Raw genomic sequence first — 57,671 nt, forward strand, 5'->3', positions numbered from 1 at the left:
GAGGCTATTGCCAAAGAGCAGGAACTATTGGTGCGCCTAAGAGAACTGCCCGACGGGGAAACTAAAGCTACGGAAACTGCCGAAATGATAAGCCTGCTGCGCAATTTCAGCGGCTACCGCGAATACCCCAAGTACACCATGGTGAGCCATTATTTCGCCTGGAAGAAAGCATTACTAAAGGAAGCGGAACAGTTGGTAAATGCCGGATTATTGGAGGAAAAGGAAGATGCCTTCTACCTAACTTTCCACGAGTTTCAGGATGCTGTGCGTACGCAAAAGCTTGATGATATGCTCATCGCGAAGCGAAAAGAAGAACACCGCCTGTTCGAAAAGCTTACCCCGCCTCGCGTGATGACATCTGACGGCGAAGTGATAACCGGGCGTTACAAGCCGGAAAATTTACCCGCAGGCGCTATTGCGGGCCTGGCGGTTTCTTCGGGGATAGTGGAAGGCAGGGCGCGCGTTATCCTTAAAATGGAAGATGCCGATATACAGGATGGGGACATATTAGTAACCGCTTTTACCGACCCAAGCTGGACGCCCCTGTTCGTATCGATAAAAGGTTTGATAACCGAAGTAGGCGGCTTAATGACCCACGGCTCCGTAATTGCCCGCGAGTACGGTCTACCGGCAGTGGTAGGTGTAGAAAATGCTACCCGGCTCATCGCCGACGGGCATCGCATACGGGTGAATGGTACAGATGGGTTTGTGGAGTTGCTGTAAGTAAAAAGCGCCGCGGGTTACCGCAGCGCTTTTTTGTTGATTTTTTTGAAATAGCGGTTGTCCAAAGCAATTAACCCGCCAATACAAGGTTGCGCAGTAGGTGCAAAATGTCGGTAGAAAGATATTAATCCAAGGAACAGCGTGCCGTTAGGTACGCACCTCCGTCAGTTTCGTACCTAACGGCACGAGCGGCTACTATCTTTTTTGTACTACCGACCTTTAGCCCCGATGGGGCTATTCCTTGTTTCGGTCCCTATCTCCATCCGCCACCAACGGCCTGGTACAGGTTTATGCTGCTCAGGAACATATCGCGGCGGGTGTTGGCCATATCCAGTTCTGCTTGTAACACGCTTTGCTGGGCGGTTATGATCTCCAAGTAATTGGCGCGGCCCACTACGTACAAATCATTAGCTACCGATAGGGCATTAGTTAGCGATGTTAGCTCCTGCTGTTTCAACTCGTAATACTGCCCGTAGTTTTCAATGGCGTTCAGTCCGTTACTTACTTCGCGATAGCCTGCCAGTATGTTCTTCTGATAATTGTACACGGCTATTTTGCTTTCGGCAATGCTGCGGTTCAGGTCGGCTTTCAAGGCGTTCCTGTTGAATATCGGCGCAGTTAAGCCCCCCAAAATACCATAGGTGAACGAACCCGGGTCGAACAGCAAGCCTGCCTTGAAAGCGTTGTACCCTACGTACGGCGTTAACGTTAACGATGGCAGGAAAGCCTTACGGGCAGCCTGTATATCGGCATTGGCAGCGGCCAGTTCCAGTTCGGCGGTTTGTATATCGGGGCGGTTCAGCAGCAATTGCGAAGGTATACCTACTTTCACTGCATCAGGCAGCTTTGCCGACATGATAGAGGTATCGCGCGGAATAGTCCCACCGAATTTGCCCGTCAAAAAGCTCAGCTCGTTCTCAGCTTCTTTCACCTGCTGGCGCGTGAGCGATTCCATAGCGCGGGTACGCAGCAACTGGGCCAAAAACTGCTGTACGGCCAATTCAGTAGCGCGGCCGCCAAGTTTCTGTATCTTCACTATCTCCAGCGCTTTTTCCTGCAATACGGTATTCTTTTTAATAATACGCAACTCGGTATCCAGCGCCAGCAATTGGTAATAGGCTTTGGCTATCTCTGCCGCAAGAGATGTTACCACCAACCTTTGTCCGCTTTGCGATGCCAGGAAACGCAGGTAGGCCGCTTTTTTGGTAGCGCCAAGTTTACCCCATAAGTCCACCTCCCACGAGCTTTGAAAACCCAGGAAGTAATCGGGCACGGGGTTAGGTATCTTTTGGTCGCTGTTAATGTTGTTCGAAAAATTGGTGTCGTAGTTACCCACGCCGTTTTGCGTGTAATCGCCATACTTTTCAACACCTGCGCGTGCCGTAGCATTTATTTGCGGCAACAGCCTTGCAGCAGCCCCGCGCACATTGGCACGGGCAGCCTCTACCCTTTGCAGTGCAGTAAGCATATCGGGGTTGGCCAACAAAGCCGAATCTATCAGGGTAACCAGGTTAGCATCCGCAAAAAAGCTTTTTACCGGCAGGGTGGCAATAGTAAGGGTATCGGTACCACCGTTAAAGGTTGCGGGCATGGCCTTATTGTTTTCGACCAGGGTTGCCTTATAGTTTTGGCAGCCCGCCACCAGCAGCGTGGTAGTAGTAAACAGGATGATATAATAATTTGCTTTTTTAAGCATAGTACGTTCTTTTTAATGATTTACAGGTTCGGCTTCTTCTTCGGCGTGTTTCACCGCGGGTTGTTCTTTCTTTTTGCTTTTTGATGCCATGCCCGCAAATATTACGTATAGCCCGGGTATCAGTATCAAACCGAAAATGGTACCGATAAGCATACCACCCGCCGATGCTGTACCGATAGAGCGATTACCCGCAGCACCTGCGCCGCTGGCAATACACAACGGAATAAGGCCGGCAATAAAGGCAAGGGAGGTCATCAATATGGGGCGAAGCCTTGATACGGCCCCCTCGATAGCTGCCTGCAAAACGGTAAGCCCTTCTTTTTGCCTTTGAATAGCGAACTCCACAATAAGGATGGCGTTTTTACCCAGCAAGCCTATAAGCATTACCAAAGCTACCTGTGCGTAAATGTTATTCTCTAAACCCAATATCTTCAGGAAGAAGAAGGCCCCGAAAATACCCGTAGGCAGCGAAAGGATAACCGGCAGCGGCAATAGGAAGCTCTCGTACTGTGCGGACAGCAGCAGGTAAACAAATATCAAACAGATGATGAATATCACGATGGCCTGGTTGCCCGATAGCACCTGCTCCCTCGTCATACCCGACCATTCGAACACAAAACCTTTTGGCAGTTTTGCGCCTACACGCTCAATGGCCTTCAGCGCATCACCGCTACTAAAACCTTTGGCGGCATCGCCGGTTATCATGGCCGAAGTATACATATTGTAGCGCGTTAACTGCTCGGGGCCAAAAACCTTCTCCATTTTTATGAAGGTACTAAAGGGCACCATCTCACCTTTATCGTTCTTCACCTGCAGGCTCAATACATCCTCCGGCTTAGAACGGTATTCGGGCGAGGCCTGTACCATTACCTTATACATCTGCCCAAAGCGGATAAAGTTAGAGGCATAATAACTCCCCATCAGCGTTTGCAGGGTGCTCATGGCCTTATCAATGGTAATACCTTTCTGCGCGGCAGTTTGCTGGTCAACCGAGATGAGGTATTGCGGGAAGTTAGGGTCGAAACTGGTGAAGGCTCCCGAAATTTCAGGCGTAGCATTAAGCGCGTTCACAAAGTTTTTGGTGGCATCCGCAGCCTTCTGTAGGTTGCCCTGGCCGCTGCGGTCGAGCAGGCGTATCTCAAAACCACTGCTGTTACCAAAACCCGGCACCGTTGGCGGCGGGAAGAATTGGATAGAAGCATCGCTGATGTTGCGGGTTTTCTCACTCAGCTGAGCAATAACATCTTCTAACGATTCGCTGCGCTCGTCCCATGGTTTAAGGCTTATCATGGCCATACCGTACGATGCACCTGCCACCTCGTTCACCAAGCTGTAGCCCGATAAGGTAGATACCGACTCAATGGCTTTCATGCCGCGGGTTTGTTTCTCCACCTCCTTCAATACGCTTTCGGTACGCTCTACCGTTGCACCTGATGGTGTGGTTACGTTTACGTAAAGCATCCCCTGGTCTTCGGTCGGGATAAAGCCCGTAGGCAAAATAGCACTGAAACCCCAGGTAAGTACAAAGAAGCCTACCAGCAGTATAATGGTTACACCTTTGCGCGGCGATAACCAGGTCATCAGCCCCGAATATTTATTTTGCAAACCATCGTAGCGCTTGTTAAAGCCCGAGAAGAATTTCTGCAGCAGGTTTTCTTTCTTCGGTGCGTGGTTCGGCTTCAGCATAATGGCGCAAAGGGCCGGCGTTAGCGTAACCGCGTTAACACCCGATATTACAATAGAGATAGCCAGCGTAAGCGAGAACTGCCTGTAAAACACCCCCACCGGGCCAGACATAAAGGCCACCGGGACGAACACTGCCGACATTACCAGCGTAATGGCCACCAATGCACCGCTAATTTCTTTCATGGCGCTGATGGTGGCATCCATAGCGTTCATGTGCTCCTCGTGCATTTTCACGTGCACCGCCTCCACCACTACAATGGCATTATCCACCACTATACCAATGGCGAGTACCAGCGCGAACAGCGTAAGCAGGTTGATGGAGAAGCCCAGCATCTGCATAAAGCAAAGCGAGCCTATCAGCGCAACTGGTACGGCAAGTGCAGGTATCAAAGTAGAGCGAAAATCTTGCAGGAAGAGGAACACCACGATAAACACCAATATAAACGCCTCAACCAGTGTGCGCAATACCTCGTGTATAGAGGCATCAAGGAAGCGCGATACATCGTAGTTTACGTTATAGGTCATGCCCGCCGGGAACGAAGTTTCCTTCAGCTCGGCCATGCGGGTTTTTATATTATTGATAACGTCGCGAGCGTTACTACCCGGGCGTTGTTTGATCATGATAGATGCCGAAGGTTTCCCATCCGTATTCGACACCATGCTGTAGGTAAGCGAGCCAAATTCTATCTCGGCCACTTCTTTTAATTTTAACACCGCGCCGTCTCCTTCGGCTTTTATCACGATGTTCTCATATTGTTTAGGTTCGAAGAATTTACCGGTATAGCGCAATACGTATTGCAACGCATTTGGCGACCGATCCGAGGCCTGCCCTGTTTTACCCGGCGCGGCTTCTACGTTTTGTGCGCGTATAGCATTTATCACATCATCGGTAGATACTTTGTAGGCCAGCATTTTATCAGGCTTCAACCACACACGCATCGAGTACTCTTTGGCACCCATAATTTCGGCACGGCCCACACCATCAATACGCTTAAGTTCCTGCAGTACGTTGATGTCGGTAAAGTTGTAGATGAACTTCTCGTCCATGCCCTTATCCTCACTCATAATATTGAGGTACATCAGCATACTGTTCACCTCTTTTTCGGTAGTTACCCCGGCTTTGATAACCTCTTCGGGCAACTCGTCAATAATGGTTGATACACGGCCCTGTACGTTCACGGCCGCCTGGTCGGGGTCTATCCCCACGTTAAAGTAGATCTGGATAACGGTAAGCCCGTCGTTACTGCACACGGTAGACATGTAGGTCATGCCCGGCACACCGTTTATGGCGCGTTCCAGCGGGGTGGCAACTGCTTTAGAGCACACCTCGGCGTTGGCACCGGTATAATTTGCGGTTACGGTTACCGATGGCGGCACAATATCCGGAAACTGGGTAACCGGCAGCGTAAGCAGGGCCAGCACACCCAATAAAGTAATAACAAGCGAAATAACAAGCGACAACACCGGCCGCCTTATGAAGGTCTCGAACATAGAGTTTTCAGAAAAGTTTACATAAATATCCCCTGCCCCGGTCTTTGGGGCGTGGTAAACCGGCCATTTTGGGCGCTACGCGCTTATTTCATGGCCAGCAGCGGGTCTTTGGTTACAGCTTTTGGTTTTATAACCATCCCGTTGCTCACGTTCTGAGTACCTTCGTAAAGTATGCGGTCGCCGGCTTTCAGCCCATCTTTCACAATATAGTAGTGCGAGAAGCGGGTTGATGGTACAAAGCTTTGCATCTTCAGCTTATTATCGGCACCTACCAGGTAAACGTAGCTTTTATCCTGAATGTCGAAAACCGATTCCTGCGGCACCATTACCACCTGGTCGGCTTTAGTAGAAAGGTAAAGTTTTGCGGTTGCGCCGTGTTTAAGCAAGCCCTGCGGATTTGGGAATATGGCCCTGAAGTTGATAGAACCGGTAGCCTGCTCAATTTCGGCCTCGATGGTTTCTATTTTACCTTTGTGCGCAAAGTCCATCCCATCTGCCAGTACCAGTGTAACCATGTTGCTGGTTTTATCAGGATTTTCTTTCAACGTACGGATGTATTGCAGGTATTCGTTCTCGGGGAAGCTGAAGTAAGCATACATCGAGCTAATATCTGAAAGGCTGGTTAATAGCGTACCTTCATCTATCAAGCTACCTGCTTTCAAAGGTATACGGTCGATAATACCATCAAACGGTGCGCGGATGAAGGTGTAAGCCAATTGGTCTTCGGCGCTTTGCACCATGGCCTGCGCTTCTTCAATATTCGCTTTATCAGCAGTAAGTTTTGATTGGGCAACTTCCAGTTCCGATTTGGAAATTACTTTCTTATCAACCAGCATTTTCACCCTATCCACTTCCAGCGAGGTGGCGCGGGCATCGGCCTCGGCATTGCTGAGGGCAGCTTTTGCTTTTGATAGGTTTACTTTAAACTCCTGGTCGTTCAGTTTAAACAATGGCTGGCCCTTTTTAACGGGTTTACCTTCGTCAACATATATCTTTTCCAGGAAACCGCGCACACGGGCACGTACTTCTATGTTTTTGAGCGCCTGTATATCGGCCACGTAGGCTTTTTTAAGTACGGTATCGCGGGTATTAAGGGTAATTACAGGTAATTGCAGGGTATCGGTAGTGGCCGCTTCATCGCTCGCGCTCGACGAGGCACAGCCCGTTGCTAATAGTGCACCGCCTATAACGGCGCCTAAAGCTGTTGCTTTAAATATGTTCATTTCTTGTTGTTTTAATGTAAGTGTAAAACTATACAGCTCGCCAAAGGGGAACTGCAATGGGTAGCTCCAATAAAATACAGCAGGCAGCCGGAGGAAAACTGCGCGCTACAAAGAAATGAATGAATTAAAACGGGCTGAGCCTGAACAAGAAGCCGTAATAAGCAGGCGGCGAGCCACGCTGTAATACGTACTTGGTATATAGATGGGCAATATTGGCAGGGATGAGATCAGGAAGACTTAAGAGGAAGTGATTGTGGACAATGCTTACCGAGAGTATACGGCTCACCAGGAACCTAACTTTGTCCTTTTTCTTTTTACAGTTTTTATCGCCGCTCTGGTCGTTACCGGCTACTTCGTTGCTTATGGCGTTATCACCAGCTTTAGGCAACACCACTTCGGTTTTACGGCCGGAGCGTACTGCGTTACAGCTATGTGTAAAAAGATTGGCGGTAGGGAAAGAAGTGACCAGTGCTATTACCAGCCAATTAAAAACAGATATGTAGATAAACTTCTTATACATCGCGCCGTATTGCGAAGTTAATAAAATATTAAATCCAATAAAATTGTTTTAATAAATTTATCTACAATTCGTGATAATATTTGCATTAAATCCGCACAAACGTCGATTTTTTGTAAAAATCCTGTAACAATAAGAACACATTAGCCTTTTGGGTTGTTTTGGTGAGGCATAAAGCAGAAACAATATTATTTGCTTATTAAGCTTCCGTAATATTTGCTCTCCCCCAATCGGCAAGTAAGTTTAATACATCGTTAAGCGACCGCCCTTTATCGGTTAGGGTATACTCTACCCGTGGCGGCACTTCGGCATAAACTTTACGCGTGATAATGCCATCGGCCTCCAACTCTTTCAAATGCCTTGATAATACTTTTAGAGCTATACCCGGGATGGTTTTATGCAATTCGCCAAAACGCTTGGGACCAGGCAGTAATATCCAGATAATGACCGGTTTCCACTTACCGCCTACGATATTTATGGATGCCGTTATGGGGCAATCGCAAACATCCTCTAACTTTTTTTCAATTATTTGTTCTGCTAACATATTGTTATTCAACATTAGTGACAAAATTGTCAATACTTGACTAACGTGCCATTACTTGACAAAAGTACAGTATTGAATTAATATTGCATAAAAAAACGCTATGAAGATCATTATTATTGGTGCTACAGGCACTATTGGCAAGCGAGTTACTGCTGCCCTTTCTAAGGAACACGAAGTAATAAAAGTTGGCTCGAAAAGCGGCGACCTGCAGGTGGATATCTCCTCGCCCGAATCGATAGAGGCCTTCTATAAACAAGCCGGTGCTTTTGATGCACTGGTATGCGTAAGCGGCGACGCTCACTTCGGCCCATTCGCTACCATGACGGATGCTGATTTCCGCAAAGGGGTAAACAGCAAACTAATGGGGCAGGTAAACCTGGTACTGATAGGCCAGCGTTACATCAACCCTAAAGGCTCATTCACCTTAACATCAGGCTCGCTGGCAACCGACCCTGTGGCTTACGGTGCCAACGCCAGCACGCTTAACGGTGCCATCAACAGCTTTGTTATAGCATCGGCCATCGAGTTGGAAAACGGCGTACGCATTAACGCGGTTGCGCCGGGCGTGGTAGAAGATTCTCCTGCTTACTTTCCATACTTCCCCGGCGATATACCGGTAAGTATGGAACGCGTTACCCAGGCCTATGTAAAAAGTGCTTTCGGCGCACAAACCGGGCAGGTTTATTTGGTGAAATAAACCGCATCAACATGAATTTCAACCAAATTAATAACCAAGTGGTACGCTATGCAGTAGAAGCGCTGCATGGCGGCAACCGCGGGCAATTTGAGGCACTGCTTGCACCCGATGCCCAACTGGTACACAACAGGCACCCCGACGATATAAACCAATGGGCCACGCTCTTCTTTTTTGAGGGGAATACAAAGTTTACCGCCATAAACCGGGTGACTGAAGACGGGCAGACGGTTTGGGCAGAAATTGAATCGCCGGTGGCAGGCAAAATTGCCGTAAAGCTAATATTTACCGTTGCGGAGGGCAAAATTACCGCGCTTGATGCCGGCCGCCCATAAATGAAAATAAAAACGCCCGGTAACAGCGGATGTACCGGGCGTTCATTTTCTATTTGAGATGAATACTATAGTTCTTCAGCATTAGCATACGTACCTGCCCTACTTTCTAAAAACCTGCGCAACTCCGGCAGTTTATCTGTATTGATCAAGTCCACTCCGCAATTGAGCAGTTGGCCCCAAACGGCCTCATTTTCGGGCGAGGCCCAAAGGCGTACTTTTTTACCATATTTGTGTGCCATGGCAACATAATTGGTTAAACGCATACGCTCGGCTACGGGCATATCGCCTTTGCCGTTCCATTTCAGCATTTTGCTGTATTTGCAGCTGGCGGTTTGGTAAATATTAGCGGCGGTAGTATCGCGGAAGGTTTTGGTAAGGTCTTCGTCAATAAAAGCAAGGCGGCTACGCTCTGCCTTCATCAACTTATAAGGCTTGTTACCGGTTATAACAATGTTTATGGCGCGCTGCACATAAACGCCGTTCTCGTAGCCGGATATAAGGTTTTTATATTTATTCAACGCCACTTCAAGCACCTCGTAGGTTTTGTTAGCGTTAGATTTTATGTCGATCATCAACGTAACCGGAGCAAGCGGGCGCTGTGCCAATGCGTTTTTGCCGTTAATGCAATCGGCCAGAGGTTGCAGGTAAAGGTTCTCCAACGTGCGGTGCTTTTCCAGCATAGGCAATATATGCGCTACCACCAGTTTGCCATTACGCAGGTATATATCTGCCTCCAGGTGGGTAAAGCCGTTGTCTAAGGCATCGTATAGTGGCCGCTTATGAAAGTAGTCGTTATGCGCAAAGGCGTTGGCCAGTGGGTCGCTTTGCGCACATAAATGGGCACATGGTGCCAGCAATAAAATAAATAGAAATAATTTTAGGCGTTGAGTGCAATTGGTCAGTATTTGCATCGGCGTTATCGTTTGCTGTTAAAGTTAACGATAACATGTTACCAAATGATATTTCTATGACAATTTTTTGTTAATTTTTTCACAACAACTGCAAGCCAAACGTTAGCAGCAGCACACCCACTTTTATGCCCTTTAAAAAACCCATATAAATAGTAGTAAGCTCGGCTATCAAACCGGGTTCGCTTTTACCTACCGAAGCCAGAAGCAGGGGTTTAACTGTGGGCTTATTCAACTTATCAGCCAATAGCAGCAAAATTTCTTTCTCCGCATTTTCGATATACGTAATGCGGTGGAGGTAAGATAATATCAAAACGAAAGAAATATCGGGATCTTTGATATTGGCCTGGAAAGAAGAAAAAGTATTTTCGAGAAAAGCCACCAGGCCGGCGCAATCCTCAAACGTGTAGCCCGTGTTCAATATCTCATAAATACGGTCGAGGTTAGCAATTTCCAGTTCCGTTTGGGCAAGAGCCTTTTCAATAGGGACTTTAACATTGCTGAATATGGGCTCCTCGCAGATATCAACGAGCCGCTCCAGCAAATGCGCTTTTGCGCAGTGCAGCCTATTTAAGTGCTCAACAAAAAGCGGCTTAATCTTAGTAACGCCGGTGGACATAACTTTTAGGTTTAAAATACGGTTTTAATTAATTGTGGTAGAGGTATAAAAAGAGCTGCTAAGGCCAAAGTAACGGCACAGCCAACAGGAGGCCTGTTTAAAGCGAAATAATACGTAGCAGATGGGTTCGGGGGAACTACACGCGCTTTAAACGGTAACCAATTTGCTGCTAAGCTCTTACGGGGCTAATATACTGTATTATTTTTCATAATACTTAACAAAAAATAATTGGAATGAAATTATTTTAAGTATTGTACTACCAATAGGAATACAAAGCAAATATAGGTGTTATCTGAACCTAATTTTAAGCCGTAACCGACACCTTGCTTTTGGATGAATCGCGCATTAAAAGCTCGGTTTTAAGCACTATAGATTGCGAACTAATATGCTGCGACGAGGTATTTAACTTATTGAGTAATACGGTAATTACGCTATCCGCAATAGCCTCAATGGGCTGAGCGATGGCCGTAACCGGTGGCGAGAAAAGTTTAAAAACGTCGTAATCATCAAATGAGATAATCGCCAAATCATCAGGTACTTTTAACCCAAGGTTGTTGATAACTTTTAGCCCGCAAGTACCCACATGGTTGGTGCCGAAGAAGATAGCATCGATATTTTTATTCTTTTTTAAGAAGGTATTGATAGGCCCCATAATAAGGTCATCATTCTGATCGAAAGTTATTTCCAGTGCCGAGGGCTTTAGGCCGCTCTCTTTCAACGCATCTTTATAGCCCTGCATGCGATCTTGCATTTGGGTTTGCTGCGAGGCGAAAGTGATGTAAGCAATATTTTTATAACCGCGCTGCACCAGGTGCATAGTAGCATTGTAGGTGCTGAAAAGGTTATCTATCTCCACAAAATCGGTACTTACTTTTGGCAAATGCCTGTCGAACAACACTACCGGCATACCGTCCTTTATCAGCGAACTGATATCATCTTCTATTCCTTCGGGCGGGGCTATAATATAGCCATCCACGTGCCTGTCGCGGAACATACCTATCAGGTCCTTGGTTTTAGAGGTATCGTTATCGGTACTGCAATAGATGATCTTGTAGCCGTTTTTGTAAGCGCGGTCTTCTATCAGCCTGGCAATAGAGGCAAAGAAAGGGTTAGAGATATCCTCCACCATTAGCCCAATGATGTTTGATTTTCCCGTACGCAGGCTTTTGGCCAGTGAATTGGGTTTATACCCTACCTCCTCCACAAATTTCTGCACGCGCTCTACCAGTTCTTTGCCTATGCGTTTTTCCTGCGCACGGCCGTTCAGTATAAAAGAGATAGTGGTTTTAGAAACGTTGAGGTGGTTGGCTATATCAACAATTGAAAGTTTTTTCACGGGCTGTCCTTATAAATTCAAATATAAAATAATATCGCAAACAAGGCGAATGCAAATATGCCGTTAAATCGATTTATTGTAAAGATTTTCCACTAAAAACGGTTTGTGGGGAGGATTATTTTGCGTCGCTATTTTACTCACCCCGGGTTTCCCGTAAGCTTACGGGACTGCCCGCCCCTCTCTTCCTGCGGAAAAGAGGGTGAGCTTCTGTTTTTTATTTTAAACCTTCTTTACGAAGTAGAGAGGGCGGCCCAGCGCAAGCGTCGGCCGGGTGAGTCCACTCACCGAGCGGACTCATGACAACACACTTATACCGCCTGCTTATTCAAACGTTTATAATTAAAGCCGAACAGGAAGATGACCGCATAACAAATAATAGGCAGGTAATATGCATGTGCCACATTATTGTTGGCTATCAAGCCCATTGCTAATGGGAACAAACCACCACCCACAACGCCCATCACTATGAACGATGAAGCCTGCTGGGTTTGCCTGCCCATATTCTTCAACCCAAGGCTGAAGATAGTAGGGAACATAATGCTAAAGAAGAAGTTGATGAACAACAGCGATATAAATGATACCCAACCAAAGCCCTGCGCCACAATTAGGCACATCAGGATGTTGCCCATGGCAAATGCCGCCAGCAGTTTATATGGGGCAATAAAGCGCATGAGGTAAGTGCCGGCAAAACGGCCTACCATCATCATTACCATACTAAGGGCAAAAAATCTGCTTGCGTTAGCATCGGTCAAATGCATTACCTCGTGCCCGTAGTTTATAAAAAAGGCCCAAGTACCGCCCTGAGCAGCAACATTGAATAGCTGTGCCACTACCGCAAAAACGAAATGCTTATGCTGAAACAATTTCTTATCGGCATGTGCAACTTCCGCAGTAGAATACAAATCAGTTGCAACAACATGCGGATCTGTTAGCGGCGGAACTTTTATGAAAGCAAACGCTATCGCAATAACCGCAATTACGGCACCTATCACCACGTACAAATGTTTAACCGAAACCAGGTCCTGCTCACCCTCGAAGATAACGGCGCTGCCAACAATAGGCCCTATAATGCCCCCTACCCCGTTAAAGGCCTGGGCAAAGTTTACGCGTTGGTCGCTTGTGCGCTGGTCCCCGAGGGATGCTACAAAGGGGTGAGCTACTGCTTCTAAGGTTGCCATGCCGCAGGCCAAAATAAATAGCGCGCCCCTAAAACCTGCAAAAGATTCGGCATCGGCAGCAGGTATAAATAAAAATGCGCCGATAGAATATAGCGCCAGGCCCAGCAAAACGCCGGCTTTGTATCCGTACCGTTTCATGAACAGGCCCGCCGGGATACCCATTACGAAATACGCCCCGAAGATGGAGAATTGAACATAGGCCGAGCGCGCCTTGCTGATGTTGAGCACTTTTTGAAAATGGCGGTTCAGTACATCGCCCATAGTCATAGAGATGCCCCACATCAAAAACAGCGACGTGACGAACAGGAGCACCACGAGGTATTTGCGCTCGGTAAATTTGGGTTGGTTATCCATCCGGGTTGGGTTTTATTGGAGAATTATTGGTTTTGTAAATTAAACGAAATGTTTTGCAAGTAGCAAGAAGGGGGATGCTTTTGGCTTTTTTAGAATTCCCCTCTCGAGAGGGGGCGCGGTGGCATCGTGCGCAAAGGCAGGGGTGTGTTAGCCACAATACATTGTGGCTAACACACCCCTCCGCCCCTCTCAAGAGGGGAACCGCACGGGCCTTTCCGCGCATTACTTTCTCTTTACTTTCTCTTTTTGCTACTTCCCCACCTTCACCGGTTCATTATATGGCTCTACTAATAGCTTTACCGCATCTTTACCCAACAACTCTGCATCAAACTCTATTGTTACCTCTTTGCTTTCGCCGCGCATCAGCGAGAAATAGTTATCGTTCATAATGGCAGGTAATATTTGCTCGCCGGTGCTTGCTTTAGTTGCCTGCACGCGGATGGCGAAAGCTGCTGCGGGTGATAGGTTACTCACTTTTGCTGTAACGTAGTATTTGCCATTGGATTTTTTTACTGCGGATGATACTTTTAACTTCACTTTGGGCAGGCTGTTTAAAGCCGAGAAATCGGTACGTTTGTTGCCTCGCCAGTAGAAGTTATCGGATATCAGCTTGCCATTCTTATCTGTTAGTTTTAGTTTAATGAAATGTACATCGCTTAACCCGTTGCTTTTGGGCTGCCCGCCATACACTTCAAAGTCCCAAAGCGAATAGCCCCAACCCGAACCACGCTGCAAGCCCAGCATACGCACATAGCGCCCTTGCACTTCATCAAAGGTTAGCTGCTGCACGCCTACATGCCCGTCGCCGCTTTCAGCAGCATCTTTCCAGGTTTTGGAATCCATTGATACCTGTATTTTGAAAGCTTTGGCGTAGGCTTCCTCCCAGTTCAGTTTTACGCCATTGATGGTTTGCTCTTTACCCAGATCGATGTAGATCCACTCGTTATCGTTTTGGTTGCTTGCCCAACGGCTGCCCGAATTGCCATCGCTCACCAAAGCCGGCTCACCCGTAGCGCTCGACGATGCAAAGGCGGGTTTACCTTTCGCCAGATCCTCATGCTCGGCGGCAAAGTTGATGCTGAAGCAATTGAGCGCGGTGTTAGCAGGTACGTCTACGGTCTTCGATAGTGCATACTCCTTCACCGGTAAACCATCAGTATTGTAGACCTCGGCCGAAGCGGTTAGCCCCGCCGCGTTATCGCCTGTGGTATTAATAATTTTAATGGCATTATTAACCGGGTTCCATTGGATGTGGAGCGGCTCGCAGGCTTTTTTGGCACCCCAGTAGGCGCCGGTAAGGTCGTAATAGTAATCATAAGTTTGCCATACCAGCGATGGGTAGGCCGACTGGCTCATCCATGTTAATATGCCCGAGGCATCCTCCCACATATTGTCTTCCCAGCCCTCATACATCGCCTTATTCACTTCAATGTTCAGCAATTGCGCTTTGCGGCAATAATCCTCAATACCGGTGGCTTTACCGTAGCGGTTATTGATGCCATCGTCGTACCTGTCGGGGCCGGCATTGCCTGCGCTTGGGCCGAAGAAGTGGAGGTTCCACATCTCGTTGCGCGGCCAAAGCTTATCGGCAGGGATGAATTTTTTAAAACTCTCTACGTTGGTAAATACCGCCGTGCCTATCTCGCTGCGCAAACCCCAGCCCGGGTTGCCGCCAAAGCCATTAGGGAAGCGGCTGAAATACCAGCGCGGATCGAAGTTTGTCCATGGGCCGCTGCCGGTTAGGTTGCCTGCATGCGAATTGGGTTGGTAGTGCCTGTCGCCACCATCGTAAGTGGCAATATCTTCGCGCAGCCAATTGTTCAGTGGTGGCATGGGGTCGCCTTCGTTGTCGCCGCACCATATAGCAATGGATGGGTGGTTGCGGAAGCGCTTTATCTTTTCTATCGCGTTAGCGTTAAAGGTGTTTACATCATTTGGTAAATTGGGGATAGAGTTGAGCCAGAAATCGTCCCAAACCATCATGCCGTATTTATCGCAGGCATCGTAAAACTCCTCATCGGTGGTACTGCCTATCCAGTTACGGATAATATTGAAGTTCATCTCTTTATGTAGCTTCACCTTGGTATCGTATTCCGCACCTCGGCAGCGCAGCATGTATTCGGCCATGCCCCAGTTACCACCTTTCAGGAATATTTTAGTACCGTTCACGTACACGTGCAGCACGCGCCCAACCGTATCGTAGCTGTATTTTTTTATGCCGAATTTTACTTCCTTACTGTCTGATACCGCATCGCCCAGTTTTACATTTAACTTGCAGGTATACAGGTTGGGGTCGCCGTAGCCGTTTGGCCACCATAGTTTTGGCCCATTAATAATAAGCTGCGGAAAACGGCGGGTATCCAGCTTTACATCTGCCGTGCTGTTCGCCCCAACAAATATTTTCTGCTCAAAGGCTATATTACCCGGACTAATAACCCCGCTTATCACACCCGACTGAAACGTATTGGTACTATTTTTTACCTGCAGTGCTATAGAAACCTCCGCGCGGGCGTTGGTAGGCAGTTCGGTACGTATCCATGGGTCTTTAATGCTGAGGGCGCCGGTATTGCTCAGGTAAACATCGTCGGTAATGCCCGAGTTCAGCCCCGGCACGTAAGGCATCCAATCCCAACTGGCGCTGGGGATGTAGGTGGGGCTGGCGTAATTCACCAGCGGGTTTTGCGGGCAAACTACTAACACTGCCAGTGTATTGGGCACGGTTTTGCTTACCAGTTTGGTAACATCATAAACACCGCGCTGCATAAAACCATCCAACGCGCCAATTTTTGTCCCGTTCAGGTATATGTCTGCCTTGCGGTTAATGCCTTTAAAATTGAGCCATATTTTCTCTTTATTGAAATTCGCGGGCACATCAAATTCGGTGCGGTACCAAAAATCGCGGTCGTACTTTATTTTGTCTACCTTGTAAATATTGTCGCCAAAGTTGGGGTCTTTTTCAAGACCTGCTGCAACGTACGAGGCGAATACAGTGCCGGGCACTACCGCTTTCACCCAATCCTGCGTGGCATAGCCGTTCTTGTAAAGCTTCAGGCTATCGGCACCCATATCGGCCTGCGCTTTTACTTTCCAGGTGATTTGGCTGTTGGTATCGTTGAGGTAAAAAACATCGGTTTGTGCCGAGGCCTTTGCCGCAAAAAGGGCAAAAGAAGCGCACAGCAATGCCTTTTTACGGGTATTGTTTAATAACATATTTATATAATGATGGTTGTTTGCTTGTTTTTACTGAGCGGCTTTTGATAACGAGAAAGGCTTATCTTCCAATGCCAACCCGCGGGATGTATTCGGCTTGTCGCCCATCTCCAGGTGCAGCACGCCGCCGTTCATGATATCGGTTTGCGTAATAAAGTTATGCGTGTAAGGCTGCCCGTTAAGCGTTGCCGACTGGATATACACATTCGCCTTGCTGTTGTTATTGGCTTCGATGGTGAACTTTTTGCCGTTCTCCAACGAAATGGTCATCTTTTTGAACAGCGGGCTGCCGATAACGTATTGGTCGGTGCCGGGGCAAACGCTGTAGAAACCAGCGGCGCTCAGCACGAACCAGCTCGACATTTGGCCCTCATCTTCATCGCCGGGGTAGCCGTTCTCGGTAGCATTGTACATCTTATCCATCACGTTGCGCAAATGGTACTGCGCCTTCCATGGCTGGCCGGCGTAGTTGTACATGTACAGCATGTGGTGTATAGGTTCGTTACCTTGCGCGAATTGCCCCATTTTAAACTCTGCCATCTCCGTCATCTCGTGTATCACCTGCCCGTAGCCACCCACTTTGATGGTACCCGGCTCACTGAAAACAGAGTCTATCTTAGCGGTAAAATTTCTATCGCCGCCCATCAGGTTTATCAGCCCTTGTGTATCGTGAAAAACCGACCATGTCCAGTGCCAGGCGTTACCCTCGGTGTACGGACCGCCCCAATCCATCGGGTCGAAGGGTTCTATCCAGTTGCCTTTGGTGTCCTTGGCGCGCATAAAGCGGGTCTTGGGGTCAAAAAGGTTTTTGTAATTGTACATCTGCCTTGCAAAAACATCCTCGTAGTATTTGTTGCCGGTGGCCTTGGCCAGTTGGTAAGCGCAAAAATCGTCATAGGCAAATTCCAACGTCCAGGCGGTAGAGCCTTCGGTTTGTTTGGTGTAGGGTACATAACCATCTGCGTAGTACTCTTTCCAGCCCGGGCGGCCGTTTGCGCTGCCCCATGGGCCCTTGTTGGTGGCTTCGTGGTAGTAAGCTTCCAAAGCCTGTTTGGGGTCGAAACTACGGATGCCCTTCATCCAGGCATCGGCCAGTAGCGATATAGAGTGGTTGCCCAACATCCCCCCTGTTTCGCCGGGGAACGACCATGATGGCAGCCAGCCGCATTGCTTCTGCGCATCTAAAAGCGCCTGAACCAATTGCCCTTCCATTTTGGGATGCAGCACCGTATTTAGCGGGAACTGCGCACGGAAGGTATCCCAAAAACCATTATCGGTATACATGTAACCATCGTGCACCTTGCCATCGTAGGGGCTGTAATAGTATGGCTTGCCTTCTTTGTTGTATTCAAAAAACTGGTGCGAGAACAGGTTGGCGTGGTACAGGCAAGAGTAAAATGTTGCTTTCTCCTCCTCGGTGCCACCCTCAACTGCCATACGGCCCAATAGCGTGTTCCAAACCTTATCGGCAGCCTTACGGGTATCGTTGAAAGATTTGTATTTGCCTAATTCCTGCTGTTGAGTAAGCGCTGCCTGCTCGGGGCTGATGTAGGATGATGCCACTTTAGCCTGCACTATTTCGCCATCTTTAAACTTGACGTAAGCGCCCGCCCCCTCGCCTTCTGCAGTTTTGCTGCCGACGCTTGTGGTGTTCTTTTTATTCTCCCAGGTACCGTAAGCGGCAAAAGGTTTATCAAAGGTGATAATGAAGTAGTTTTTAAACCCGTTGGGTGCCCAACGGAAATTGTTTACATACCCGGTGATGGTGCGCGTTGCCGGGTCGATGTTCACCATGCTCATTTTGGTGTAGCCATCCAACACCAGGTACGAGCCTGCGCCTTTGGGGAAGCTGAAACGCAGGTGCGCACCGCGTTCGGTGGGCGTCATCTCGGTGGTTATATTGTTATCCAGTTTTACTTTGTAGTAGCTGGGCTGGGCTATTTCGTTATCGTGGCTGAATTTGGCGGCGCGTTTATCTTCGTTCACCTCCAATTGGCCGGTAACAGGCATCAGCGAAAACACAGCATAATCATTAACCCACGAACTGCATTGGTGCGACTGCTGAAACCCGCGGATGGCTTTCTCGAAATACTGGTACTTCCAGCCGTCGCCGTTTTTGCCGGTTTGGGCGGTCCAGGTGTTCATGCCAAAGGGCAGCGAGGTGGCCGGGTACGTGTTACCGTACGAAAACTCATACTTGGTGTTGGTACCCTGGCGGGTGTTTACGTATTTTACCAGGTTAGCCTCCTGTGCCGCTAACATTTTGGTGGTGAGTACCAATGCCGCGCATGCAGATAAAAGTTTGTTCATGTGTTAATGAGAGATAATATGCTTTTCTATTATTAAAAATCGATTTAGCTTTTGCTTTAAAAAAGGAGGCGTTGCCGCCTCCCTTAAACCAAAAAAGTAAACCAAAACTAACGCGCTACTTTATAAGCGACTGATACATGATATCGGCCACCAGTTTGTTCCCTTCGGCATTCAGGTGTACACCGTCGCCGGTTAAAATACCTTTATCTTTGTTTTCGGGGTTATTTTTTAAGCCATACTCATGGAATATCTTGCGGAGGTCTATCAATCCGCAATTGTTTTGAGCGGCCAGGTCGCGGATGGCCTGCGAGTATTTATTCAGATCGCCATCAAGTTCGTTGGTGTAATCGGTTTTCTCGCCCACGGCAGCCGGAGTGCAAATGGTTACCTTAATGCCTTTTGCCTGAAATTTCTTGATGAGAGCGGTATAAAACCTGCCGAATTTATCGTAATCGGTACCGGTGCCGGCCAGGCGTTTGTGCCAAACATCGTTCACCCCTACCCATATTACTACTACATCGGGCGTCTTGGTTAATACGTCATCTTCGTAGCGGAGATACAAGTCGTAAATTTTATTGCCGCCTATGCCCGCTCCTGCAGCTTCATAATCGCCCGCCTTGCCATTGTCTTTTAGTTTTTGCTGAAACAGGGTGATATACCCATCCGGGCGAACGCCGTATTCGGTAATGGAATCGCCAAAAAACACAATTTTGGTAGTTTTTTTAGCCTGGAAACTGCACATCACGGTAATGATGGCAAATAGTAACATCTTCTTCATTTTAGTATAATTGGCGGTTGATGCTAAATTGATTTAGCTAAAGTATATATAATTTTTAAAGTAACAAATTATTAGTGAGAATATCTTGGCTTTTATGAGTTAACGTTATTTAAGAGCATGGGTGGTTTGCGGTGGGGACACCGCAAACGGGATAAGAGATAGTTATCGTCATGCTGAATTTACTTCAGCACCCCATCATATAAGCTACAATGCTTAGCCGCTTTGAATTGCCGTTACCTGCCGTTTGGGTCCCGAAACAAGTTCGGGAGGACGGCTACGAATAGAATAACATCTACTCAAACTTCACCCTTACAAATCTTGGGCGGTACAAATAAGGGTGCTTGGTAAGATCCTTTATAAATTCAACCGAATTGATGTTGTAGCTAATTATAAGTTCGCCGGGTTTAGACAGGCTTGGGTGGGCTTTACCGTTATATACTACAAAGGTTTTCTCTTCCAGATCGGGTTTAGTGTTCCATACTTTAATTGGCGGGCCAAATGGGCCTACTGGGCTTGCCGCCAGGCGCATGTATACATCACTGCTCATCCCCCAGCCCTGGTGTACCAGTACGTAGCGCCCATCGGGCAGGGCAGAAAAGCTTAGCTCGTTAGATACGCCGTCGATGAGCGTAGCTGCTTTGTCGATATCGCTTACCCAAGCTTTGCCGTCCCAATAGGTCCATTTTGCAAAGTTTTCAAAATCTTCAGGCTTTACGCGAGCCACGCTCATTTTTTTGTATACCCCGCGCACGCCGTAAGTGTAAATATAGCCATCGGGCTTGGGCGCGCCGGCGGCTTTGGTATTTACGTAGATACCGGTTCCGTACGAACCTATATCATCGCCCTCGCCCTGCAGATAGAAAGGCGAATCGGTTTGTTTCAGATCTTTATAAGGCGGTTTGCTTCCTGCGGGAATTTTGATGATGGTATTGCCAACTTCGCGGAAACCAAATGCAGCTTTGGCCACGTTGCGCACACGATACCCGAAGATGTAGGTTGCCTTATCGGCCTCGTTTACAAAACCATCGCCAAGCCAGTAGTAATCAGAGGTATCGGTTTTGGGTGTTTTGGGAATGAACACAGACTCCGCTTCGCCCTTGGCATCGGTATCCCAGTAAAATTTCATCTTATCGGGCTGCGGCCTATTACCATCTAATATAGCTACCGAGTTATGTATCATTTTATAGCCGGGAGCCATGGTGTTGTCTTTTATCTCCCCTACCATGGTATCGCTAAAAATGAAAAGTATCTTATCGTTCGCTTTTGCCTGCTTACCCTCTACCCCATTTAGCGGAATGGAATAAATACCATCGCCACCGAACCAGCCCTTATCGCGTTTAAGCATGGCCGACCATTCGGGTGCTTCGGCTACCGTAAATTTTATATCGGTAAGGTTTACCGGGGTGGTTTGGGCAAGGGTGGTTTGCATGGTGCCGCAAGCAATAAGGCACAATAGCGCAAGCTTTTTCATTTTATAAGGGGAAAACAGGTTTTATCAATTAGTTTTTGTAGCCTTTTGGGGCAACAACCAGCGTTTGTAGCCAATGATGCCGAGGCCGGCCACACCGCCTAAAAACATCAACGCGCCTATCAGTTCTGCTTGTGTAAATGTAAGGCCTAAAAAGGTGTAATAAAAATTTATGCGGATATGTTCTATCAAAAACCTTTCGCCGCCGTTGAGGATAAGATAGATGGAAAACATTAGCCCCGGTATTTTTATTTTGTGGCGGAAGGCCCACATCAATCCGAACATCCCTATACATAAAACCAGCTCGTACAAGGGCGTTGGGTAAACGCCGTTGGCCAATTGGTTACAATAATTGCCGGTGCAGCCGGGTATAGGTACACCCGCGCCAAGCGAATTATGCGGGTATTTAAAGCTCCATGCCCAATCGGGCAACCAAGTTAGCCAGCCGGGTTTTGCGTTTGGATTGATGATGCCCCAATCGCCATCGCCGGATAATTGGCAGCCGATACGCCCTATGCCATAGGCGAGCATCATGCCCGGCGAACCAATATCTGCCAGGTGAACCTGTTTCATTCCGTAGCGGTACCCGATGTACAGGTAAGTTAACGCACCAAATATCAACCCACCGTAATACGCAAAACCGTTCATCGAAAACAGCATGCCCCAGGGATTGTACAAAAATAGATCGATGCGTTCAACTGTATCGAATAGCTTTGCGCCTATAAACCCAAAAACGCCTACGCTGAATACAATAAGCCCCATTAACTGATATGGATGCCGCACTTCTTCCACTACTTTTGGTTCGGACAAGGTTTGTTTTTTGCGGTCGCGGTATACCCACAATGCAAAACCAATCCCGATGATAATGCCCAACCAAGGGTTACCTTGCGTGGAGAGGACATACTTCCGCGGGTCATGCTGAAGGGCGCTATAATTAAAAACCGCTCCAAACACCTTAAAACCCAACAAAAAGCCCAACAAAAAATTCACGGCAATATCCGCTATCGATGCAGGGGCGCCAACAAGCGCCTTCCGTTTAAAGGCTTGTATCTTACCATTGGCTTCGTAGCGTTTAAACTCCGAAGTAAACACCACGTATGCTAATGCAAACGACATGGCCATAAAGAAGCCCAGCGTTTGTATGGGGAACAAAAACCGAACATCAAAAAGGTAATAAACCAAATCGTTTATGGTAGGGAACATCGGGCCGTTAGTCTATTAGTTCAATGGTTCATTGGTGCAGGAATCGCTGAAATATCGAACACCGAATTTCGAATGATGAATTCCGAAGTTAAGAAAATAGAACTTCGATATTGGATATTCGAAATTCATCATTCGATATTAAAAACTTTCTGTTTAAAAACATAAAAGGCTAACACCTATTTCGGTGCTAACCTTTCTGCCTAAATTTCAATCAAATTTAAAATCCTAGTTGCACACCCAGGTTAACTACACGCTGGTTGATGTAGGCATCACCGGCGGTATTGGTGGTTATCTCAGGGTCTTGCTGGTACTTGTTATAGTTCGTCCAGGTGAATAAGTTGTATGCACTCATGTAAATACGCGCGTTGCTAATTTTGAACGGCAGCATTTTGGTTGGCAACTGGTAACCTATATCAACCGTTTTTAGGCGGATGTAGTGGGCATTAACCAGCCAAAAATCGCTGAAGTATGATGATGCACTGTTTACCGATAATGAGTTAGCACCTAAACGCGGGAAGTTTGCTGTTGAGGCTGTCTCCGGTGTCCAGCGTTCTTGGTGTACCGGTTGAAACTGGCTTTGGAACGGCTCGATACCGGTACCTACAACTGCAAAACTATAGTTGAACGACCCCTGGAACAATAAACTCACGCTAAAGCCTTTATAAACCGCTTGCAGCGAAAGGCCCAATGTAGTATTAGGCAGGTTAGGGCTACCAATAGCGCGTTTATCAAACACGTTGATGATACCGTCGCCGTTAAGGTCCTGGTATTTCAGGTCGCCTGGTTGTAATGGCAAACCATTATCAGGTATAGCAATTGGGTTGCCTGCGTTAGAGCCCTGGTGAGCCGCTTTGTAAGCATCAATAGCAGCAATATCTTCAGCCGAATAGAAGCCCAGCGAATGGTAGCCGAACTGCTGGCCAATAGGGTGGCCTGTAGCCGATAACCATGGATAGGCTGGCGTAGCTTCATCCTGGAACAATATTTTGTTTTTAGCATAAGAGAATACCAGGCCTGCATTGTATTGCACCTTGCCTGCATTACCATGGTAGCTAACCGAACCATCGAAACCCTGGTTGCGGGTACGGCCTAAGTTAACAGCAGGCAGGTCGACACCTAATATCAATGGTACGCTGCCCGGTTTTATCAATTGGCTGTAACGCTGATCGTAGAAGTAATCTACCGTAACCGAAACCGCATCCCTGAACAAGTTCATGTCTAAACCAATATCCAGTTTTTTGGCGCGCTCCCAAACTACAGTACCGTTGCTTAAAGCGCCTTCGGTAATGCCTGTATACGGTTGCGGCGTTTGGCCGAACGGATATTGCGCACCCTGGGTGTAAACCTGATTGTAAACATAACGGTTACCCGGTGCAGCATCCGAACCAACCATACCATAGCTACCCCTCAGCTTGAACAGGCTGAACATTGGCAGCGCATCTTTAAAGAAATCTTCTTTAACCAGGTTGTAACCCACGCTGACAGCCGGGAAAGTGCCGTAACGATGGTTGGCGGCAAAACGGTCGGTACCGTTGTAGGCGATGTTAAAGTCGATGAGGTACTTCTGTTTGTAATCGTAACTTAACTTACCCGATACACCCCTGAATTTCTGCGGCACGGCAACCAGTTCTGTCCCCAGCAGCGGGAAAGCATACAGTGTATTTGATGTTTGGTTGAACAAGGCCATTGCCGAGAAGTGGTGTGTGTTACTGAACGTACGGTCGTAATTTAAATATACCTGCAGGTTGTAGTTGTTAGTATTCATGTCGGTATTACCTGTGAGCCCGTATGTTTGGTAAACATAAGTGGCACCCGGGCGAAGCGAATATGAATCGGTTACGGGGTCGTAATGGTACGATGGAATACCTTCGTTAAAGATCTGCTTGGTGTATTGCTCCACGCTTGAGTAGGCTATACGGCCGGTAGCTGATAAACCATCGGTAATAAAATCAAGCTTTTGTGTAGCACCAAACAGGAAGTTGAAATCTGTCCTGCGCGAGCGTTGGTAACCGCCAGTTGCCAGCCTTGCATTAAGCGTTGGCAGGTGATCGGGGTTAAAGTTAGAGTAAGCATAGCTATACGTGCCGTTCGGGTTAAGGTACGGCGCAGTAAATGGCGTTTGCTTGGTAAAGTTGTAAATCTCCCCCACCGCGTTTTGGTTATACGGCTGGTTAAGGTCGGTGAAGCGGGTGGTAACGTCCAGCCTCAGGTCTAAAGTTTTGTTAACTTTAAGGTCCAGGTTAGAGCGGAAGTTGTACCTGCGGAAATAGTAGTTGGTATTCACCAGGGCCTGCGGGTCGTTAAAATCGCGTACCAAACCGGTTTGGTTTAGCGCACCACCCGATATGAAGTATTTTAAGTTGTTTGTACCGCCCGATATATCAAGGTTGGTATTGGCCTGGTAACTGTTCTTTTTAAATATTTTATCGTACCAGTTCACATCCGGGTGGCCGTATGGGTCGTCGCCGGTTCTGAAATGTTCCAGATCGGCTGCCGTAAATGTTGGTGGCTTAGGCTGCGGATCCGTTTTGGCATCGTTTATTTGTGCTTCGGTTATCAGTACGGCAGCATCATAGGCATTCAAGAATTTTGGTGTGCGGGTAGGCTCGGCGCTGCCGCCTTCAACACGCAGATTGAATTTTGGCGCACCACCTTTACCGCGGCGTGTAGTTACCACCAATACACCGTTGGCACCTTTAATACCATAAATGGCCGTAGTAGATGCATCTTTCAGGATAGAGATGCTTTCGATCTCGTTCACGTTTATCTGTTGTAACTGATCGTAGTTGTACTCTATATCGTCAACTATAATGAGGGGTTTGTTACCATCAGCATTCAGCGAGCTTACCCCACGGATAAAGAAATCTGAAGCATCCTTACCCGGCTGGCCCGATGCCTGCTGCGAAAAGAAACCCGGCAGCTTACCGGTAAGCGCATTCTGCACGTTGGCGGTTGGTACTGTGCGTATCTCAGCTGCTGATATAGAGCTTACTGCGCCGGTTGTAGTGATACGTTTACGCGTACCGTAGGCCACTACCGATACCTCATCGATACTGTTGGTGCTTGTTTGCAGGATAAGGTCGAGCGGTTTTGTGCCGTCCACTTTTATCTCGCGGGTAACGTAGCCCACAAAGCGCACAATTACTGTGCGGCTTTGCCCGCGCAGCGTAAGTGTAAAGCGGCCGTTAACATCGGATGTTGTACCGTTAGTGGGCAAGCCCTTTTCTACTACCGATACCCCCGGTAATACGCCCGTAAGGTCGCGCACTTTGCCCGTAATGGCTATGTTTTGAGCATACAAAGCCGCCGGCAGCAAGGTTAATATAATTTGAAAGAAAAGTATTATTTTTCTCATAACTGCTTAATTAAAATAGGTTTAATATATTCCTTCCAGGTATTACCATCCGGGGTTTTGTTTCATATTCGGGTTCTTCTGCACCTCATCATAAGGTATAGGGTACAGGTACATCTTCGGCGCATCAAACTTGGTAGTGAGCACGTTGATTGGGTTATAGTTGAGTATAACGCCTACTTTCACAATGCTTAGCCCTGTTCTGGGCTGGTTCATTACCGTTTCGGCAATTTTCCAGCGGCGTATATCAAAGTAGCGGCTCTCCTCAAAAGGAAACTCCAAGCGGCGCTCCAGGCGAATGGCGTTACGCATTTCGTCCTGTGTCATTCCTGCCTTAAGGCCATATAAACTGCCATTTCCTGCGGCTATACCGGCGCGTTTGCGTATGCTGGTAAGCGCGTTGTAAACTTCAGCTGTTGGGCCTGCAGATTCGTTCAGCGCTTCGGCATAGCCTAAAACAACGTCGGCATAGCGGAAGATGATCCAATCGGTACTGTGCGAGCTGTAGCTATTGGTAGATTCGAAATTGCCCATGAACTTGCGCAGGTAGTAGCTGGTTTTAGTTTGCTGCAGCGAACCATTAGGCTTGCTTTGGCCACCTTCGTAAGTTTGGATAGATGCGTTTAGCCATTGTGCGCCGTTGTAAATTACGTTGTATGAAAGCCTCGGGTCGCGGCCGGTGTAAGGGTTGTTTTCGTTGTAGCCCGATGTTGGGTCGGTTATTGCAAGCCCGTTGGCCATTGGGAAAGCGTTAACCAAATCCTGCGTTGGGCTGGTTTGGCCTTTACCTGTTGCACCTGTAAAACCTACGGGCCCATTGGCGGTTTCAACACCTGTACCATCACCTCCCTGGCGGAAAAATATGATCTCGGGGTTGTATTGCGTCAGGAAAATATCTTTATAGTTATCCAGCAACGAGTAGCTCAGTTGGCCGGTAGGCGCCCTCAGTTCCATTACGTCTTTGAAGGCAGCAGCAGCGGCAGCCCAGCGGTTCTGGTCGGCACCGGTATAGCCGGTTAGCGGGTTACTACCATCAATATTACCGCCATTGAAAAGCGGGCTGGCAGCATAAAGCAGCACTTTTGCCTTCAACGTCATGGCTGCACCCTTGGTAGCGCGGTGGCTGTCGGCTTCTTTACTAAACGGATTTGCAGGATCTACCGGCGGGAACGGGTAATCGGGCAAGGTATCTCGTATAGCATCGCATTCGCTCACAATGTATTTTACACAATCATCGAAGCTGTTGCGCGGTAACGATACATCATCGCCAATGGTAAACACTTTGTTGCCCAACAATGGCACACCACCGTAACGTTTAATGAGTTCGAAATAAAAGTACGCCCTCAGGAAGCGAGCCTCGGCCTTCCACACATATTTTACCGAAAACGTTTTGTATTTGGCAAGCACCGGCACCACATCAATATTGTTAATAAACTCGTTGGTTTGGCGTATACCGCTGTAGTAAGTGCCCCACAAATTCTCATCGGCAGGGAGGGTGTATGAGTTGTATGAAGCGGTAGACAAGATAGTAGCTACGTTGCTTGGGCCTGATGCTGAAGAAATTGCATCATCTGCAGCAACATCCAGGTAATCGCCTCCTACCCTGCCATGGCCATTTTTCACAATAGAATAGGCGCCATAAAGGTACTTTTGAGCGTTAACGCCTGCCGAATCTCTGCTATCGAAGATCTTATCGATACCCACCTTATCCACCGGGAACTGTTCGTACTTTTTGCAGCCGGCAATTGCCAATGCCAGTACCAGTGCCGATATAATATTTTTATAATTTTTCATGATCGTAATATTTATGATGGCAAAAAACTAAAGCTTAACCGTAAAGCCGGCGTTAATAACTCGCTGTATAGGGTAAGCACCGTTGCTCACTTCCGGATCGATACCTTTGTAGCCGTAGAAGGTTACCAGGTTTTCGCCGTTAGCAAACAGGCGTATGCCCGATAGCCTTAATCTCTTCACTATGCCGAATGGCAGGTCGTAACTTATCTGCGCATTTTTTAGCCTGATGTAATCGCCCGAGCGTACGTATAGGGAACTGTTTGCCGTGTTGTTGGCATTACCCGTAGTTAAGCGTGGCAAAGTTGCTGTTGCAGCGGTTTCGGGTGTCCAGCGGCCGGTAATGTTATCATAACCCTGGCCTGCGTAGGTTAGCCCTAAGAAGCCTATACCTGCAAAACCGTTTATCATAGAGTTATTGAACATGAACTGCCTGTTCTCGATACCCTGAACGATCATGCTAAAGCCAAAACCTTTGTAATTGAAACCCAATGATGCACCATAGAATATCTGTGCTTTGCTGTTACCGATATTGGTGATATCGAACTGGTTTATAACGCCATCGCCATTAAGGTCTGCGTATTTCACGTCGCCTGCCTGTGCAGTGTAACCGGTTGTGGTTGCGCTGCTTGCTGCTTCCTGGGCAGTGTTAAAAAAGCCCAGCGCCTTGTAACCATAAATGGCTGTAGTAGGCTGGCCTGTTCTGCGTAACCAAGGGTACGGGGTTGGCGTTTCGTCGCTATACACGTTCTTCGACTGTTGGATAGAGATATTACCCGACAGGAAGTAATTGAAGTTATTGATATTGTTTTTGTAGGTTAAGCTAAACTCTTGGCCGGTATTCAATACTACGCCTATGTTTTCGTACGAATACGGGATACCCAACAGCAATATGCTGCGGCCACGTATCTGCAACAGGTCTTTGTAGCGGTCGTGGTAGTAATCGGCAGTAATGCTCAGGTGATCATCAAACAACGATATATCGGCACCTATGTCAATCTTGTCTGCTTTTTCCCAACTGATGAAGGGGTTGGCCAAACCGTTGGCAAATACTGCCTGCACGTTACCGCGGCTGGTACCTGTAGCATATTGGTAGCCTATCGGCGAACTGTAGGTTTGTATAAAGTTATAGTAACCATAGTTATCAACGTTACCATTACCGGTGCGGCCATAAGTAGCACGCCATTTCCATGACGATATAAAGCTCAGGTTATCTTTAATAAAGCTCTCTTTGCCCATTTGCCAGCCCAAGCCTGCAGCGTAAAACATACCAAACTGCCTTCCCGGCGCATACCTGCTGTAGCCGCTGCGGTTTACTGCACCCTCTACAAAGTATTTGCCATCGTAAGCATAACCTGCTTTAAATGCCTGGTTAGTTGTAGTGGCCGTTAAGTCGTAGTTAAGGTTCATGGCGCGGGTGTCATACATCAGCTTACCGGTAAAATTGTGTTTACCAAAACTGCGGTCGTAATTCAGCGCGAACTGTCCATAAAAATAACGTGCGGTTGATACGTTGTTATAACCGTTCACTTGTGCGGCAGGTGAGCCAACGCCGGCATAGGTATCATCGGCCTTTATCAGAAAGGTATTGTTGGTTAACGAGCGGTTTACCAGGCCTTGCGATGATAACGATACGTTACCCATAGCTTTACCTGAAAGCCCTTTGGTAACATTGCTGAGATCGTAATTCAGGTCAAGATTGGCCAATACATCATTGCTTGTACTGCGCTGATAACCTGAGTACTGAGCCTGGGACAGCAGGTTATTGTTGTAGGTAGTGGTACCTGCAAAAGAACCATCGGGGTTACGAATAGGGTAAGCATTGTTGGGTGTGCTGTACAGCGTCCCCAGGATGCTTGGGTAACCCGGGCCCGGTTGGGTAAGCGATTGTATACGCCCAAACATTTGCAAGTCTACCGTGAATTTTTTGCTTACGTTAACCGTAACATCGGTATTGATGATGTAACGGTTAAGGTTGTTGTTGGTGTTGTAAGGCACATCTGATGCAGTTTTAAACATCCCGTCCTGGTTAAGGTAGCTTAACGATACACTGTAACGGGCAATCTCGCTACCGCCAATTACATTCAGTTTGTAGCTGCTCATGGGCGAGTTTTTGCGTAGCAGCGTGTTATACCAGTTCACATCGGGGTGGCGAATTGGGTCGCTGCCATCGCGGTAGGCCGCAAAATCGGCCGCGCTGTAAATAGGCAGCTTATTATCGTTCTGTAAAGCCTCGTTATACAGGTAAGCATACTGGTAGGCCGGCAAAGGTGTTGGCAGGCCCAGCGGTGTTTGCGAAGCAGTTTGGGCTGTGAACGAAATTTTTGGCGTGCCTGCCTGCGGGCGTTTGGTAGTAACCAATATTACACCACGCGAGCTGTTGATACCTAAAAGGATGTTAGATAAACCATCTTTTAACACCGAAACCGATTCGATACTTTCCGGATCGAGCGATGATATCTCGCGTTGCACACCATCAATAATGGTGATAGGCGCTTGCCCGCGCAGGGCCAGGAAAAACTCGGTATTATCGTTAGATTGGTAGTTATTGTGCTGTACTACGTTACCAATAAAATCGGCCTGGGTTTGCCCTGCTGTTTGTGGTATGGCAAAACCACCGCGCTGCTGGGTATACAAACCCGGCAACTGGCCCGGAAGCGCATAAGTATAAAGCGTAGCCGGAGTACTGGTAAGCTGGTTAGTATAAATAGTAGACATGGCCCCCAGGAATTTAGAGGCATCGGCACGGCCATAAAGCACATCCACAGTATTGGGAGTTTTGATGTAGCTATCTATCAGACGTACTGCCACATCGGTACCTTTAAAAGTAACTTCGCGGGTGTTATAATTGCGCGCCTTAACTATTAATGTGGTGCCTGCTGTAGCATTCAGTTCAAAGCGGCCATTTCTGTCGGTAAGGGCAGTATCAGCTTTGCCTTTAACGGCAATTTTTGCGCCCCGCAGCGGGTTGCCGTACTCATCAAGCACAAGGCCGCCGGCCATACCCGGGCGGGTACTACCCTTTGCGGTGGTATCCTGCTGCATGGCAAACCCGGTGTGGGCCAGCGCCAGCATCATTACAACCAAGGCCGTAAAATATTTTTTTAAGTAGCAATTAGCCATCGTATAAAGTTTAAATTGTTGGCAAAAAATCAAAATATTGGTTCGGAGCGGGCACACTATGGTCTTTGATAGGTGCCTGCTTTGTATGTTGTTAGCTGTTTATCCGCACTTAAAGGTGTATACAAACGGTGCCGACGTATTACCGTAGCCCACTTTTTTGGTACCGGCTTTATCGGTAACAAAGTACTCCATCTTCTCTATCGTTTGCGCATCGGTAACACCGAAGAACGATTTTGGCCACACGGTTATTTGGTACCTTCTGCTGGTAGCTGTAGTTTGCTTCATTAAGGTTTTAGCCGTTTGCTCGCATACGGTAATGGTTTTGCCATCGTTGGTGTAGGCGGTTGCACACAGGTATACTTCTGATGCATTATCAAGGTCGGTAGAAGCTACCGTGCCATCAAAGGTTAAGGTAACCAAGTCGTTATCTAACGATTTTGGTGGGTCTATAACCGTAAGCTGCGGGTTACAAAAATCCACTATATCGCCTGTACCACCTGTAACAGAGAAACAATCGGTGGTTTTTTGGCTGTAATAGGTACCGTTGCCATCGCTTGTGAATCCGTTGCCGCTATCGGTTATTACGTAGCTAAGCTTCACCAGGGTGTTGTTGCCATCTGCCCCAACTTTCATTCTTATTTTAAGCGTACCGTCGAAAGTATTGCCATTATGTGAATAAGCCTTATCGGTTTGAAAAGGCACCCACTCCATATCGTCGATAAGGTTGCCTGCGTTACCAAAGGTTTTTTTCATGTAAGCCGGCCAGGTAAGGCCACCACCGTTTTTGGGCAGGGTGGTTTCTGGTATCAACGTCATTACGCCGTTTCCATCGGGGCTGGTGTAGGTAACTGTAGTGTTTTGCCCGGCCTTCCAGCCTTTTGGCACCAATACGCCCAATATTAAATAATCGGGGCCGCCGTTGCCCGCGGTGGGTATGGTTATTTTAACGTCGATGGGTACTATTTGGTTAATAGTAGCTGTAGCGGGTTGGTCAACACTTACAATTTGTTCGCCGCAGCAAGCTATAACTATGCCCAGTACAAGGCATGCCAGGCCCCTCCACAAATGCTTCCCTTTTATATGTAAATTTCTTCTCATAATTTTTCTTTATTGGTTAGGCCCGGTTAATTAGTTTTTTGCAATACGTACACGTATGAGTTATTTGTGCAGCCGGGGCTAAAAGTTAAGCTCAACTGCCTTTTGCCATTTACAATTGGATAGGTAAACGCGGTTGATACAGGTGTTTTGCCGGATGCCGTAAAGGTGATTTTGTACGGGTATTCCGGGTCGTCAAGCGCAAAGGCACCATCCTGCTCTACCAGGAAAGGCATTTTGTTCTCCAGCGTGTAGCCGCCATCTTTAAAGTTGATCTTGAATGCGCTAAAATCAATTATCGATGTAAGTTCGGTACCGTTGCGTGTAGCTTTTATTACCTGCCAGCTGCCCGAAATATCTTTCAGCGCTTCTTTTTGCGGCAGCACCTTTTCGGTTTTGCACGCCGTGCCCAGCATGGCCACCATTAATGCCAGTACCAGTGCCTTTATTTGATATATTTTTTTCATGTGTTTATTGGTATCAGGTTAATAACCGGGGTTTTGTATTACTTCGGGCGATTTGGCCACCTCGCTTTGTGGTATAGGCCACAAGTACATAGCCGTACGGAAATTGCGCTTACGCACCGGGAATTGTGTATAGGTTACGTTAGCGCCATTGCGGTTAACTTCCATACCCATGGTTTGTATATTATCGGTTTGTTCGGCAATTTTCCAGCGGCGCACATCCCAAAAGCGGTGTTCCTCAAAGGCCAGTTCTATGCGTCGTTCGTTTTGTATCACCTCCCGCATTTGTACCTGGCTAAGCCCTGCAGGAAGTTGGTAAGGGTTGAGTCCTGCGCGCTGGCGTACGGCCTCTACAGCAGTATACACCAGGCCTGATGGGCCATTGTATTCGTTAGAGGCTTCGGCATAGTTTAATAATACCTCAGCATAGCGCATTAGCGGCAATACACGCTCTGTTGGGTGCGTAAAATCATTTGCAACCGCATTTGGCGAAAGCATTTTGTTGGTATAGTAACCTGTTACGGTGCCCCTATGCACGGCATCCTGCCCGGTAGCTACGCCATTAAATATGCCCTGGTAAATGTTTACAGGCGAAAATCCGGAAGCAAGCCTGTTTTGCATAGGCGTTTGATCGCGCACTACCGTATAATCTAAACGCGGATCGCGGTTGGCGTATGGATTTTGCGGATCGTAACCCGATGTTGGGTCGGTTATAGCTTTGCCATTCCTCATCGGGAACGCATCAACTAAACCCTGCAGCGGGAAAGCACCATTTTTACCGGTACGCGATGGCGGCTGAAATAACGACTCGAGGTCGGCATTGCTGCTTGGCCTCATCAGCTGGAATATATATTCTGTATTATACCTTTTTGTAAAAACGAACTGGAAACCATAACCCGGCGCAGTGGCATTATCGGTATATAATTGATAAGCCCCTAAACCAATAACAGCTTCAGCAGCATCGGCTGCAGCCTTCCAACGCTCTTTATTGTAACCACTATAACCCAGTAACAAATCGTTTTTGGTACCGGTAAGCGACTGGCCGTTGAACAACGGGCTTGCTGCATATAACAGCACACGCGCCTTAAGCGCCAGGCACGAGCCCCGCGACGCACGGCCATAATTTACGCCAACCTGTGCATTGGGCAACTCCTGCCCTGCAGCATCGCACTCTGCCACAATGTAATTCACGCATTCCTCATAAGTATTACGCACGGCGGGTATGGCATCGGTATAATTGTAAATACTATCGCCTACCAAATGCACACCGCCATAATGTTTTAACAATATGGCGTAATACCAGGCGCGCAGAAAACGCGCTTCGGCCTTCATCAGGTTTTTGTTGAAGGCGTTTATAGGCGTTTTTGGCAAATTTTTAAGTAATTGGTTTACCGAACGAATGTTTACGTAACAGGTTTTGTAAGCATCGTTAGTGGCTACGGCAGCGTTTATAGCGCCCGATGCCCATGCTACAGCGGTTGAACCGCCGGTATTGAAAGGCTCAGCTTCGTCAGATGAAGCATCGAGCCCGCCATTAGGTGTTTGATTGAGCGCATTAGGCCCGTACGTAAACCGGCTTGCCGAAGCGCTAAAGCCCACATTGGCATATATGCCCGCCAGGAAGCCCACGGTGTTGGCGCTATCTTTAAATACGGTTTCCTCGGTTAGGTTTGATGTGGTGGTTTGCCCCAAAAAGCCATCCTTTTTACAGGATGCCAGCACCAGTAGGGCCACAAAAAAGGAGTAAGTAACCTTCTGAAAGTAAAGTTTTCTCATACTATATGGTTTATTATAACAAAGCCGCTAAGCTTCAGTACTTTATATTGGTTTGCTTGAAAAATCGTTTTAGCAAAGCGGACAAATTTTAACGCTCATTAGCGCCCGGTTTAATGCCCGTATAATTGGTTTATAATTTTGGTTTAAAATTACTATGCTAATATAGTTTAGAAAAACGATTTAGCAAAGTTTTTTATAACTTTTTTATTACTTTATAATTTTTTAAGAATTTGCCACCTTAAAGGGCTGTTGCTTAACATTTTTACAACATTTAAAAGCCTAATAACTTATATTAATAACAATACAGCCCAGCCTTATTTTTCGCCATTAAAGTACCTGCTAAAAAACAGCGATTGGTAGGTGATAGAGTTGCCCCAATATTCCCATGAATGGCCTCCCGGGCGCACAGTATAATCGTGCGGGATGCGGCGCATAAGCAATTCTTCGTGCATTTTTTGGTTGCCGCTATACATTACATCGTCGTACCCGCAATCGAAAGTAATCGCCAAAGCGTTGGGTTTTATAAGATATATCAAACTCAAAACGCAATGTTTTTCCCATACTTCCGGGCTTTCGCTGTATTTACCAAGTAATTGTTCAATGCCATAGCTATCGGCAAACTGCCGTATATCCAGCACGCCGCTCATGCTACCTGCGGCGCCAAAAGTATCCTGATGTTTAAACGCTATAAAAAATGCACCGTGCCCGCCCATGCTTAGCCCGGTAATTGCCCTCCCCTTGCGGTTGGCAATGGTTGAGTAATGTTTATCAACATAATTTACCAACTCGGTAGATACGTAGGTTTCGTACATAAAATCTTTATTAACAGGGCTATCGAAATACCAGCCTGCAAAAGCACCATCGGGGCATACTATAATAAAGTGGTAAGTGTCTGCCAGTTTGGTAATGGCGGGGATCTTTTTTATCCAGTCGGAGTAATTACCGCTGAAGCCATGCAGCAGGTATAGCACCGGGTATTTTTTTGATGCTGTGTAATCGGCAGGCTTTACTACAACCGCTTTAATGTCGCGGTTCATGGCGGCGCTGTGGGTAAGGGCAGTATCTACCGTTGCTGCATTAGCTTTAGAGCCTATAAGTGCAGCGCAGAACAGCAGCAGCGCAATAGTTTTTTTAACATTCATGGTTGTATAACAGTATTATATTGAGAGACTGAAATTTGGAGGGTGTGAGATATTTTTATAGCGATGGGTTTCAACCCCATCGCTATAGTTGAGCGAGTGCAATTATTTTGAAGCTACTATTTCTACCTTGTGCGTTTTAGGCTTATTGATGGTGTATATCTCGTTAATCAATACATCCATCTCTTTTTGCCAGGCGGTGCGTACGCTTTTGTAGCGGGCGCGGCTATAATTATCCTTATTGCCATTCACAAAAATGTTTTTTACGGAGTGTACTTTCACCGAATCCATCGCGGCATTATTGTCCTTATACAGCATGCCTTTATCTTTCAGGAAATCGTATTCCATCCACATATAGTTACGCAGGCGGCGTTCAATTTCCCAGCGTTCTTCGTTCAGTTCGCGTATTTGTATGGCTTGCTGGTATTGCGGGGTGGTGCTTATTTCGGCAAGATTAATACCGTTAGCCAAATCAGCTGCGCTCCAGCTACCCATTTTCTCGCCGTCTATCAGCAGATCGTAATTACCGGCGGCAAGGTTGCTAACGGCCAGCATTTCGCGGTTAAAGTCGTGCGTAAAGGGCACTACCTTCAGGCCTTCACTCTGCTTTTTATTGTTCCCCCAGCCACGCGGAATAGTATCTATAGGATAAGGCAAGGAGTTAGCCAAGTAACTGAAAGATATCGATTTAGCACTTCCCGCTAAATTTGAAACTTTGCTATTCACCTGCTTACCAACGGTTTTATTTGCTGCATTTATTGCTACATCGGCCACTACGCCATTACTCAGGCCCTGTGTTTTCAGGAAAAGGTATGCCATAACCAAATGCCCGTTATTATCGGGGTGTATACGGTCATTAGGGGTTAAGCTAAACGTGCTGTCTTTCGCCTGCTCGCGTTTGTTGATGGCATCCATCGGGTGGTAAAAGTCAACATATCCCCAGTTGTTCTTTTTGGCAGATGCCATTTGGTAGTCGATCACTTTTGAGAACGCATCGGCTTTGCCGGGATAAATGTTTTTACCACTGAATTTGGTGGTTTCATCATAAGGCGAACCCAGTATCAATATCTTGCGGATATCGGTGCGTTTTTTCAGCTTATCGGCCAATGCCTCGTAGGTTTTGTATGATGTTGCCAGCCGGGTATCAATAAATTGCAGAGCATCTTTACGGTACCATTCAAAGTAGCCGGTATCGTTCATGCCCCAGGTGAGGGTAAGCACGTTTGGCTTTTTGCCGAATACATCATCATCAAAACGGGTAGCAATATTGCCTATAGCATCGCCGCCTATACCAACGTTATAGCAGGTAATACGGCGGCCGGGGAAATGCGTCATGTAATACAGCCATATATACGAGTGGTAGTGCCCGCCATCGGTAATGCTGTTGCCCACAAAGGCTATACGGTCGCCCTCTTTAAAGGGGGCAATTGTTTGGGCCTGGGCAGCGGTATAAAGGCCCAACCCTATTAGTAACGAGTAAAGTTTTTTCATGTTTGTGTTTTAATTTGTGCCCCAGTTTTTGTTCGGCTGCGCCCCCATGGTTAGCTCCAGTGTACCGCCGGCAGCTATTGTCGAGTAATCTATGTAGCATTTATTGTAGGGCTTGCCATTCAAAAGAGCGCTTTGTATATAAATATTTGAGGGCGAATTATTTTTAGCGATTACACTGAAAGATGTGCCTTTGGCGTATTTAGGGTCGAGTTTCAGCGTTACTTTATCAAACACCGGGCTGGTGATCTCCTGACGGGTATCGCCGGGCGTAACGGGGTGCAGGCCCGCAGCGGCTAACACATACCAAGCCGACATTTGCCCTACATCTTCGTTGCCCACCAAACCCTCAACCGAGTTTTTGTAGGCGCGGCGGCATATCTCTCGGGTCCATTTTTGGGTGAGCCATGGCTGGCCGAGGCGGTTGTACAGGAAAGGCACATGGTGCACCGGCTCGTTGGCGTGGTTGTAGTAATCGTTCCACATCATGTTATCAGGCGTTTTGGCAAAGAGTTTATCCAGGTCGGCAAGCACTTTTTCTTTGCCGCCCATCAGCTGCACCATTCCGTCAACATCCTGCGGTACAAACCAGCCTTGCTGATAAGGGTTGGTTTCGAAAGTACCGTACCATTGGGTCAAGCGCCCCGAATCGGGCCAGGCCTTCCAGCTGCCATCATCTTCGCGCGGGCGGAACCAGCCCTTCTCTTTATCCCAAATGTTTTTATAGCTTTTGCTGCGCGATGCATATTTGGTAACATCTTGCGGGTGTTTTAACCATCCCGCCAGTTGCGATACGCACCATTCGGTGTAAGCATACTCTAATGTTAAAGCAATGCTGTTACCGCCCGATGTGTAGCCTTTATCGCCATTACCGAACTTTTCTACCGAACCCACCGAAAGCTCATAAGCTTTCTTCACATCATAATTGCGGATGCCCTTTGCATAAGCATCAGTTACTACCGATACTGCAGGATTGCCGAACATACAGCCGCTATAGGCATTCAGCAGTTCCCAGCGCTCGAAATAGTTTTTGTTCTTTTCATCAGCAAGCGTAATCAGCGAGTTTATCTGATCGTTCACCAACGATGGGTTAATGATGGTTTGCAGCGGCATCTGGCTGCGGAAAACGTCCCAGCCGCTAAAGATTGTACGTTTTTTGAACGCAGGGTTCAGGTGCGCTTTGCCATCGCCGCCGGGATAATGCCCGTCTACATCGTTAACAATGCGCGGGTCTATCATGGTGTGGTACAGGGCGGTGTAAAACACTTTCTTCTGCTCGGTAGTGCCGCCTTGTATGGCAACCTTGGCTAAAGCTTTATTCCAAAGCGCGGTGGTGCGTTGATGCAGGGCATCAAAGTTCCAGTCTTTTATTTCGGTTTGCAGGTTTGTTTTTGCACCGGCCATGTTCACAAAGGAGATCCCCGCTTTCATCAACACCTGCTCGTTTGCTTTAGTGGCAAAATTGGTGTAGAAGCCGAGGTGTTTGCCTTGTTTTTCTTTAACACCTTTCAGGATGTCTGCATGTGCTACAGCATCCTGGTATTTATCGCTGCCTACTTCTTCGCGCTTGCGCACCCAGCCATCGGGAATATCGGCGCTCCATACGCCATAATCTTTCAACGGCTTGCTGAATTGAGCATAGAAGTACACGGTATACTCGGCATGGCCGTCGCCGTTGCCCCAACCGCCGCCTTCGGGCGTGCACTTCATCCAGCCTTCAATGGTATTGGCGTTAACCACTTTTACGTATTGCAGCGTGGAAGTGCCCCCTACCCTACGCGCCAGATCGATCTGTATGCGCGATAGTTCGTTTTTTGGGAAGGTAAAGCGCAACATGCCGCTGTGCGGCGCAGCCGTAGCTTCTGCTTTAATATTGTTATCGGTAAGCTGTACGCTGTAATAACCTGCCGATGCTTTTTCGCTTGCTTTGGCATAAGCCGAGCGGTAGCCACCCTCGGGATGCTCGAGTGTACCTGCCTTGGTTTTTAGCGTACCCGTAGTTGGCATAACCAGGAAATTACCCAGGTCGCCGTACCAGCCAATGCCGCTCATTTGCGTAAACGCAAAACCTTCGATGCTTTTATGCTCGTAGCTGTAGCCCGAGCCGTTATCGCCACCGGTAATGGTATTGGGGCTAAGCTGCACCATGCCGTAAGGCGTGGCCGCACCCGGGAAGGTTTTACCAAGGCCGTGGTAAACGCCTGCATCGGCAGTACTGGTACTGGCCCCGATAAATGGGTTTACATACTGCGCATAATTTTGAGCGCGTACATTTTGCAAACCCGGCAAAGCCAGTGCTGCAATGGCAAGGATATATTTTTTAAAAGCAGAATACATTTTCATTTTAGCATAAAAACAGCACAAAAACCCGCATGCGCCCATTAAAATGGCGTAACGTAATGGCTTTGCTGCAACGGTTCAATAATAAAACGGCGAGACGGGTGCCGCTCTCCGTGTTTTTAAAAATGGCTTATAAATATGTTCAATATTATACAAGAAAAAACGATTTAGCAAATTTTAGCGGAATTATTTTTCATAAATGTATTTGCGACACTAATGGGGGTGAAATTGACTTAATCTGAACTAGAATTTTTATAGAATTTTAGGAATTAACAGAACACCTAAACATTATCGCCCATCCAGGCGTCCACGCCTGGATGCAAACACTTTTAAGCGTCCACGCTTACTGACGGACAACGTTTTTATGTAAGTAAGCGTGGACGCTTACAAATGTTATTGCGCCGGGCGTGGACGCCCGGCACGGCGGCAGGGTGCTTCAAACCATAGCGATGGGTTTAAAACCATCGCTATGGTTATTGAACATATTCTTTAAATACCCCTCGCGTTCACCAACCTAATCGTCCTTATTCCAAACTTCGGTATGCTAATTCCTGTGCTTAGTCCGCCGTTCTTGGATTTGGTTAATTTTAGAACCTGCCCTACCCTGCCGTCGAGCTCGGTTAGTTGGGCTTTATCAGCTTTCAGGTTAAATACTACTTTACCCGGTGCGACATCGCCTGTATTGAAAAGCCTCACCAGCATATCATTCCCCTCAAAATTCACAGCAGAAACCTCGTAACCCGCCGGCACTTGTATCAACGACTTAGCAGAAGCCGCAGCAGCTTTATCAGATACTACAGCAACCAAAGGTGCATTCCAATTGGCGTTATCTGCTTCTATGCCTGCCTTATCCCATTTGCCTGCGTGTGGCAACAGCGCATAGTTGATGGTGGTAGGGCCGGTAATTTTATGGTCGCGGTTCCAGAGGCCCATGCCGGAGTATTGGATATCTAAAGCCAGCGGAAAATCCTTGCCGTGGGCATAATTGGTGGTATGATCGGTAAACAACGCCATGCCGTATTTGCCCTCGCCATCGGTAACATCTACCCAGTTCAGCAGCACGTTGTTTTTGATGCTATCCCAACGGGTAAAAAAGGTATCGTCCAGTTTACTTTCGGTAACATCAAAGGGAGCATTCTTGTAAACCTTCTGCTTTTGCAGGTTCAGCGGGAAGTAGGCCAGGAGTTTCTCGCGGTCGTCATAAAAAGCTTTAACGGGGTTATCCAGCCTGTAGCTGCCTTTAGCGGTTGGGGCACCAACGGCAGGGTTACCTTTCCAGTCTATGTTAAGCGACACATCTATGCGCGGCTGCCCTTGCGCCAGCGATATGGTTTGAGTGTACGCACTGCCATTAATAGTGCCCTTAATAACAACTTTTGCCTGCAATGGACCATTCTCCAATACTTCGATCTTTGCAGGCGCGTCAGCGGTCGATTTAAAGCCCCCATCGTTATAAAAGTTACCGCGCAATTCGTTAAAGCTTCGGGCATTGGCCTGATCAATAAACTCTTTGTTCCCCAATTTTTTGGCGATGATGCTTTTCATAGTGCCGCCATGGGCAGGGTCGATGATTATTTTGTAGAGATCAGTTTCTAAAAGGTATTTACCATCCGCCAGTTCCTTCGCTATCGATCCGCTTGTTGCTGCTACTGCATTTTTGTTTAATTGATAAGTGGCATAGCCCATTGCAGGCACGCTTGCCCCGAATATCAAAGCGGTTTTATCTGCCGATAACTGAGCCGTAACCTGTTTTCCGCTTGCGTTTGTTAAAGTTACATCGGCAGCATTAAATCCGGCCGGTAGCTGTACCGCAAAGGCTTCTGCCCTGTTGGTTCCCGTGGTGTTATAAACGGTAATGTTGCGCCCTGCATTACCGCTACTAAGTGTTTGCATCGATACACTGATAATACTATCGCAAATGGAGTTTGTATTGTTCGTCCACTTTACCACTTTATCCGCCCAGGTATCGCCGGGTTTGCCGTTGTAGGGAACTATCCAGCAATCGTGGTGCTGTGATAATAGCAGAGTGCGCCAGGCTGAATCCAGTTGCGCCTGAGGCCATGGGGCGTTCTTGTATATCCTGGCCATTGCTGCCAGTTTTTCGGCCATTACCAGTTTATTTTCAGACACCCTCACTTCCTGCGCTATCTGCTGCATCACCTGCGAGCCCCAAACCAGGCTCACCAGCATATCTTCCTGCGATACCTTCCAATCTACGCGGGCATCTTTTTTGGCTATGTTACCAAAGTAGTTGCGCCAGGTAGTGTACTCGCTTTTTAAGGCGCCTTTTTGCCCGTCGCCAATAAAGGGGCCTTCTTTCCAGCCGGCATCCTGCAAGGTCATGCCCACGGGGTGCGGCATACCTGCTTTAAAAGCAGCATTGATGTACTCGGGCGAGTTATTCCAGGCGATGGTTTGCCAGGTAGACTTTGGCGACAGCTTCTCTACATCATACCTCGGCGAGGTGATCAAACTACTGCCATCCGGCCCTATCCAGTTCACCAGTTCACCGGCATGGCTTTGCACATAGCCGCCCCAACAGGTATTAGGGTTTTTAAGCGATGCATATTTAAAGCCGAACGACTTTAATATCTGCGGCAGTGCACTGGTAAAACAAGGCTCTTCCGACGAATAACTACTGAACACGGCTTCCGGAAAATGCGCCTTTACCATCTTCATCCCATAACTAAACTGGCGGATAATGCTTTCGCCCGAGATATTGTAGTTGTAACTCTGTGCATAGGCAGGGTTTACGTATTCGATACGGGTATTGAGGGATTGGTCAGCAAATAATGCCTTAAAGTCGGCGTAGGCTGTGGGGTCTACAGCTTTCGCGCGTGCCCAGGTCTCGGGCTCCAGTTCAATATTTATTTTCCAGTTTGGGTTCTTCTTCAGCATATCGGCCATAAAGCGCGTATTCCAATCGGGGTAATGCCCCCAAATACCGCCGTGGTAGCCATCGATATAATAAGCTGTTTGTGCCGATGCGCTTTGCGAAAATGCTGTTGCCATTAAAGCCGCACAAAATATTTTTGGTAGAAGTTTCATCAATATTAATTAACCAGGGTGATCTCGAAACGATGTGCAACGGGTTTGTTGACGGTGTACATTTCGTTAGTAAGAAGGTCTATTTCCTTTTGCCAGGCCGACCGCACGGCCTTGAACCTTGCCTTTTGGTAAGTAGGAATGGTAAGCGCGACGAAGAAATCCTTTTTGCCATACTTCTGCAACGAATCTATAGTAGCATCGCCATCGTTAAATAGCATGCCTTTAGGCTTTAAGATAGAGTAATGTATCCAGTAATACTCGCGCAGGCGGCGCTCTACGGCCCAGCGTTCCTCGTTGATGTGCATTACCGCAAGCGCTTGCTGGTATTGCGGCGTGCTTGTTATCGTAGCCAGATTTAGCCCCTCGCCCAATTGCGTACCACTGTATGTTCCAATGGTCTTACCGTCGATAGTAAGCTGGTATGGTTTGTTTTGCAAACCTGTTATCTGCAACACTTCACGGTTAAATTCATCGGTGAACGGAATGATCTTTAAAGCCATGCTTTGTGCCTTTTGCGGCTGCCCGAAACCGCTCGGTATGGTATCCATAGGATACGGCAGCGAGTTGGCCAGGTAGGTGAATTTAACGCTCTCCGTGCTTATGATAGGTTGAGTAACATTACAATTTTCCGCTAAAACGATTTTTTTATTTTTGGCATCAAATGTCATTTTAGCTACGCTTTTTCCGGCTAAACCCTGGGCTTTTAAAAACGTGTAGGCCATTACCATTTGCCCGTCGTTTGTAGGGTGTATACGGTCGCTGCCCTCTAAAGTAAATGCCGAATCGGTTTGCTGGCCCTGTTGGTTGATACCCGTCATAGGTGTCGCAAAATCTACAAAGTCCCATTTATTAGTTGAGGCCGTTACCTTTTGTGCTGCGGCTATTTTTTGCATGGCGGCGTTTTTACCGCGCAGAGGTGTTGTTTTTATTTTGGCGGTTTCGTCGTACGGCGAAGAGGCTATCATCACCTTCCTCGTTTCGGGATGCTGCTTAAGTTTATCGGTTATTAACGCAAAGCTTTTGAGCGACTCGGCAACTTTTGCTGTATAAACCGAGTCGACCTTAGCGCCTTTCAGGTTTTGGTAGCCGGTATCGTTCATGCCGAAGGTAAGCGTAACCACTGTAGGTTTGTGGGCGAACACGTCGCCATCCAACCGCTCGTAGATCTGGCGCGACACATCGCCGCCAATACCCGCGTTGAAGAACTCCATACGGCGGTTGGGAAAATGCGTTAGATAATACAGCCAGATGTACGAATGATAATGCCCGCCATCGGTAATGCTGTTGCCGGTAAATACCACCCTATCTCCTGCTTTAAAAGGCGGGGTAGTTTGCGCAGTCAGGCGCAGCCCAAGAGTGGCTAAACATAAGATCAGGTAAAAACGCTTCATTAAAATGAGATAGGCTTACAAAGCTAAATTGATTTAGCAAATAAATGGAGTTTTAATGGGTTTTGCAAGAGGAGAAGAAAAGATTTTTAAAGGAGAATTTTCTAATTCCCTCCCCGGGGAGGGGTGCGGCTGCCCGTGCGCAAAGGCAGGGAGGGGTTTAGCCGATATGCAAAGCGGAAATGCTATGTGGTTACCCCTTCCTCCACCTTCCCCGGGGAAGGAATCGCACAAGCCCCCTGCGCTTTTGATGCCGGAAAAGCAAGTGATACCATTTTATTATTCTATCAATCTCCTATTTTAATTTATAGCGATGGGTTTGAAACCCATCGCTATAAATTAAACCCAACAACACTATATTTGCCACAAACACATTTACCATGACGCTTATAAAACAATATATCGAAGAAAATAAACAGCGTTTGCTGGATGAATTGTTCGAACTGCTGCGCTTCCCATCTGTAAGTGCCGACCCAAAATACAAACCCGATGTTTTGAACGCTGCCAATTATGTGGCAAAAAAACTCACCGATGCCGGTGCCGATAACGTAGAAGTTTGCCAAACAGCCGGCTACCCTATAGTTTACGGCGAGAAAATTATAGATGGTTCGTTACCTACCGTTTTGGTTTACGGCCATTACGATGTGCAGCCGGCCGACCCGCTGGAACTGTGGCTCACGCCCCCTTTCGAACCAACCGTTCGCGATGGTAAAATTTATGCCCGCGGCGCCTGCGACGATAAAGGCCAGTTTTACATGCACGTAAAGGCCTTCGAACTGATGATGCAGACCGATACGCTCCCTTGCAATATCAAATTTATGATTGAAGGCGAGGAAGAAGTAGGCTCGAGCAACCTGGGCATATTTGTGAACGCCAACAAAGAGCGCCTAAAGGCTGATGTAGTGCTGATATCAGACACCTCGATGATCAGCATGGAGAATCCTTCGCTGGAAACCGGACTGCGCGGGCTATCTTACCTTGAAGTAGAAGTTACCGGCCCCAACCGCGACCTGCACTCGGGCGTGTATGGTGGCGCTGTAGCCAACCCGGCTACTATACTGGCTAAAATGATAGCCTCCCTGCACGATGAGGATAACCACATCACCATCCCCGGCTTTTATGATGATGTTATAGAACTCACCGAAACCGAACGCGCAGAACTAAACGCTGCACCGTACGACGAGGAAGAATACAAAAAGGACCTGGACATTGCCGAAACCTGGGGCGAGAAAGGTTACACTACCTTCGAGCGCACAGGCACCCGCCCAACGCTGGAGGTAAACGGCATTTGGGGCGGCTACATTGGCGAAGGCGCTAAAACCGTGCTGCCGTCAAAAGCCAGCGCCAAAATTTCGATGCGTTTGGTACCCAACCAAACCAGTGATAAGATCACTCAATTGTTTACCAATCATTTCCTGAAGATAGCCCCGCCTTACGTAAAGGTAAAAGTTGCCCCACACCATGGCGGCGAACCGGTGGTTACCCCAACCGATAGTATTGCCTATAAAGCGGCACAAAAGGCTATCGCCGAATCATTCGGTAAACAACCTATACCAACCCGCGGCGGCGGCAGCATACCTATTGTTGCCTTGTTTGAAGCTGAATTGGGGATAAAAACGGTATTAATGGGCTTTGGGCTTGATAGCGATGCGCTGCACTCGCCTAATGAGAAATATGATATCTTTAATTATTATAAAGGGATAGAAACCATTCCGTTGTTCCATAAGTACTTTACGGAATTGAGTAAGTAGCGGCCTTTTTCTGAACTCGGATTTGTCGAATTAGAAGAACCATGCAGAAAGCGTGATCTTCCAATTCGACAAATTCTAAAAATTCTTCTAAAATTCGAGTTCAGATAATTAAATACTCCACCGCTCACACCCTTCCAAAAAATCTTCATCCGCATCAGCACCTATTCCCGGAGCATCGGCAATATCTAAGAAGTAGCCATTGTATTGCGCACCGCCCACGCATGGGTCTACTAAATGGCCCAGTTTGCAGGTATCCATATCATAAAATTGGATGTTAGGGCTGGCGTAAACAAAGTGCAGTTTGCTGCTGAGGGCAATGCGACTCTCGAGCATGCCGCCCATCATGCAGGGGATGCCGCGCTCGGCGCAGGTATCGTGTATCTTTTTAGCTTCGGTAATGCCGCCGGCTTTAGCCATTTTAATGTTTACGTAATGGCAGCTTCCGCTTTCTATTTGCTTGCGGGCATCGTGATGGATATACACACTTTCATCTGCCATTATTTTCACCGGCGATATGTTCATCAGTTCGGGTAGCTTATCATCGTACCAGGTGCGCATAGGTTGTTCGCAAAATTCTATGTCGTACTGCCCCAAAGCCTGTAGTGCAAAACTTGCTTCCTCAAAGGTCCAACCCTGGTTGGCATCTATGCGTATCTTCATGTCCGGGCCAACAGCTTCGCGTATTTGCTTAATGCGCTCCACATCGGTTTCGGCACCTTTGCCCAGCTTTACCTTTAATATTGCCGCACCGGAAGCTTTAAAACCGATAGCTTTTTGAGCCATTACTTCGGGCGTACCAATGCCTATGGTGATATCGCTTTCTACAACGCGCTTCTCTCCGCCTAAAAACTTGTAAAGGGGCAAACCCGCATTTTTGGCGGCAATATCATACAAAGCCATATCAAAGGCACTTTTAATGGTGCCATTACCGGCGGTAGCATCATGCAGTTGCTGCATACGAGCAGGTATATCCAGCGCATTTTGACCTTTCCATAGTTTGGCAAAGTCCTTCGCCATGACCAGGCAGGTTTCCTGCGTTTCGCCAACTATCATCGGGAAGGCAGAGCACTCTCCCACCCCGTAAAAACCCGCATCGGTATGCACGCGGATAAAAGTATTGGCAGCATGGTCCATAGTACCGGTAGCAATGGTAAAGGGCTCCATGGGGATGCTGAAGCGGTAGATATCGATATGGGTGATGTTCATAGTGTATGTCTCGATAACAAATCTATTAAATTGTTGGTGGCTATTTAACCGCAAAGGCCGCAAAGTTTTCGCAAAGGAGCACAAAGCCTATCTTGTGGTTAATTTAAGGAACAAACTTTCAGAAGTTCACTTTTGTTCCTTTAGCTTAAATAGAAAGTTTGCAAGCCTTTACGCTTCTTTGCGTTTTTTCTCTGCGCTATTTGCGGCAAAATTTACCACTAAATATCTTTTTGCACTTGCAACACAAAACCAATATCTTTGCGTTCGTACTTCGTACACATTCATTTCGGTGCTCCAGTTTCCATCCTTCGCGGAACTGTCCATGCACCGGAACTTTCTTCAAGACAATTTTATTTATTTCAAATACAATTACATGGCATTAACCAAATTGCCTGGCGAGTTCGATTATAACTCTACCAGGAGCAAACTTTTACTAACCGAATATGGCCGCAATGTGCAAAACATGGTGAAATACATTGTTGCACTGCCCACTAAAGACGAACGCAACAAATACGCACAAGTGGTGATAGACCTGATGGGCTTTTTAAACCCGCACCTGCGCGATGTGGCCGACTTTAAACACAAACTTTGGGACCACCTGCACATCATCTCCGATTTTCAGCTGGATGTGGATTCACCATACCCGAAACCAAGCCCTGAAGCTATCCATCTGAAACCCGAACCGCTCAAATACCCGCACCAACGCATCCGCTACAAACACTATGGCAAAACCATAGAGATGATGATTGAGAAGGCAAAAAACATTGACGAGCCCGAGCGCAAACGTCACATGGTGCAGGCTATCGCCAACTTCATGAAAATGGCCTACGTACAGTGGAACAAAGATTCGGTTGCTGATGAGATCATTTTATCAGACCTGAATTACCTTTCGGGCGGCGAGTTGAAGCTGGAAGAAAACGTGAACCTGAATAAAGTTGAGTTCCGCAACAACAATAACAACAACAACCAAAGCAATAATAATAACCGCGGCGGGCGCACCAACAATAACAACCAAAACCGCAATAACAATAACGGCGGCCGTACCAACAATAACAACCAAAACCGCAATAACAATAACAACCAAAACCGTAACCGCAATAATGGCGGGGCGAAGAAATACTAATTGGGTCATTGGGTCATTGGGTCATTGGGTCATTGGGTCATTGGGTCATTGGGTCATTGGGTCATTGGCGAAAACTTTTTGAGGTTCGATTGTTTGTGTTTCTGAAATATAATTGTTGGATAATTTTATAATCTTTGTTGCCGATAATGAGGGCATAGATAACCGGCGTTTGCCATGATCTATGAACTATAAGCTATGAACCAAACTATGAGAAACGCATTTGAGATACAGGGCGGTAAGAAGTTAAAGGGCGAAATTATTCCGCAGGGCGCCAAGAACGAGGCACTGCAAATTATTTCTGCCGTATTGCTTACCGGCGAAAAAATGACCATCAATAACATCCCCGATATTCAGGATGTTAATAAACTGATAGAATTATTAGGCGATATGGGCGTTGAGGTGAACCGCATCTCGCGCGATGTTTGCACCTTCGAGGCCAAAGAGATCGACCAGGATTTCTTTAACTCCGAAGCCTTTAAAACCAAGGGCGGTGGTTTACGCGGATCTATCATGATATTAGGCCCGCTGCTGGCGCGTTTCGGCAAGGCCTCTATCCCAAAACCGGGTGGCGATAAAATTGGCCGCCGCAGGCTGGATACCCACTTCCTGGGCTTTGAGAAACTGGGCGCACGCTTTGATTATAACCCCGAGACCGGTTTTTACAACGTAGATGCTTCTAACCTTCGCGGTACTTACATCCTGCTTGATGAAGCATCAGTAACCGGTACTGCCAACATTGTAATGGCGGCCGTATTATCAAAAGGTACTACCACCATTTACAACGCCGCCTGCGAGCCCTACCTGCAGCAGCTTTGCAAAATGCTGGTGCGCATGGGCGCTAAGATCAGCGGCATAGGCTCAAACCTGCTCACTATTGAAGGTGTTGACAGCCTTGGTGGTACCGAGCATACCATGCTGCCGGATATGATCGAGATCGGCTCGTTCATTGGCCTTGCCGCCATGACCGGTTCCGAGATCACCATTAAAGACGTTAAGTACAAAGAACTGGGCATGATCCCCGACGTTTTCAAACGCCTGGGTATACAAATGGAGCTTCGTGGCGATGATATTTACATCCCTTCGCAAGACCATTACGAGATTGATACCTTTATCGATGGCTCGTTACTTACTGTTGCCGATGCCCCATGGCCGGGCTTCACCCCCGACTTGTTGAGCATTGTATTGGTAGTGGCCACACAGGCAAAGGGTTCGGTGTTGATCCATCAAAAAATGTTCGAGAGCCGTTTATTCTTTGTGGATAAATTGCTGGATATGGGCGCTAACATCATCCTTTGCGACCCGCACCGTGCTACGGTTATCGGTTTGGATAAACAAATACAGCTTCGCGGTATATCCATGACCTCGCCCGATATACGTGCAGGGGTATCATTGCTTATCGCTGCCCTATCGGCACAAGGCAAATCAACCATCTACAATATAGAGCAAATAGAGCGCGGCTACCAAAACATCGATGCCCGCCTTAAAGCACTTGGTGCGGATATAACACGCGTTTGATCTTAAATATCGAATGATCAACTTCGAATACCGAATGATGAAGTGAAAAACAATAGCTTACTTCATCATTCGGTGTTCGGCATTCGATGTTCTGCATTACCTCTTTTGTTCTTTCGGCTTTTTAAATATCTTTAGCCCACCAAGCAAGCCACAATGTCCTATAAAAACCGGAAGCCGGGCTATTCTAAATTTATCTTAATTTTTGTTGCACTGCGAGTGCTGCTTAACGCATTTGGCATCAGCCGTTTTGGCTTTCATCGCGATGAGTTTTTGCATTTGGTACTGGCCGACCACCTCGATTGGGGCTACAAAGAAGTACCGCCATTTATAGCCGTGCTGGCAAAAATTTCCCTTTCTGTTTTTGGTGATTCGGAATTTGCGTCGCGCGTTTTCCCTACTATTGCCAGCGGGCTAATTGTATGGCTTACGGGCCGTATTGTTGTCGAGCTCGGCGGCCGCCGCTTTGCTATTACCCTTGCCTGCCTTAGCCTTACTTTTGCGCCTGCATTTGTGGCCAGCGGTTATTTGTTTCAACCAGTGGTGTTCGATCAGCTTTGGTGGGTTGTTACCGTTTGGTTGTTTTGCAAATACCTTAACACCGCCGATGTACGCTATTTGTACTGGCTTGGCGCGGCCGTTGGGCTGGGTATGCTTACCAAGTACACTATGGCCTTTTTTACGGGTTCGCTCATCATCGGTATACTCATTAGCAAAGAGCGTAAGCTACTGTTTAATAAACATGTGCTTATTTCGGCATTGATCGCTTTCCTGATATTTTTGCCTAACGTGATATGGCAATTTGTGCATCACCTGCCGGTGATCACGCACATGAAGGAACTCCGTGCTACACAGTTAGATTACGTGAAACCGTCCGATTTCATATTTGAGCAACTGCTGGTAAATGGGCCCTCGCTGTTCATTTGGCTTACCGGCTTTGTTTTCCTGCTGGTATCGTTCAAGTTACGCCGGTTCAGGTATTTGGCCATTGCTTATGTAATGATATTCCTGTTCCTGGTTTATATGGATGGAAAAGCCTATTATATTTTTGGTGCCTACCCTATGCTGTTCGCGGCCGGTGGTTTTGCGGTAGAGAAGCTCATCAAACGCAGCTGGGTGGTATTGCGCGTGGCTGTTGTAGTGTTTTTGATATTGCCTAATTTGTTGCTGCTACCGCTATTCCTTCCTGTGCTATCGTTAGATAAAACATTAGCCGCCTTTAAATACGCCAGTGAACACGCCGAGTTCCTGAAATTCGCCGTTACCTGGGAAGACCAAAAGCAACACCCGCTAACGCAAGATTATGCCGACATGCTGGGCTGGGAAGAAATGGCGCAAAAAGCAGCAGCAGCTTACCACAGCCTCACACCCGAGCAACAAAAGCACGCCCAAATATATGCCGACAACTACGGCGAGGCAGGTGCATTGCACCACTACCACAAAAAATACAACATGCCCGATGTGGTAAGCCTTAACAGCAGTTTTGCACTTTGGGCACCCGATAATTTAGATGGCAAATACATTATCTACGTAGACGATGACGACAACGTAACCGCCCGCCTTGCTCCTCTACTGGAAAGCTACAAACAAACCGGCGAAGTGCTGACGCCGCTCGCCCGCGAAAAAGGTACAAGGATATATATTTTGGTAAACCCATCGCCAAAATTGAATGAAGTTTACAGGGCAGAATTGGCGAAGAAAAGATTGCAGTAGATGCCCCTACCGTCGTCCCGAACTTGTTTCGGGAGCCCACAAGGCAGGTAGCGCTCATGCAAAACGGCTATGCATTGTGGCTTATATGATGGGGTGCTGAAACAAGTTCAGCATGATGTGGTTTGATAGACAGTTAAAAAATAAATCCTGTATAAATCCTTAGATCCCTTAATCCTGTTAAACAATCTCGCTTAATCGTGTACTATGCGCGGACTAAAAACCATCATCTTTCTCATCATATCCAACACCTTCATGACCTTCGCCTGGTATGGGCACCTTAAATTTAAGGAATACGACTGGGGTAAAAACCTTGGGTTGATATCCATCATATTTATCAGCTGGGGGCTGGCGTTCTTCGAGTACCTATTCCAGGTGCCGGCAAATAAGGCCGGCTTTAGGGGCGATGGCGGCCCATTCACCCTGGTTCAGCTAAAAACCATACAGGAGGCCATTACGCTCACGCTCTTTATGGTTTTCACCATCGTATTCTTCAAAACCGAAAAGCTGGGTTGGAACCATTTGGTGGGTTTTGCACTTATTGTGCTGGCGGTGTTCGTGATATTTAAGAAGTGGTAGGTTGCGAAATGTGTCCAGAATGTTCGGGATGCAATTACAGATGTGCAGATGAAGTACCAATTTCAAGGCGTATGGGCAACAGGTTATAAACTATGCGTTAAATAGATAACCTTACCCGTTCGCTCCTCCATTATGATATAGAATACTCCGCCATGGTCTGCCCACAAATGCCCCCACATTACCCAATAGCCATCAGCACGGCCAACGGTATAGGGCTTTTGTTCTGTGATCTCTTCCCTCCCGTATACATCGAAAAGAATTGGTTCTGCCGCTTTAACAAAGCTTTTTTCGTCGGTTATTTTTGCCTTCGAAACAGGATAAGTTCGTTGATATCGCTTTTGTGCCACTAATGCGGCCTTAACGTATTCCTTAGCTACATCCGGGCGCATCTGCAAATTTTGCCATGTTGTATCGCATCCTGCAAATAATAGAACAAATACTATAAGGAGGTTTCTCACAGAATAATTATAAGGGGTTTGTTTAGATAACTATACTAATTACTTCCCGTGCGCTATCGAAAGCACTTCGCCGGTTTCGCCATATAGCACAATACTAAATACCCCGCCCGGGGCATTAGCCGGCAAATAACCATAAATTACCCAATAACCATCGGCAAAGCCAACAGTGTATGGGTGCTCATCTCGGATAACCTCTCTGCCGTATATAGGGAATAATACTTTCTCCGCCGCTTTTACCGCGCTGCGCTCATCAGTAAGGGCAGATGGAGCGAATTTACGTTTTGGCAGGCGGTAATATTTCAGGTTATATTTTATGATGGTCCGTGCATCCTCCGTAGAAAGCGGGAGGTTTTGCCAGGTATGGTCGCACCCGGTAAACAGCAATAAACAGGCGATAAGGAGTTTTTTCACAAACGAAAAATAGCAAAAAAAGACGCGAAGTACCGAGCCGCTTTCAGAATAAATTTATCAGGAAAAAAAGTACCGATTCATTTCCTTCAAAAACTCCCTCTCGTTTATGGGATAACCCGATAACGAACTCAATACAGCATCAACGCCACATTCAGGACACATCGCTGTTTTGCCGCGCGGATCATCCTCGTCTGTCCATATTTCGATCTCTGTTGGAGTAAACTTGGCCAAACAGTGAAAACATACACAAAGCTCCGATCTTAAAACTTCAGCATAATGAAAAATAGAAGCTTTGTGAGCGCGCTTTAAATACTGAACAGAAAAATTTGGCATACCCTAACATACAAAAAAGAGGCGCGAAATATCGCGCCTCTACAAAAATTCTTTCAGCTTAGCTTACGCCGATATCGCGTTGATAATATCGTACTGCGTAATGATCTCTATCCTACCGGCCTCGTCCTCAACCAACACGGCAATGTTATCTTTATTGATCATGCCCGATATCTTATCTATAGAAGTATTCAGATCGATGAACGGGAATGGCGCCGTAGAAATACTTGATACCGGTTGCGATTTGATGCCGGGGTTCTCCATCAGCGATGTCAGGATATCGCTTTCGGTTATTTTGCCTATTACCATACCTTTTTGAGTAACAGGTATCTGCGAAATATTGAGCGATTTGATGGTATTGATAGCTTCCAGCACGGTTTTCTCGCAGTCGATGGTTACGATCTCCTGGCTTTCTTTTCTGCTGAGGATATGGCGTGCGGTCAGTTTTTCTTCTTTAATGAAACCGCGGTCGCGCAGCCAGTCGTCGTTATACATTTTGCCCAGGTAGCGGGTGCCATGGTCGGGGAAGATAATCACCACCACATCACCTTCTTTGAACATATCTTTCATCTGCAGCAAACCCGCCACAGCCGAACCTGTAGAATTACCGGCGAAGATGGCTTCCTTGCGGGCTATCTCACGCGTCATGAGGGCGGCATCCATATCGGTTACCTTTTCAAAGTGGTCTATCAGGCTAAAATCAACGTTCTGCGGCAAAAAGTCTTCGCCAATACCTTCGGTAATGTATGGGTATATTTCGTTCTTATCGAACTCGCCTGTCTCCTTATATTTTTTAAACACCGAGCCATAGGTATCAATACCCAAAACCTTGATGTTGGGGTTTTGCTCCTTTAAGTAACGCGCCGTGCCCGATATTGTACCGCCGGTGCCTACTCCTGCTATCAGGTGAGTGATCTTGCCTTCGGTTTGTGCCCAAATTTCGGGGCCGGTTTGCTCGTAATGCGCCTGCGAGTTGCTCAGGTTATCGTACTGGTTCGGCTTCCACGAGTTTGGCACCTCGCGCTCCAGGCGCGATGATACCGAATAGTACGACCGCGGGTCTTCAGGCTCCACATTGGTAGGGCACACAATTACCTCGGCTCCAAAGGCACGCAGGGCATCAAATTTTTCTTTCGATTGTTTATCGGTACTGGTGAAAATACATTTGTAGCCTTTAATAACTGCCGCAATGGCAAGGCCCATACCAGTGTTACCGCTTGTGCCTTCAATAATAGTACCGCCCGGTTTTAGTTTGCCGCTTTTCTCGGCATCCTCTATCATTTTAAGGGCCATGCGGTCTTTTATAGAGTTGCCGGGGTTGGTGGTCTCTATTTTGGCCAGCACGGTTGCAGGGATATCTTTAGCAATTTTATTCAGTTTCACCAGTGGCGTGTTGCCAACGGTTTCGAGGATGTTATTATACCACATAATTTATATTCTCTACCAGTTCTATATACAAAACAGGTTAAGCCCCAAAATTAGCTTTCTTAAATGATATTTTTTTATGGAATAGTAAATACAACTACATCTTAACATTATCAGAACAAAACCAGTGCACCCCAAAAACCACTTCTAACCCTTATGCAGCCTAAATTTACCTACGCCATCATTGTTTCGTTTTTGCTGATATGCAGTGCGGCCATTGCGCAGCGGCCATTGACCAATAGCCGGCAGAGTAGCTATTACACTTATATTTATAAAGTGAGCGACGCGGATATGCTCGGCTACTACCAATCGCCCGGGAAAGTTTTTGATGATAAGGTTTTAAAAAATCCGGTGGATTCGTTTCTGACGGATAAACATTGGAAAAACACGCTCCCGGCAGGAAATTATGTTAAGGCTTATGCAAATGAGAACAGTTTAAAATATTCGCTCATCGAAAACCACTCGGCCTTTCTGAAGCTTTTTACCAGCACCTACGAACATCGCTTTGCCCTAACCGATAAACAAGGCAATTACCTGAGCAATATAAAAGTTCTGCTAAATGGTAAAGAACTACCCTATGATGCAGCGAGCAATACCTGGTACTTTAAACACCCCAAAAGCACTATAACATTACAGGCAGAACACAAAGGTGTAACTAATTTCTTTTCGGTAAGACCCGATGCCAATTACTACAATGGTAGTTTTATACATCGTTTAAAAACAGCATGGTATCGCTTTAAAAATATATTCCGGCATCACAATAACAGGTACAAGCCATCGCCCTACGGTGGTTTCATGGTTTTTAACAAACCTGTTTACAAACCCCGCGATACCGTAAAGTTTAAAGCATTTATATTCTATCAAAAAAATAAAAAGCCAGCCGCCCAAAAACAACTGCTGGTGAAACTGGCAGGTAATGGCGGCACAAAAAAGTTGGGCATGGTAACTGCCTACCGCCCCGGTGCCTTCGAATATAGCTTTATACTAACGGATAGCCTGGATCTTTCGTTGGATAATAATTACACTGTTTTACTCGTAGACCCGGCTAAACAACCTCAAAAAAAAGCAGGCGATGACGATGACGACGATGATGAAGAAAACAACGCGGCCGAAATGCAGGAAAATAAAAGCGTTTTATACACGGGCAGGTTTAAGTATGAAGAGTATGAGTTAAAATCGATAAACTTCACCATCCGTACCGATAAAAAGGAACACTCGCCCGGCAACCCGTTATCAGTATATTTAAAAGCGGTGGATGAAAATGGGCTTCCGGTAGCAGACGGGCGCGTACTTTTAAATTTGCGTACCCGTAACGTAAGCAATTATAAAATAAACCACCAGTTTGTACCCGATACACTTTGGACACACAAAATTGATTTAGAGCCCGTTGGGGAAACAAAGATACTAATACCTGATTCGATATTCCCGAAAGCGGATGTACGCTACGAAATAGGCGCTCAGTTTTTAAACGCCGACAACGAACCACAGTACAAAGAGGCCTCGGCTGAATTTAATTGTGAGCGGTTTACTTTAAGTACCGAAGAGGTAAACGATTCGCTGAAGATAAACCATCTGGAGTTTGGAAAACCCTATAAAACAAAAGGTATTGTAAGCTCAATTAATGCTGACGGCGATACACTGACAAAGCAAAGCATTACGCTACCCGGCTTTGTGCTGATAAACCCCAATGCCGCTGAATATAACATAGAAACGGATAGTACCGATACCGATGTGGATCTGAAAAGATCTGAAGGTAATATATCTGCCTCAAGCGAGCGCACTAAAGATTCGGTATATTTAAGCGTGGCCAACCCTCGCAAATTGCATTTCTTTTATTCAGTGTTTGCAGGTAATAAGCTGATAGATGGCGGGCAGGCCACTGAATTATTTTACAAAAAGGCGTTGCCATCATCTGTCCCGGTTATCTTTAGCATCAATTATATATGGGCTGGCGTAGTAAGAACAGAAAATGTATGCCCTGCTTATAGACCAGATTTGCTTAACATTGCTGTAAACCAACCAGTAACTGTTTACCCCGGCCAAAAAGTAAAAACAGATATCGTAGTGACCGATGCAACCGGAAAGCCTGTTGTTAATACCGATGTTACCGCCTGGGCACTCACCAAAAAATTTGAATACAGGGAGCCCTATGTTCCGTACGTAGGCAAACCAACATTCTATCCCGAACCTAAGAAACCGATAAGAAAGAAAGACACGGGATTTGAAGGTAACATAAAACTAAACTGGCAACGCTGGGCGCTTGAGGCGGGGTTAGATAGCATTGCCTATTACCAATTTACCCATCCCAAAGGGAATGTTTACCGCATAGAAGAACCCGGAATTGATACGATAACCCAAGTAGCGCCATTTGTAGTAAAAGATGGCAATATATTGCCCGTCCATGTTTTATATATCGATCACGTTCCAGTTTACTTTAGCCAGGCGCAGCAATTGCAGCCTTACAGCTTTAAGGTATCGCCGGGCTACCACTTTATTTCTATACGCACGGCAAAGTTGGATTTAAGTATGGATAGTGTATGGGTACCGAGATCAAAAAAACTCATTTTGAGCATTAACGGCAATACCTGGCCTTCACAACCCGTTGCGGACAGCCTGCCTGTTGCGGAGGCAAATAACATCAACAAATACATGATAGGCGTGGTAAACAATTTTGGCATAAAACAAACCAGGATATCGCAAGCCGACCGCCTATATGTACTAAACCCCTCAGGAGTTGCCGGCAATATTGTGCTTGCGGGGCCGCTTGCACCAGCATTTACTCTATTTGAGCGCAAGGACGAAAAGCCGACGCTATTTACTGCCGAAGCAAACTACACATATCTGTTTGAACCGGGGCTTATCACTCAAAAAGATATTAAAACACCTTATCCTTTCTCACGTAATTTATCGCACATAACCGGCGCTACCAATTACCGCCAATATGTAATCAGCAATAATGCGGCCGACAGCCTTTGGCAAAACCTTCTGGACCAGCGGGCAAACACCTCGCAGTTATTCAACAACCCGTCACCTGCCACCAGGCAAACCGGCGAACTGGAATTTAAACGCATGGTGAAGGAAAACGAAAACCCTATACTAATTAAAAACATCATTTTTTACCGATACGATGACCCGGACTACTTACAGGTATTCCCGGGCAACAGGCAACGCTTCGGCCAACTGGACCAAGGGAAGTACCGTGTATTTTTTCTACTGAAAGGCGATACTTACACTATTAAAGAGAACATTGAGATAAAGCCGCACGGAACCAACCACTACGACATTGCCATTAGCCCGGAGCATGCCCGCGATTCGGTAAGTATTAAAATAAGCAATACTATCAATGGCCGCAGCGGCACCATTTATCAATTCAACGATAACGAAATACAAAACGATGCTTTGCGGTTAAAAGAAGCTTTTAACGATAAATACCTTGCCGCTAATGGCTTTACAGCATTGGTGAGCGGAAAAATAGTAGATAACGGGGATAAACAGCCGCTTGTTGGTGTATTGATAAAGATAAAGGGAACCAATATTGCCACCATGACTGACTTAAATGGCACATTCAGGCTATACGGGCCACCACGCGGCAAACTGGTAATTGCCTATATAGGGTATCACACTCAGGAAATCACTTACAATGCAGGCACCGGCCTGTACGTGAAAATGATAGCCGCTGCTAACCATTTGACTGAAGTAGTAGTGGTAGGGTACGGTACTACAAGAAGAATGAGCATGACCGGTTCAGTTAGTTCAATTTCTTTGAATAATGCATTGGCCGGTAAAGTGGCGGGGCTGCAAGTGCGTAGCCCGGACTATGCTTTAGGCCGCAACACGCAAGTTATGCTGAGAGGAGCGTCCGGTTTTGCAGGAGGGCAGGCTGCTCTTT

38 protein-coding genes (2 of these 38 running past the window's edge) are annotated in these 57,671 nt (G+C 47.0%); 9 read left to right on the forward strand and 29 right to left on the reverse strand.

The window, feature by feature from the left end:
- On the forward strand, window positions 1-723 hold the 3' portion of the coding sequence (gene rph, locus BC343_RS28485) for a rifamycin-inactivating phosphotransferase (RefSeq protein ID WP_078351213.1). 1,866 nt of this gene lie to the left of the window's left edge; the window shows 723 of its 2,589 coding nt (coding positions 1,867-2,589); the start codon falls outside the window, past its left edge; its stop codon occupies window positions 721-723.
- A 253-nt stretch (window positions 724-976) separates the two neighbouring features.
- On the opposite strand, the gene BC343_RS31755 is transcribed toward rph, so the two are convergent.
- The 5 genes from BC343_RS31755 to BC343_RS28510 all read right to left on the reverse strand — a co-directional run bounded on the left by BC343_RS31755 (window position 977) and on the right by BC343_RS28510 (window position 7,880).
- Window positions 977-2,419, reverse strand: a complete 1,443-nt coding sequence (locus BC343_RS31755; protein WP_078351214.1) for a TolC family protein — start codon at window positions 2,417-2,419, stop codon at window positions 977-979.
- A 12-nt stretch (window positions 2,420-2,431) separates the two neighbouring features.
- Window positions 2,432-5,596, reverse strand: a complete 3,165-nt coding sequence (locus BC343_RS28495; protein WP_078351215.1) for an efflux RND transporter permease subunit — start codon at window positions 5,594-5,596, stop codon at window positions 2,432-2,434.
- 83 nt (window positions 5,597-5,679) lie between these two features.
- Window positions 5,680-6,819 (reverse strand): efflux RND transporter periplasmic adaptor subunit, encoded by a 1,140-nt coding sequence (locus BC343_RS28500; protein ID WP_078351345.1) that lies wholly within the window; start codon window positions 6,817-6,819, stop codon window positions 5,680-5,682.
- Window positions 6,820-6,943: 124 nt separating this feature from the next.
- Complete coding sequence (locus BC343_RS28505; protein ID WP_078351216.1) at window positions 6,944-7,339, reverse strand: hypothetical protein; 396 nt, start codon at window positions 7,337-7,339, stop codon at window positions 6,944-6,946.
- Between the two features lie 196 nt (window positions 7,340-7,535).
- On the reverse strand, window positions 7,536-7,880 hold the full coding sequence (locus BC343_RS28510) for a winged helix-turn-helix transcriptional regulator (RefSeq protein ID WP_078351346.1): 345 nt from the start codon (window positions 7,878-7,880) through the stop codon (window positions 7,536-7,538).
- 100 nt (window positions 7,881-7,980) lie between these two features.
- On the opposite strand from BC343_RS28510, the gene BC343_RS28515 reads away from it, so the two are divergent.
- Together BC343_RS28515 and BC343_RS28520 are read left to right on the forward strand one after the other, a co-directional pair.
- Window positions 7,981-8,577 (forward strand): short chain dehydrogenase, encoded by a 597-nt coding sequence (locus tag BC343_RS28515; RefSeq protein WP_078351217.1) that lies wholly within the window; start codon window positions 7,981-7,983, stop codon window positions 8,575-8,577.
- An 11-nt stretch (window positions 8,578-8,588) separates the two neighbouring features.
- Complete coding sequence (locus BC343_RS28520; RefSeq protein ID WP_078351218.1) at window positions 8,589-8,909, forward strand: nuclear transport factor 2 family protein; 321 nt, start codon at window positions 8,589-8,591, stop codon at window positions 8,907-8,909.
- Window positions 8,910-8,974: 65 nt separating this feature from the next.
- Here BC343_RS28520 and BC343_RS28525 read toward each other — a convergent pair whose 3' ends face one another.
- From BC343_RS28525 to BC343_RS28620, 20 genes are all read right to left on the reverse strand, one after another.
- On the reverse strand, window positions 8,975-9,820 hold the full coding sequence (locus BC343_RS28525) for a phosphatidylinositol-specific phospholipase C/glycerophosphodiester phosphodiesterase family protein (RefSeq protein ID WP_078351219.1): 846 nt from the start codon (window positions 9,818-9,820) through the stop codon (window positions 8,975-8,977).
- A 79-nt stretch (window positions 9,821-9,899) separates the two neighbouring features.
- Complete coding sequence (locus BC343_RS28530; protein WP_078351220.1) at window positions 9,900-10,436, reverse strand: DUF892 family protein; 537 nt, start codon at window positions 10,434-10,436, stop codon at window positions 9,900-9,902.
- 304 nt (window positions 10,437-10,740) lie between these two features.
- Entirely contained in the window at window positions 10,741-11,772 is a 1,032-nt protein-coding gene (locus tag BC343_RS28535; protein ID WP_078351221.1) for a substrate-binding domain-containing protein, read from the reverse strand.
- 308 nt (window positions 11,773-12,080) lie between these two features.
- Window positions 12,081-13,304 carry a sugar MFS transporter gene (locus BC343_RS28540; RefSeq protein WP_078351222.1) on the reverse strand — a complete coding sequence of 408 codons (1,224 nt, stop codon included), beginning with the start codon at window positions 13,302-13,304 and terminating at the stop codon, window positions 12,081-12,083.
- Window positions 13,305-13,553: 249 nt separating this feature from the next.
- Window positions 13,554-16,514 (reverse strand): discoidin domain-containing protein, encoded by a 2,961-nt coding sequence (locus BC343_RS28545; RefSeq protein WP_078351223.1) that lies wholly within the window; start codon window positions 16,512-16,514, stop codon window positions 13,554-13,556.
- Window positions 16,515-16,544: 30 nt separating this feature from the next.
- A complete protein-coding gene (locus BC343_RS28550; protein ID WP_078351224.1) occupies window positions 16,545-18,824 on the reverse strand; it encodes a GH92 family glycosyl hydrolase in 2,280 nt (759 codons plus the stop codon).
- A 115-nt stretch (window positions 18,825-18,939) separates the two neighbouring features.
- Window positions 18,940-19,602: an SGNH/GDSL hydrolase family protein gene (locus BC343_RS28555; protein WP_078351225.1), complete on the reverse strand. Its 663-nt coding sequence runs from the start codon at window positions 19,600-19,602 to the stop codon at window positions 18,940-18,942.
- Window positions 19,603-19,894: 292 nt separating this feature from the next.
- Window positions 19,895-21,073, reverse strand: coding sequence for a DUF4185 domain-containing protein (locus tag BC343_RS28560; RefSeq protein WP_078351226.1), 1,179 nt, complete (start codon window positions 21,071-21,073; stop codon window positions 19,895-19,897).
- A 24-nt stretch (window positions 21,074-21,097) separates the two neighbouring features.
- Entirely contained in the window at window positions 21,098-22,273 is a 1,176-nt protein-coding gene (locus BC343_RS28565) for a prolipoprotein diacylglyceryl transferase (RefSeq protein ID WP_078351227.1), read from the reverse strand.
- Window positions 22,274-22,490: 217 nt separating this feature from the next.
- Window positions 22,491-25,628: a SusC/RagA family TonB-linked outer membrane protein gene (locus tag BC343_RS28570; protein ID WP_078351228.1), complete on the reverse strand. Its 3,138-nt coding sequence runs from the start codon at window positions 25,626-25,628 to the stop codon at window positions 22,491-22,493.
- 42 nt (window positions 25,629-25,670) lie between these two features.
- Window positions 25,671-27,419, reverse strand: coding sequence for a RagB/SusD family nutrient uptake outer membrane protein (locus tag BC343_RS28575; protein ID WP_078351229.1), 1,749 nt, complete (start codon window positions 27,417-27,419; stop codon window positions 25,671-25,673).
- A gap of 27 nt (window positions 27,420-27,446) precedes the next feature.
- Complete coding sequence (locus tag BC343_RS28580) at window positions 27,447-30,539, reverse strand: SusC/RagA family TonB-linked outer membrane protein (protein ID WP_078351230.1); 3,093 nt, start codon at window positions 30,537-30,539, stop codon at window positions 27,447-27,449.
- 99 nt (window positions 30,540-30,638) lie between these two features.
- Entirely contained in the window at window positions 30,639-31,637 is a 999-nt protein-coding gene (locus BC343_RS28585) for a DUF4961 domain-containing protein (RefSeq protein ID WP_078351231.1), read from the reverse strand.
- Between the two features lie 26 nt (window positions 31,638-31,663).
- Window positions 31,664-32,101 carry a DUF5004 domain-containing protein gene (locus tag BC343_RS28590; protein WP_238381893.1) on the reverse strand — a complete coding sequence of 146 codons (438 nt, stop codon included), beginning with the start codon at window positions 32,099-32,101 and terminating at the stop codon, window positions 31,664-31,666.
- A gap of 18 nt (window positions 32,102-32,119) precedes the next feature.
- The gene (locus BC343_RS28595; protein ID WP_078351232.1) at window positions 32,120-33,874 is read right to left on the reverse strand and encodes a RagB/SusD family nutrient uptake outer membrane protein; all 1,755 of its coding nucleotides are present in this window, start codon (window positions 33,872-33,874) and stop codon (window positions 32,120-32,122) included.
- Window positions 33,875-34,188: 314 nt separating this feature from the next.
- Entirely contained in the window at window positions 34,189-35,016 is an 828-nt protein-coding gene (locus BC343_RS28600; RefSeq protein WP_078351233.1) for an alpha/beta hydrolase, read from the reverse strand.
- 102 nt (window positions 35,017-35,118) lie between these two features.
- Window positions 35,119-36,504, reverse strand: a complete 1,386-nt coding sequence (locus BC343_RS28605; RefSeq protein WP_078351234.1) for an SGNH/GDSL hydrolase family protein — start codon at window positions 36,502-36,504, stop codon at window positions 35,119-35,121.
- A 9-nt stretch (window positions 36,505-36,513) separates the two neighbouring features.
- Window positions 36,514-38,844, reverse strand: coding sequence for a GH92 family glycosyl hydrolase (locus BC343_RS28610; RefSeq protein ID WP_078351235.1), 2,331 nt, complete (start codon window positions 38,842-38,844; stop codon window positions 36,514-36,516).
- 486 nt (window positions 38,845-39,330) lie between these two features.
- Window positions 39,331-41,853 carry a glycoside hydrolase family 38 C-terminal domain-containing protein gene (locus BC343_RS28615; RefSeq protein WP_078351236.1) on the reverse strand — a complete coding sequence of 841 codons (2,523 nt, stop codon included), beginning with the start codon at window positions 41,851-41,853 and terminating at the stop codon, window positions 39,331-39,333.
- 41 nt (window positions 41,854-41,894) lie between these two features.
- A complete protein-coding gene (locus BC343_RS28620) occupies window positions 41,895-43,280 on the reverse strand; it encodes an SGNH/GDSL hydrolase family protein (RefSeq protein ID WP_078351237.1) in 1,386 nt (461 codons plus the stop codon).
- A gap of 377 nt (window positions 43,281-43,657) precedes the next feature.
- On the opposite strand from BC343_RS28620, the gene BC343_RS28630 reads away from it, so the two are divergent.
- Complete coding sequence (locus tag BC343_RS28630) at window positions 43,658-45,028, forward strand: dipeptidase (RefSeq protein ID WP_078351239.1); 1,371 nt, start codon at window positions 43,658-43,660, stop codon at window positions 45,026-45,028.
- A 108-nt stretch (window positions 45,029-45,136) separates the two neighbouring features.
- On the opposite strand, the gene BC343_RS28635 is transcribed toward BC343_RS28630, so the two are convergent.
- Window positions 45,137-46,234, reverse strand: a complete 1,098-nt coding sequence (locus BC343_RS28635) for a mandelate racemase/muconate lactonizing enzyme family protein (RefSeq protein ID WP_078351240.1) — start codon at window positions 46,232-46,234, stop codon at window positions 45,137-45,139.
- Between the two features lie 373 nt (window positions 46,235-46,607).
- Here BC343_RS28635 and BC343_RS28640 point away from each other — a divergent pair, with 373 nt between their 5' ends.
- From BC343_RS28640 to BC343_RS28655, 4 genes are all read left to right on the forward strand, one after another.
- Window positions 46,608-47,357, forward strand: coding sequence for a DUF4290 domain-containing protein (locus BC343_RS28640; protein ID WP_078351241.1), 750 nt, complete (start codon window positions 46,608-46,610; stop codon window positions 47,355-47,357).
- A 207-nt stretch (window positions 47,358-47,564) separates the two neighbouring features.
- The gene (gene murA / locus BC343_RS28645) at window positions 47,565-48,872 is read left to right on the forward strand and encodes a UDP-N-acetylglucosamine 1-carboxyvinyltransferase (protein WP_078351348.1); all 1,308 of its coding nucleotides are present in this window, start codon (window positions 47,565-47,567) and stop codon (window positions 48,870-48,872) included.
- 153 nt (window positions 48,873-49,025) lie between these two features.
- The gene (locus tag BC343_RS28650; protein ID WP_078351242.1) at window positions 49,026-50,582 is read left to right on the forward strand and encodes an ArnT family glycosyltransferase; all 1,557 of its coding nucleotides are present in this window, start codon (window positions 49,026-49,028) and stop codon (window positions 50,580-50,582) included.
- Window positions 50,583-50,786: 204 nt separating this feature from the next.
- The gene (locus BC343_RS28655; protein WP_078351243.1) at window positions 50,787-51,158 is read left to right on the forward strand and encodes a DMT family protein; all 372 of its coding nucleotides are present in this window, start codon (window positions 50,787-50,789) and stop codon (window positions 51,156-51,158) included.
- Window positions 51,159-51,241: 83 nt separating this feature from the next.
- Here BC343_RS28655 and BC343_RS28660 read toward each other — a convergent pair whose 3' ends face one another.
- The 3 genes from BC343_RS28660 to BC343_RS28675 form a co-directional block, all read right to left on the reverse strand.
- Window positions 51,242-51,616 carry an NTF2 fold immunity protein gene (locus BC343_RS28660; RefSeq protein ID WP_143822393.1) on the reverse strand — a complete coding sequence of 125 codons (375 nt, stop codon included), beginning with the start codon at window positions 51,614-51,616 and terminating at the stop codon, window positions 51,242-51,244.
- A 39-nt stretch (window positions 51,617-51,655) separates the two neighbouring features.
- A complete protein-coding gene (locus BC343_RS28665; RefSeq protein ID WP_162276968.1) occupies window positions 51,656-52,027 on the reverse strand; it encodes an NTF2 fold immunity protein in 372 nt (123 codons plus the stop codon).
- 396 nt (window positions 52,028-52,423) lie between these two features.
- A complete protein-coding gene (locus BC343_RS28675; protein ID WP_078351247.1) occupies window positions 52,424-53,785 on the reverse strand; it encodes a pyridoxal-phosphate dependent enzyme in 1,362 nt (453 codons plus the stop codon).
- A gap of 153 nt (window positions 53,786-53,938) precedes the next feature.
- On the opposite strand from BC343_RS28675, the gene BC343_RS28680 reads away from it, so the two are divergent.
- Window positions 53,939-57,671: the 5' portion of an alpha-2-macroglobulin family protein gene (locus tag BC343_RS28680; RefSeq protein ID WP_078351248.1), read on the forward strand. 2,114 nt of this gene lie beyond the right edge of the window; 3,733 of the gene's 5,847 nt are visible here — the first part of the coding sequence; its start codon is at window positions 53,939-53,941; its stop codon lies beyond the right edge, outside the window.

The sequence above is a fragment of the Mucilaginibacter pedocola genome, from assembly GCF_002013915.1.
GTDB lineage: Bacteria > Bacteroidota > Bacteroidia > Sphingobacteriales > Sphingobacteriaceae > Mucilaginibacter > Mucilaginibacter pedocola.

What these genes read in the sequence shown, in the direction of transcription:
- BC343_RS28520 (WP_078351218.1), top strand. Translation starts at nt 8,589, where the DNA reads ATGAATTTCAACCAAATTAATAACCAAGTGGTACGCTATGCAGTAGAA.
- BC343_RS28615 (WP_078351236.1), bottom strand. Translation starts at nt 41,853, where the DNA reads ATGGCAACAGCATTTTCGCAAAGCGCATCGGCACAAACAGCTTATTAT.
- BC343_RS28565 (WP_078351227.1), bottom strand. Translation starts at nt 22,273, where the DNA reads ATGTTCCCTACCATAAACGATTTGGTTTATTACCTTTTTGATGTTCGG.
- BC343_RS28675 (WP_078351247.1), bottom strand. Translation starts at nt 53,785, where the DNA reads ATGTGGTATAATAACATCCTCGAAACCGTTGGCAACACGCCACTGGTG.
- BC343_RS28510 (WP_078351346.1), bottom strand. Translation starts at nt 7,880, where the DNA reads ATGTTAGCAGAACAAATAATTGAAAAAAAGTTAGAGGATGTTTGCGAT.
- murA (WP_078351348.1), top strand. Translation starts at nt 47,565, where the DNA reads ATGAGAAACGCATTTGAGATACAGGGCGGTAAGAAGTTAAAGGGCGAA.
- BC343_RS31755 (WP_078351214.1), bottom strand. Translation starts at nt 2,419, where the DNA reads ATGCTTAAAAAAGCAAATTATTATATCATCCTGTTTACTACTACCACG.
- BC343_RS28575 (WP_078351229.1), bottom strand. Translation starts at nt 27,419, where the DNA reads ATGAAAAATTATAAAAATATTATATCGGCACTGGTACTGGCATTGGCA.
- BC343_RS28585 (WP_078351231.1), bottom strand. Translation starts at nt 31,637, where the DNA reads ATGAGAAGAAATTTACATATAAAAGGGAAGCATTTGTGGAGGGGCCTG.
- BC343_RS28560 (WP_078351226.1), bottom strand. Translation starts at nt 21,073, where the DNA reads ATGAAAAAGCTTGCGCTATTGTGCCTTATTGCTTGCGGCACCATGCAA.
- BC343_RS28515 (WP_078351217.1), top strand. Translation starts at nt 7,981, where the DNA reads ATGAAGATCATTATTATTGGTGCTACAGGCACTATTGGCAAGCGAGTT.
- BC343_RS28595 (WP_078351232.1), bottom strand. Translation starts at nt 33,874, where the DNA reads ATGAGAAAACTTTACTTTCAGAAGGTTACTTACTCCTTTTTTGTGGCC.
- BC343_RS28570 (WP_078351228.1), bottom strand. Translation starts at nt 25,628, where the DNA reads ATGAGAAAAATAATACTTTTCTTTCAAATTATATTAACCTTGCTGCCG.
- BC343_RS28600 (WP_078351233.1), bottom strand. Translation starts at nt 35,016, where the DNA reads ATGAATGTTAAAAAAACTATTGCGCTGCTGCTGTTCTGCGCTGCACTT.
- BC343_RS28545 (WP_078351223.1), bottom strand. Translation starts at nt 16,514, where the DNA reads ATGTTATTAAACAATACCCGTAAAAAGGCATTGCTGTGCGCTTCTTTT.
- BC343_RS28550 (WP_078351224.1), bottom strand. Translation starts at nt 18,824, where the DNA reads ATGAACAAACTTTTATCTGCATGCGCGGCATTGGTACTCACCACCAAA.
- BC343_RS28655 (WP_078351243.1), top strand. Translation starts at nt 50,787, where the DNA reads ATGCGCGGACTAAAAACCATCATCTTTCTCATCATATCCAACACCTTC.
- BC343_RS28555 (WP_078351225.1), bottom strand. Translation starts at nt 19,602, where the DNA reads ATGAAGAAGATGTTACTATTTGCCATCATTACCGTGATGTGCAGTTTC.
- BC343_RS28590 (WP_238381893.1), bottom strand. Translation starts at nt 32,101, where the DNA reads ATGAAAAAAATATATCAAATAAAGGCACTGGTACTGGCATTAATGGTG.
- BC343_RS28650 (WP_078351242.1), top strand. Translation starts at nt 49,026, where the DNA reads ATGTCCTATAAAAACCGGAAGCCGGGCTATTCTAAATTTATCTTAATT.
- BC343_RS28505 (WP_078351216.1), bottom strand. Translation starts at nt 7,339, where the DNA reads ATGTATAAGAAGTTTATCTACATATCTGTTTTTAATTGGCTGGTAATA.
- BC343_RS28500 (WP_078351345.1), bottom strand. Translation starts at nt 6,819, where the DNA reads ATGAACATATTTAAAGCAACAGCTTTAGGCGCCGTTATAGGCGGTGCA.
- BC343_RS28605 (WP_078351234.1), bottom strand. Translation starts at nt 36,504, where the DNA reads ATGAAAAAACTTTACTCGTTACTAATAGGGTTGGGCCTTTATACCGCT.
- BC343_RS28525 (WP_078351219.1), bottom strand. Translation starts at nt 9,820, where the DNA reads ATGCAAATACTGACCAATTGCACTCAACGCCTAAAATTATTTCTATTT.
- BC343_RS28495 (WP_078351215.1), bottom strand. Translation starts at nt 5,596, where the DNA reads ATGTTCGAGACCTTCATAAGGCGGCCGGTGTTGTCGCTTGTTATTTCG.
- BC343_RS28530 (WP_078351220.1), bottom strand. Translation starts at nt 10,436, where the DNA reads ATGTCCACCGGCGTTACTAAGATTAAGCCGCTTTTTGTTGAGCACTTA.
- BC343_RS28635 (WP_078351240.1), bottom strand. Translation starts at nt 46,234, where the DNA reads ATGAACATCACCCATATCGATATCTACCGCTTCAGCATCCCCATGGAG.
- BC343_RS28620 (WP_078351237.1), bottom strand. Translation starts at nt 43,280, where the DNA reads ATGAAGCGTTTTTACCTGATCTTATGTTTAGCCACTCTTGGGCTGCGC.
- BC343_RS28640 (WP_078351241.1), top strand. Translation starts at nt 46,608, where the DNA reads ATGGCATTAACCAAATTGCCTGGCGAGTTCGATTATAACTCTACCAGG.
- BC343_RS28580 (WP_078351230.1), bottom strand. Translation starts at nt 30,539, where the DNA reads ATGGCTAATTGCTACTTAAAAAAATATTTTACGGCCTTGGTTGTAATG.
- BC343_RS28610 (WP_078351235.1), bottom strand. Translation starts at nt 38,844, where the DNA reads ATGAAAATGTATTCTGCTTTTAAAAAATATATCCTTGCCATTGCAGCA.
- BC343_RS28540 (WP_078351222.1), bottom strand. Translation starts at nt 13,304, where the DNA reads ATGGATAACCAACCCAAATTTACCGAGCGCAAATACCTCGTGGTGCTC.
- BC343_RS28630 (WP_078351239.1), top strand. Translation starts at nt 43,658, where the DNA reads ATGACGCTTATAAAACAATATATCGAAGAAAATAAACAGCGTTTGCTG.